General features: G+C 66.0%; 59 protein-coding genes (2 of these 59 running past the window's edge). 12 read left to right on the forward strand and 47 right to left on the reverse strand.

Translation table 11 applies throughout. From position 1 onward, the window contains the following. The 4 genes in view from VHK65_14995 to VHK65_15010 are tightly spaced (at most 23 nt apart) and all read right to left on the reverse strand, a layout consistent with a single transcriptional unit that may run on beyond the window. Positions 1–782 carry the 5' portion of a cytochrome c oxidase assembly protein gene (locus VHK65_14995; protein HVS07452.1) on the reverse strand. Its footprint begins 19 nt before the window's first position, so 782 of the gene's 801 nt are visible here — the first part of the coding sequence; its start codon is at positions 780–782; its stop codon lies off the left edge, out of view. Positions 783–805: 23 nt separating this feature from the next. Next, complete coding sequence (locus VHK65_15000; protein ID HVS07453.1) at positions 806–1,567, reverse strand: hypothetical protein; 762 nt, start codon at positions 1,565–1,567, stop codon at positions 806–808. Continuing rightward, positions 1,564–2,166, reverse strand: a complete 603-nt coding sequence (locus VHK65_15005; protein HVS07454.1) for a CPBP family intramembrane glutamic endopeptidase — start codon at positions 2,164–2,166, stop codon at positions 1,564–1,566. Before VHK65_15005 ends, VHK65_15000 begins: the two co-directional genes overlap by 4 nt. Continuing rightward, entirely contained in the window at positions 2,163–3,413 is a 1,251-nt protein-coding gene (locus VHK65_15010; GenBank protein ID HVS07455.1) for an ABC transporter substrate-binding protein, read from the reverse strand. The genes VHK65_15005 and VHK65_15010 overlap by 4 nt, the downstream gene beginning before the upstream one ends. Positions 3,414–3,498: 85 nt before the next feature. Here VHK65_15010 and VHK65_15015 point away from each other — a divergent pair, with 85 nt between their 5' ends. Both VHK65_15015 and VHK65_15020 read left to right on the forward strand, forming a co-directional pair. Then, positions 3,499–3,804 carry a hypothetical protein gene (locus VHK65_15015; protein HVS07456.1) on the forward strand — a complete coding sequence of 102 codons (306 nt, stop codon included), beginning with the start codon at positions 3,499–3,501 and terminating at the stop codon, positions 3,802–3,804. Positions 3,805–3,806: 2 nt separating this feature from the next. Beyond that, positions 3,807–5,354 carry an APC family permease gene (locus tag VHK65_15020; protein ID HVS07457.1) on the forward strand — a complete coding sequence of 516 codons (1,548 nt, stop codon included), beginning with the start codon at positions 3,807–3,809 and terminating at the stop codon, positions 5,352–5,354. Positions 5,355–5,370: 16 nt separating this feature from the next. Here the strand turns inward: VHK65_15020 and VHK65_15025 are convergent, their stop codons facing one another. From VHK65_15025 to VHK65_15060, 8 genes are all read right to left on the reverse strand, one after another. Next, positions 5,371–5,922, reverse strand: coding sequence for a hypothetical protein (locus VHK65_15025; GenBank protein HVS07458.1), 552 nt, complete (start codon positions 5,920–5,922; stop codon positions 5,371–5,373). A 220-nt stretch (positions 5,923–6,142) separates the two neighbouring features. Next, positions 6,143–7,063 carry a CDP-alcohol phosphatidyltransferase family protein gene (locus VHK65_15030; GenBank protein HVS07459.1) on the reverse strand — a complete coding sequence of 307 codons (921 nt, stop codon included), beginning with the start codon at positions 7,061–7,063 and terminating at the stop codon, positions 6,143–6,145. A 54-nt stretch (positions 7,064–7,117) separates the two neighbouring features. After that, positions 7,118–9,301, reverse strand: coding sequence for a transglycosylase domain-containing protein (locus VHK65_15035; protein HVS07460.1), 2,184 nt, complete (start codon positions 9,299–9,301; stop codon positions 7,118–7,120). A 104-nt stretch (positions 9,302–9,405) separates the two neighbouring features. Beyond that, the gene (locus VHK65_15040; GenBank protein HVS07461.1) at positions 9,406–10,839 is read right to left on the reverse strand and encodes a proton-conducting transporter membrane subunit; all 1,434 of its coding nucleotides are present in this window, start codon (positions 10,837–10,839) and stop codon (positions 9,406–9,408) included. Continuing rightward, on the reverse strand, positions 10,836–12,356 hold the full coding sequence (locus tag VHK65_15045) for an NADH-quinone oxidoreductase subunit M (GenBank protein ID HVS07462.1): 1,521 nt from the start codon (positions 12,354–12,356) through the stop codon (positions 10,836–10,838). Before VHK65_15045 ends, VHK65_15040 begins: the two co-directional genes overlap by 4 nt. Beyond that, entirely contained in the window at positions 12,353–14,296 is a 1,944-nt protein-coding gene (locus VHK65_15050) for a proton-conducting transporter membrane subunit (GenBank protein ID HVS07463.1), read from the reverse strand. The genes VHK65_15045 and VHK65_15050 overlap by 4 nt, the downstream gene beginning before the upstream one ends. A gap of 14 nt (positions 14,297–14,310) precedes the next feature. Beyond that, positions 14,311–14,619, reverse strand: a complete 309-nt coding sequence (locus VHK65_15055; GenBank protein ID HVS07464.1) for an NADH-quinone oxidoreductase subunit K — start codon at positions 14,617–14,619, stop codon at positions 14,311–14,313. After that, positions 14,616–15,179, reverse strand: coding sequence for a hypothetical protein (locus VHK65_15060; GenBank protein HVS07465.1), 564 nt, complete (start codon positions 15,177–15,179; stop codon positions 14,616–14,618). Before VHK65_15060 ends, VHK65_15055 begins: the two co-directional genes overlap by 4 nt. Positions 15,180–15,374: 195 nt before the next feature. Here VHK65_15060 and VHK65_15065 point away from each other — a divergent pair, with 195 nt between their 5' ends. Together VHK65_15065 and VHK65_15070 are read left to right on the forward strand one after the other, a co-directional pair. Further along, positions 15,375–16,037 (forward strand): hypothetical protein, encoded by a 663-nt coding sequence (locus tag VHK65_15065; GenBank protein HVS07466.1) that lies wholly within the window; start codon positions 15,375–15,377, stop codon positions 16,035–16,037. A gap of 28 nt (positions 16,038–16,065) precedes the next feature. Then, positions 16,066–18,141 carry a hypothetical protein gene (locus VHK65_15070; protein HVS07467.1) on the forward strand — a complete coding sequence of 692 codons (2,076 nt, stop codon included), beginning with the start codon at positions 16,066–16,068 and terminating at the stop codon, positions 18,139–18,141. An 11-nt stretch (positions 18,142–18,152) separates the two neighbouring features. Here VHK65_15070 and VHK65_15075 read toward each other — a convergent pair whose 3' ends face one another. The 8 genes from VHK65_15075 to VHK65_15110 form a co-directional block, all read right to left on the reverse strand. Next, positions 18,153–18,932: an FAD-binding oxidoreductase gene (locus VHK65_15075; GenBank protein ID HVS07468.1), complete on the reverse strand. Its 780-nt coding sequence runs from the start codon at positions 18,930–18,932 to the stop codon at positions 18,153–18,155. A 10-nt stretch (positions 18,933–18,942) separates the two neighbouring features. Next, positions 18,943–19,239, reverse strand: coding sequence for a hypothetical protein (locus tag VHK65_15080; protein ID HVS07469.1), 297 nt, complete (start codon positions 19,237–19,239; stop codon positions 18,943–18,945). After that, positions 19,236–20,324: a tRNA 2-thiouridine(34) synthase MnmA gene (gene mnmA / locus VHK65_15085; protein HVS07470.1), complete on the reverse strand. Its 1,089-nt coding sequence runs from the start codon at positions 20,322–20,324 to the stop codon at positions 19,236–19,238. Before mnmA ends, VHK65_15080 begins: the two co-directional genes overlap by 4 nt. After that, complete coding sequence (locus VHK65_15090; protein HVS07471.1) at positions 20,321–20,551, reverse strand: NIL domain-containing protein; 231 nt, start codon at positions 20,549–20,551, stop codon at positions 20,321–20,323. Before VHK65_15090 ends, mnmA begins: the two co-directional genes overlap by 4 nt. An 8-nt stretch (positions 20,552–20,559) precedes the next feature. Further along, positions 20,560–20,835 carry a ubiquitin-like small modifier protein 1 gene (locus VHK65_15095; protein ID HVS07472.1) on the reverse strand — a complete coding sequence of 92 codons (276 nt, stop codon included), beginning with the start codon at positions 20,833–20,835 and terminating at the stop codon, positions 20,560–20,562. Positions 20,836–20,920: 85 nt separating this feature from the next. Beyond that, positions 20,921–22,483, reverse strand: a complete 1,563-nt coding sequence (locus VHK65_15100) for an amino acid permease (GenBank protein HVS07473.1) — start codon at positions 22,481–22,483, stop codon at positions 20,921–20,923. Between the two features lie 170 nt (positions 22,484–22,653). After that, positions 22,654–23,754: an SRPBCC family protein gene (locus VHK65_15105; protein HVS07474.1), complete on the reverse strand. Its 1,101-nt coding sequence runs from the start codon at positions 23,752–23,754 to the stop codon at positions 22,654–22,656. A gap of 68 nt (positions 23,755–23,822) precedes the next feature. After that, positions 23,823–25,370, reverse strand: a complete 1,548-nt coding sequence (locus VHK65_15110) for an APC family permease (protein HVS07475.1) — start codon at positions 25,368–25,370, stop codon at positions 23,823–23,825. A 120-nt stretch (positions 25,371–25,490) separates the two neighbouring features. Here VHK65_15110 and VHK65_15115 point away from each other — a divergent pair, with 120 nt between their 5' ends. Next, positions 25,491–27,095 carry an NAD(P)/FAD-dependent oxidoreductase gene (locus VHK65_15115; protein ID HVS07476.1) on the forward strand — a complete coding sequence of 535 codons (1,605 nt, stop codon included), beginning with the start codon at positions 25,491–25,493 and terminating at the stop codon, positions 27,093–27,095. Here VHK65_15115 and VHK65_15120 read toward each other — a convergent pair whose 3' ends face one another. Continuing rightward, positions 27,096–27,662 carry a hypothetical protein gene (locus VHK65_15120; GenBank protein ID HVS07477.1) on the reverse strand — a complete coding sequence of 189 codons (567 nt, stop codon included), beginning with the start codon at positions 27,660–27,662 and terminating at the stop codon, positions 27,096–27,098. Positions 27,663–27,752: 90 nt separating this feature from the next. Here VHK65_15120 and speB point away from each other — a divergent pair, with 90 nt between their 5' ends. Further along, a complete protein-coding gene (gene speB / locus VHK65_15125) occupies positions 27,753–28,742 on the forward strand; it encodes an agmatinase (GenBank protein ID HVS07478.1) in 990 nt (329 codons plus the stop codon). Further along, positions 28,739–30,109, forward strand: a complete 1,371-nt coding sequence (locus VHK65_15130) for an aspartate aminotransferase family protein (protein HVS07479.1) — start codon at positions 28,739–28,741, stop codon at positions 30,107–30,109. The genes speB and VHK65_15130 overlap by 4 nt, the downstream gene beginning before the upstream one ends. On the opposite strand, the gene VHK65_15135 is transcribed toward VHK65_15130, so the two are convergent. From VHK65_15135 to VHK65_15180, 10 genes are read right to left on the reverse strand one after another with little or no spacing between them, the layout of a single operon-like run. Beyond that, positions 30,106–30,708, reverse strand: coding sequence for a hypothetical protein (locus tag VHK65_15135; GenBank protein ID HVS07480.1), 603 nt, complete (start codon positions 30,706–30,708; stop codon positions 30,106–30,108). The genes VHK65_15130 and VHK65_15135 overlap by 4 nt on opposite strands. Before the next feature lie 34 nt (positions 30,709–30,742). Beyond that, positions 30,743–31,600 carry a DUF5667 domain-containing protein gene (locus VHK65_15140; protein ID HVS07481.1) on the reverse strand — a complete coding sequence of 286 codons (858 nt, stop codon included), beginning with the start codon at positions 31,598–31,600 and terminating at the stop codon, positions 30,743–30,745. A gap of 37 nt (positions 31,601–31,637) precedes the next feature. Continuing rightward, entirely contained in the window at positions 31,638–32,234 is a 597-nt protein-coding gene (locus tag VHK65_15145) for a sigma-70 family RNA polymerase sigma factor (protein ID HVS07482.1), read from the reverse strand. A 46-nt stretch (positions 32,235–32,280) separates the two neighbouring features. Further along, positions 32,281–33,072: a tryptophan synthase subunit alpha gene (gene trpA / locus VHK65_15150; protein HVS07483.1), complete on the reverse strand. Its 792-nt coding sequence runs from the start codon at positions 33,070–33,072 to the stop codon at positions 32,281–32,283. Continuing rightward, positions 33,069–34,256, reverse strand: coding sequence for a tryptophan synthase subunit beta (trpB, locus tag VHK65_15155; protein ID HVS07484.1), 1,188 nt, complete (start codon positions 34,254–34,256; stop codon positions 33,069–33,071). The genes trpA and trpB overlap by 4 nt, the downstream gene beginning before the upstream one ends. Continuing rightward, positions 34,253–34,867, reverse strand: coding sequence for a phosphoribosylanthranilate isomerase (locus VHK65_15160; GenBank protein ID HVS07485.1), 615 nt, complete (start codon positions 34,865–34,867; stop codon positions 34,253–34,255). Before VHK65_15160 ends, trpB begins: the two co-directional genes overlap by 4 nt. Then, a complete protein-coding gene (gene trpC / locus VHK65_15165) occupies positions 34,864–35,655 on the reverse strand; it encodes an indole-3-glycerol phosphate synthase TrpC (protein ID HVS07486.1) in 792 nt (263 codons plus the stop codon). Before trpC ends, VHK65_15160 begins: the two co-directional genes overlap by 4 nt. Positions 35,656–35,677: 22 nt before the next feature. Further along, positions 35,678–36,856, reverse strand: a complete 1,179-nt coding sequence (locus VHK65_15170) for a pyridoxal phosphate-dependent aminotransferase (GenBank protein ID HVS07487.1) — start codon at positions 36,854–36,856, stop codon at positions 35,678–35,680. A 5-nt stretch (positions 36,857–36,861) separates the two neighbouring features. After that, the gene (locus VHK65_15175; protein ID HVS07488.1) at positions 36,862–37,152 is read right to left on the reverse strand and encodes an acylphosphatase; all 291 of its coding nucleotides are present in this window, start codon (positions 37,150–37,152) and stop codon (positions 36,862–36,864) included. Beyond that, positions 37,153–37,416, reverse strand: a complete 264-nt coding sequence (locus tag VHK65_15180) for a hypothetical protein (GenBank protein HVS07489.1) — start codon at positions 37,414–37,416, stop codon at positions 37,153–37,155. It lies immediately after the preceding gene. Positions 37,417–37,460: 44 nt separating this feature from the next. Here VHK65_15180 and queG point away from each other — a divergent pair, with 44 nt between their 5' ends. Next, positions 37,461–38,675 (forward strand): tRNA epoxyqueuosine(34) reductase QueG, encoded by a 1,215-nt coding sequence (gene queG / locus VHK65_15185; GenBank protein HVS07490.1) that lies wholly within the window; start codon positions 37,461–37,463, stop codon positions 38,673–38,675. Here queG and VHK65_15190 read toward each other — a convergent pair. The 6 genes from VHK65_15190 to thyX form a co-directional block, all read right to left on the reverse strand. Continuing rightward, the gene (locus tag VHK65_15190; protein ID HVS07491.1) at positions 38,587–39,318 is read right to left on the reverse strand and encodes a cob(I)yrinic acid a,c-diamide adenosyltransferase; all 732 of its coding nucleotides are present in this window, start codon (positions 39,316–39,318) and stop codon (positions 38,587–38,589) included. The two genes, queG and VHK65_15190, sit on opposite strands and share 89 nt — an antisense overlap. Further along, positions 39,219–39,722 (reverse strand): NUDIX domain-containing protein, encoded by a 504-nt coding sequence (locus tag VHK65_15195; GenBank protein HVS07492.1) that lies wholly within the window; start codon positions 39,720–39,722, stop codon positions 39,219–39,221. The genes VHK65_15190 and VHK65_15195 overlap by 100 nt, the downstream gene beginning before the upstream one ends. A 73-nt stretch (positions 39,723–39,795) precedes the next feature. Next, positions 39,796–40,020, reverse strand: a complete 225-nt coding sequence (locus tag VHK65_15200) for a hypothetical protein (protein HVS07493.1) — start codon at positions 40,018–40,020, stop codon at positions 39,796–39,798. A gap of 12 nt (positions 40,021–40,032) precedes the next feature. After that, positions 40,033–40,359 carry a DUF2089 domain-containing protein gene (locus VHK65_15205; GenBank protein ID HVS07494.1) on the reverse strand — a complete coding sequence of 109 codons (327 nt, stop codon included), beginning with the start codon at positions 40,357–40,359 and terminating at the stop codon, positions 40,033–40,035. Positions 40,360–40,394: 35 nt separating this feature from the next. Next, complete coding sequence (locus VHK65_15210; protein HVS07495.1) at positions 40,395–41,126, reverse strand: hypothetical protein; 732 nt, start codon at positions 41,124–41,126, stop codon at positions 40,395–40,397. Between the two features lie 45 nt (positions 41,127–41,171). Further along, a complete protein-coding gene (gene thyX, locus VHK65_15215) occupies positions 41,172–42,023 on the reverse strand; it encodes an FAD-dependent thymidylate synthase (GenBank protein ID HVS07496.1) in 852 nt (283 codons plus the stop codon). Positions 42,024–42,122: 99 nt separating this feature from the next. Here thyX and VHK65_15220 point away from each other — a divergent pair, with 99 nt between their 5' ends. After that, entirely contained in the window at positions 42,123–42,497 is a 375-nt protein-coding gene (locus tag VHK65_15220) for a hypothetical protein (GenBank protein HVS07497.1), read from the forward strand. A gap of 29 nt (positions 42,498–42,526) precedes the next feature. Here VHK65_15220 and VHK65_15225 read toward each other — a convergent pair whose 3' ends face one another. Beyond that, positions 42,527–44,542 (reverse strand): spermidine synthase, encoded by a 2,016-nt coding sequence (locus VHK65_15225; GenBank protein ID HVS07498.1) that lies wholly within the window; start codon positions 44,540–44,542, stop codon positions 42,527–42,529. A 197-nt stretch (positions 44,543–44,739) separates the two neighbouring features. Between VHK65_15225 and VHK65_15230 the strand changes: the two genes are divergently transcribed. Next, a complete protein-coding gene (locus VHK65_15230; protein HVS07499.1) occupies positions 44,740–45,486 on the forward strand; it encodes a hypothetical protein in 747 nt (248 codons plus the stop codon). A gap of 94 nt (positions 45,487–45,580) precedes the next feature. On the opposite strand, the gene VHK65_15235 is transcribed toward VHK65_15230, so the two are convergent. From VHK65_15235 to VHK65_15260, 6 genes are read right to left on the reverse strand one after another with little or no spacing between them, the layout of a single operon-like run. Further along, positions 45,581–46,228 carry a cyclase family protein gene (locus VHK65_15235; GenBank protein ID HVS07500.1) on the reverse strand — a complete coding sequence of 216 codons (648 nt, stop codon included), beginning with the start codon at positions 46,226–46,228 and terminating at the stop codon, positions 45,581–45,583. Positions 46,229–46,234: 6 nt separating this feature from the next. Then, a complete protein-coding gene (locus tag VHK65_15240; protein HVS07501.1) occupies positions 46,235–48,217 on the reverse strand; it encodes an amylo-alpha-1,6-glucosidase in 1,983 nt (660 codons plus the stop codon). Between the two features lie 7 nt (positions 48,218–48,224). Further along, a complete protein-coding gene (locus VHK65_15245) occupies positions 48,225–49,325 on the reverse strand; it encodes a glucose 1-dehydrogenase (protein ID HVS07502.1) in 1,101 nt (366 codons plus the stop codon). 23 nt (positions 49,326–49,348) lie between these two features. Beyond that, positions 49,349–50,044 (reverse strand): class I SAM-dependent methyltransferase, encoded by a 696-nt coding sequence (locus VHK65_15250; GenBank protein ID HVS07503.1) that lies wholly within the window; start codon positions 50,042–50,044, stop codon positions 49,349–49,351. Then, complete coding sequence (locus tag VHK65_15255; GenBank protein HVS07504.1) at positions 50,034–50,882, reverse strand: UbiA family prenyltransferase; 849 nt, start codon at positions 50,880–50,882, stop codon at positions 50,034–50,036. The genes VHK65_15250 and VHK65_15255 overlap by 11 nt, the downstream gene beginning before the upstream one ends. 2 nt (positions 50,883–50,884) lie before the next feature. Then, positions 50,885–51,256, reverse strand: a complete 372-nt coding sequence (locus VHK65_15260) for an Hsp20/alpha crystallin family protein (protein ID HVS07505.1) — start codon at positions 51,254–51,256, stop codon at positions 50,885–50,887. Positions 51,257–51,295: 39 nt separating this feature from the next. Between VHK65_15260 and VHK65_15265 the strand changes: the two genes are divergently transcribed. Both VHK65_15265 and VHK65_15270 read left to right on the forward strand, forming a co-directional pair. Next, positions 51,296–52,414, forward strand: coding sequence for a hypothetical protein (locus tag VHK65_15265; GenBank protein ID HVS07506.1), 1,119 nt, complete (start codon positions 51,296–51,298; stop codon positions 52,412–52,414). Between the two features lie 14 nt (positions 52,415–52,428). After that, positions 52,429–52,983, forward strand: a complete 555-nt coding sequence (locus VHK65_15270) for an isochorismatase family protein (GenBank protein HVS07507.1) — start codon at positions 52,429–52,431, stop codon at positions 52,981–52,983. Here VHK65_15270 and VHK65_15275 read toward each other — a convergent pair. The 3 genes in view from VHK65_15275 to VHK65_15285 are tightly spaced (at most 16 nt apart) and all read right to left on the reverse strand, a layout consistent with a single transcriptional unit that may run on beyond the window. Beyond that, a complete protein-coding gene (locus VHK65_15275; GenBank protein ID HVS07508.1) occupies positions 52,980–54,431 on the reverse strand; it encodes a glutamine synthetase family protein in 1,452 nt (483 codons plus the stop codon). The two genes, VHK65_15270 and VHK65_15275, sit on opposite strands and share 4 nt — an antisense overlap. Before the next feature lie 16 nt (positions 54,432–54,447). Further along, positions 54,448–55,893: an aldehyde dehydrogenase family protein gene (locus VHK65_15280; GenBank protein HVS07509.1), complete on the reverse strand. Its 1,446-nt coding sequence runs from the start codon at positions 55,891–55,893 to the stop codon at positions 54,448–54,450. 8 nt (positions 55,894–55,901) lie between these two features. Beyond that, positions 55,902–56,632, reverse strand: the 3' portion of a protein-coding gene (locus VHK65_15285; GenBank protein HVS07510.1) for a glucose 1-dehydrogenase. Its footprint extends 28 nt past the window's final position; 731 of the gene's 759 nt are visible here — the last part of the coding sequence; the start codon falls outside the window, past its right edge — the gene reads right to left on this strand; the stop codon is at positions 55,902–55,904.

The raw sequence follows: 56,632 nt of genomic DNA on the forward strand, positions 1-56,632 counted from the left end.
GGGCTCTCGACCTCGACCATCGCTCGATCGCCAGCTGTGGCAGCTTTGTCATCGAGTCGGAAAAAGATCACCCAGATGGCCGCGAAGTAGATCAGGTTTCCCAGGCCGAACATGACCAGCCCGGCGATCAGCTGGTCGTCAAGCGGCGAGAGTGGCGTCACTCGCGGCGCGGCGGCATAGAAGGGATAGATCACGACCGGCGAGAGGATGAACGCGAGGCCCAGGATCGTCGGGGGCACGCCGGCAAAGCCGAGGTACGCGATTTTTCCCATCATGCTCATGGCGTCCCGGCGGTCCGCCGGTACCAGGAGGGGCCACCAGAAAAGGACCCCCGCCGCGAGGAAGGTCATGTGCTCGAGGACATGCAGCGGTTCATTCCGCAGCGTCGCCTCGTAGAGGAACGGCAGGTGCCAGGCGGCCAGCACCAGGTTGAAGATCACGTTCGCCGCAAGCGGCGACACCCGGAACCGATTGAAGGCCCGCCATTGCGCAGGCATGCCGAGCAGCAACAGTGGCGGAACGATCATCGCCAGCAGCAGGTGCTGGAGCATGTGCAGGCTGAAGAGGTAGCGATCGCCACCGGTATCGATCGGGGAGGCCAGGGCGAGAAAGAGTGTCAGCAACCCGCCCGAGAAATACACCCGCGCGAGCGGCGACCACGATGCCGACGACCCCCTGCGCAACAACCAGATGTAGGCACCGGCCAGAGCCAGCAACCCGGCGAGTACGGTTGGCTCCCATGTCCAGCTGGTCAAGGTCAGGCTGGCATGAAGTGGATTCACAGGATCACGATACCGAATGCGCGCTAGCGCTTTTGGCGGGGTTTAGTCATTCGTGGCTTCGCCGATTGTTGGTGCCGTCGGCGGCGGATCTCCTGGAAGATCGCGATCGCCCCAAAGAGGATCACGAACGCCAGGATGCCGAAGAACTCGAGATAGCGGCCGAGGTCTGAAAAGACGCTCGGGCCCGGCGCGCCTGTCGGCGCGGTCGCCGCGTACTCGCCGAAGCCGGGCGCGTTGACGCTGGCGTACGGGTCGCCGCCGGGGGCGATCAGGGTCGGCAGCGGGCGCCAGCTACTGCCGTCGTTGTACTCGATCTCCTTGAAGGCGCCCGGTGGGAACCGCATCGTCAGGTGATAAGCCGAGACGACCGTGACCGGCCCGCCGCCGGGTTCGCCGACACACGTAACCCGGTAGACATTGCCACGGATCTCGACGCCTGCCGGCGGGGCTGGCGGATTCGGGTCGGGCTCGATCGTGCACTTCACGCTTGTCGCCCCGGCAGGCGCTTTAAACGCGCCGGGACCGAAATACATCACGACCTGGTTGTCGCCGGTCTGGACGCCGCCACCGGCGACCTGGCCGTTCTGCACCGGCAGCGTTGTGTCGCCGGGTAGCGGCGGCTTGTTGCCGGCCGCCAGGTTGGGGGGCGGCGACTCCCACCGATAGGGCTCGGGCGGCACGATGATGCCGTCGTAGATCGGCGGGGCGGCGACCCGGCCGTGGAGCAGGGCCGCGGCGATCAGCCCCAAAGTGAGGGCAAGCAACCCGGCGCGCCGCGCGGTCATGCCCAGAACCAGGCACCCCAGTCGGCCACGGTATGGGCCACGACGCAGGGCCACACGCGCCCGGTCAGCGCCCGAAGGCCACCGAGCGCGAGCCCGACGGCGGCGTCCAGCGGCATGGCCCCAAGTCCATACCGGGGAAGGTGGATCAGGGCGAAAACGGCGGCACCCACGACGATGGCAGCCACGGTGCCAGCTTCACCCTCCCATCGCCGATAGAGCACGCCGCGAATCGACGTCTCCTCGAGTGTGGCGACCAGTGTGGCAATCGCAGCCCAGGGTAAGAACGCACCCCACGGTCGCGAGCTGAGCGACCCGGTCGCGACCGGCGCCAACAGGATCGCCCCGACCATGAGGCCCGCCACCAGCGCTCGCACAGTGCCCATGGCCCCCGCCCTGGCCAGAGCCCCGACCCGACCCTCGCCCGCGAACGGGGGAGAGAAATTGCCAAACCAGGTGATGGCAAGAAGACAGCCGGCGAAGATGATCGTACTGAACAGGTCCCCAAGCGGAAACAGCAGCGCCCGGACGAGCGCGGCACCCAGGATCAAGCCGGTGACCCGCGCGGCCCGCCGCGGCGCGGCGAGTCGGACCTGGATCACCGCGGCAGCGGGATGAAGTCCGGTGAGCCGGTCGCGAACACCGGCGGGTACACCGTCACACTGTGGCGGACACCCTGCCACTGCCAGATGACGCTCGCGGCCCGCGTGTTTTGCCCCATCGCCTCCGGGGTGGCCGCAAACTTGACCCCGGCACCGTTCGCCAGCGTCCCGTCGGGCAGGTCGAGACTGCGGGCGGCTGCCGCCATACCGCCGGCACCCAGGTCATGGGCGCGCGGCATTACGTAGTGGAACAGGGTCCAGGCGGCGCTGAAGCCTGCCAACGATTCCTCGCTGGGGTCACTGCCGAACTCGCGCCGGTAGGCGGCCGCGAAGCGCGCGTAGATCGCCCGCCCGGTCTCGTTCAGGGCGCTGGGGTTGAAGCCGTGCGGCGGCCGATCCGCGGCGAAGACGCCGATGGCATCGGCGCCCAGCATCGCGCCGAAGTCCGGAACGCATTGGGCCATCGTCGAGCCGATGAAGGCGTCGACATGAAGGCCATTCTTCAGCATGGCACGCCGAAAGTCGACGCCGTCGGCGATGTACGAGGAGAGCACCAGGATGTTGGGCCTCGCAGCCCGAACCTGAGTCAGGACAGAGGCCCAGTCGGGCCCGTGCGCGTCGTAGACAACGGTCGCGACGATCTGGATGCCATCGAGCGCAGCCTGTTGGGCGACAGCCGACGCCACCGAGGTCGGGTAGCCATCCTGGTTGTGGACAATCGCCATCCGAAGGCTCGAGGCCGACATGTTGAGCCGCGGCGCGAGCACGACCGCCGCGAAGTGGCTGGCCATCGTGCCGAGGTTCTGGCCGGTCGCCCCGACGCGGAAGACGAGTGGATAGCCCCGACCGGTCAGCTGGTCCGCCACGGCGCCAGCTTCCCAGTAGAGGAGCCCGCGCGATTGGGCCTCGACGCTGACAGGGATTGAAAGGCTGCTCGAGTACGAGCCCAGGATGGCCTGGACGCCCTGAGCCTGCAGCTCCTGCGCGCGGCCGGCCGCATCGGCCTCCGATGTCAGCTCCTTCGTGATCAAAGCGATGGGCGCGCCGGCGACCCCGCCGTCGGCGTTGGCGAGATCGCGGGCAATCTGGACGCCGGCGTATTCCTGCTTCGCGAGCGGGGCTTGCGGCCCGGTCAGAGGGAAGACCGCGCCAACCTTGATACTGGCGGCTCCCCCCGGGGATGGTGCCGTCGCGCAAGCGGCGCAGGCGAGGACCAGCCCCATGGTGGCGAGCTGCCGAAATCGCACCGAACGCATTCTAGTGCCCGATCGCCCTACGTTCGGTTTGGCAATTCTGTGGCCCGCGCTAGACAGCCTATTGTTTGACGAAGCCATGGCCGCTCAGCCGGAAACAGCGCTGAACGTCGCACGGCGGCATCACGGTCGCCCCCTCGGCCCATTGCTCTGCTGGGGCGTGGTCTTTGCCGACATCGGCACCTCCGTCTACTACACGCCCGGGATCCTCTTCAACCAGGTCGGCGCGCATGCGGCGCTCTTCGTGTCGATGACGCTGGCCGTCTTCATCCTGTTGACCGTCAAATACGCGGAGGTTGCGGCCCGCTATCCGGAGGGTGGCGGCGTGGTAACGGTTGCCACCCGCGCCATCCATCCGCTCGCGGGGGCGCTGGGTGGCCTCTGATACTGGTCGATTACTTTCTGACCGCGGCACTGAGCGCGCTGTCGGGGGTCATCTACCTCAGCATCATCGTCGGACCGCTCAAGTCGGTGCTGGTCGAGGCGACCGTCGTTTCGCTGGTGCTCCTGGCCATTCTCAACTGGGCCGGCATCAGTGCCAGCGCCAAAACCAGCCTCGTTTTCGCCGTCCTGGCGGGCGCGGCGCAGCTTGCCACGGTCGTCGCGGTGATCATCCACGTCGGGCCGGCGCATATCGGCGAAACCTTTCCACGCATGTTCTCCGGGCCTCACCTGACGCCGCTGACCCTATTGACCGGCTATGCCGGCGCGTTTCTGGCATTCTCCGGACTGGAGAGCATCGCGCAGCTCTCGCCGGCGATGGCCGAGCCGCGAAAGAAGGTGGCACGTCGGGCAATGCTCCTCGTGGTGATCACGATCGGGCTGACGAGCCCGCTCCTGACGCTGTGGTCGACCACGCTACTCTCGAATGCGAAGAACGCGGACCCCAATCAGTTCGTGTCCTTGCTCGGAGGCTATGCCGCGGGCCAGTGGCTTTCGTGGTCGGTCGCCATCAGTGCCTCGCTCCTTTTGGTCTTCGCCAGCAACACCGCGCTGATCGGCAGCTACCACGTCTTTCTGGCGCTTTCCAAGATGCGGTTTCTGCCGCGGATCGTCGAGCGGCGCAACCGGCTGCGGGACACACCGACCGTTGCCATCGGCCTGGCGGTCGGTATTCCGGTCGCGATCGTCATCCTGTCGCGGGCCAACGTCGGGCTTCTCGGCGACCTCTATGCCTTTGGACTGCTCGGCGCCTTTTCAATGACATGTATTGCGCTTGACATCGTGAGATGGCACGACCACTGGCGAGGGGTGGCATTTTATGTGGGAGTCCTGACCACCGCATTGGTGACCCTGGCCTGGACGACGAACCTGTTCGCCAAGCCGCTCGCCACCCTGTTTGGCGGCGGGATCACGTTGGTGGGGATGATCATTGCGGTGACCACGTACTACCTCGAGCAGCACCATGGCCTACCGGCTGTCTTCCCCCATGTCCATCGCGAACAGCATCCGATCGTGATGATCGCGCGGGGCCGGCGGATGCGCCCCTGCAACGTGCTTGCCATCCTGTCTCACGAGCCGGTGGAGGCGGAGGCGATCGTCGATGCCGCCGCGACCGCTGCCCATGGACAACCGATCGTCTTCCTTTATGAGGGGGCTCCATCACGTCGCAGCGGCCCGCCGAACCTGATGGAGGTGGTCGACCCGTACCTCAATGACCGCACCGCGCAGGAGGTGTTCGGCCGAGCCGAGCGCGACGCGCGCGGAAAGGTTCCCGACCGACGCTACGTGTACGTGCCGTGGAACGCCCCGCTCGCTACCGTGCGGCAGATCTGGGACAACGTCCGCCCGCAACAGACACTAACCATCGGCGAGGACGACGAGATCGGTGGCATCCCCGACCAGCGGGTTGAGCGCCGGCTGGAGGGCTCTGTACAGATCCTCCATTATTTTCATGAACGCGCCGCCGGCGGGGGTGTACGACCGACCGCCTGAGCAACTGGCCCGACGGTCAGTCGGCGGTGATGACTACGACGTCCTCAAATGAGGGGCCATCAACCTGGAGAGCGTAGCAACCGATTGTCGCCGGGTAGATGGACAAGGCGTCTTCGGTCCCCAGATCGATCACGCGCTCATAGAAGGTGGCGCTCACCCCGCCTCCAGATGACAGCGTGACCCCCGTGTCCGAGTGATCCGCGGGACTCCCGCTGAACTTGAGCGAGCCGCTTCCATCCACACGACCGCCGCGAAATAGCACTGGCCCGCGGGCGCCGTCCGCGAGGACCCAGACGGTCTTGTTCCATGGGAAATGGCCATGCGGCATCGGCCCACCCAGGTAGAAGGGTCCGTGACCGCGCGGATCTCCGATGCCGAGTTTCCGGCTGACGACGGGTGTCACCGGACACGCTGATCCCGACCGCACCGCCGGCAGCTTCAGCGGTCGCGCCAGCAACGTGGCGGCATTCGCCGTCGCCTGAGGACTCGACGAAGGAAGCAACGCCGAACTCTGCCCGCAGCCAGCGAGCAATGTGGCGAGCACACACGCGATAACGGCGAGCCTCATCGCCTCAAGTACATCGCGAGGCGACATTCAGTTCCCGCGAGGGGCGGCCGCCTTACCGCTGGCGCCGGCGCTTTTGCCATCGCTTGTGGACGTCCATCAGTGTCTCCCCGCGGTGACGGCTGCCCGGACGCGGACGGGTCGGCGGCAAGCGGGTGCCCCACCAGAGCAGTAGGCCAATACCGAGGCCGATCAGGACGACAGCGACGATGGGTCCAGCCAGCTAAATCTGCTCGATGCCCTTGATCAAGATGGTCACAAACGCACCCAGCGCCGTGAGCCCGACGGCCAGGTAGAAGAGCGGCGCAATGACGTGGAAGGGCAGCCCGAGCGCGGCGGCCGCCGCCGCCGCAAAGACAGTCAGCGCGATCCCCGCCGACGAGGCTCGTCCCCAGGGCGTGTGGCGGACCCGAAGCGTGCGGCGGCGGATCAGCAGGAACGTGATGCCGCCCACGATCGGGAAGGCGTAGCGTAGCGTGACGAGCGCGGCCAGCCACTGCGGCAGGATGCCGATCACGGCCAGCGAGATCGCGGCGACGCTGAAGAAGAGCCCGTCCATGAAGGGGTCGTAGAGCCGGCCCCAGCGGGTCGAGGCATGGCGACGGCGGGCCAGCCAGCCGTCCAGTAGATCCGTGAACGCCGCCAGCCCGAACACGAGGACCAGTGGGATGTAGACGCCGCCGCTGGCCCAATGCGCGCCCCAGGCGACCCAGACCGCCGCCAGCCCTCGCAGCTCGGTGAGGCGGTTCGGCCAGCCGAGCGATTGCTGCAGCTCGCCAGACTCGAGGTTGACCATCAGCCCGAGGTGCAGGGCCAGATCGAACATCAGCACGCCCCAGCCCACGAGGCTGGTTGCGATGAACCAGATGGCATCGGTGAGGCCGAAGGAGCGAAACACCGCCAGGCTTGCCAGCACGATGCCGAACACCCCGGCGACCGTGAAGCGCAGCCAGGATGCCCGCAGCTCCTCGTTCATCCCAAAGATCTGCATCGACCGGATCCAGGAGGCACGCCAGAACGCGCCCCAGGCTTGCCAGCTATAGCCGCCCCGCTTGAGGTCGTGGAGGAGGCCGATGACGAAAATGTTGGGCGGGAGGTCAGGCTCGTCCTTCCCCTTCGACGTCTCGCTCGGGCGGCGCACCATCACCTGAGTAAAGGCGCTTTCGCGCGACGCGTCAAGGACCGTTCAGTCTGGCACCTAGGGTACGATCGGCGGTGGCGAAGTGCTCGGAAGCGGGGGCAGCGACGGCAGCGCGCCTGGGAGCCCCGCGGCGCCGCCTGGAGGCGCCCCGCCGGCCGGGGTGGGTGTTCCGCAGCTGGCGAGGGGCAGGGCGGGATCCGGTTTGACCGCTAGGTCCTGGATCGCCAGCTCGGGCGCCACGTCCGCGGGCGCGGGCTGCCCGGTGAGCTTGCAGAGCGCCATCTGCACCACGTCGGCCGGGCGCGCCCAATCGGCGGGCTTCTTGGAGCCGTAGTAGGCCTTCATGAACTGCCTCCACGAGGACGCCGGCCCGACCTCGCCCCACAGCCCGTTCATCGACTCGTTGTGCGGGGTGGGCTGGCTGACCGTCCGGCCCATCCAGGAGGCGACGACCAGGTCGGATGTGTAGCCGATGTACCAGGCATCCTTGAAATCCGTGGTGGTGCCGGACTTGGCGGCGACCGGGAACCCCATCGAGGGATGGACGGCGCCCTTGAGGATGTCGGTCAGCAGGTAGGTCGCCGAGGCCGGCAGCACCCGCTCCCCGGCATCGGGTTGCGGCGGGTTGGACTCGAGGAGGGCGCCCGCGGCGTCCCGAACCTCGAGGACCGCCAGGGCTCGAACGCGATGGCCGCCGTTGGCGAACGCGCTGTAGGCGGAGACATGGTCGATCATGCGAAGTTCGCTGGCGCCGAGCGTGGTCGGCAGGCTCGGATCGAGCGGGGTATTGATCCCGAGGCTGCGGACCGTCGCGAAGACCTTCTGGATGCCGACGTCCTTGAAGAGGTGCACAGACGAGATGTTGCGCGACTTCTGTAACGAATCGCGCAGCGCGATCGTGCCGAGCTCGCGCGCGTCCCAGTCGTGCACCGGGTAGCCCGGGAAGGCGTGGGCACCGTTGCTGTCATCGAGAGGCGATGCCGGCGTCCAGCCATTCATCAAAGCCGTGATATACGTGTACGGTTTGAACGACGAGCCGGGTTGACGCAGCGCCGTGGTGTAGTTGACCTGGCCGCCGATATCGGCGTTGGAGTAGTCCGCGCTGCCCACCATCGCCAGCACCTCACCGGTGTGTGGGTTCATGACCAGCATCGAGCCGTTGTTGACCCGGTTGCTCTTGGCGTAACGGCTGATGCCGTCGTGGACGGCCTGCTGCGCCAGCGCCTGGGTCTTGGGATCGAGCGTCGTCACGATCTTCAGGCCGGCTCGCAAGAGGTAGCTCGGATCGTAGCGCTGCTCCAGCTCACTCCAGACGTAATCGACGAAGTGCGGGGCGATTGAGGCACGCTGGCCGACCGCCGCCTGATGCGCGGCCGCCAGCTTCGGCGCCAGATCCTCCGCATATGCCTTGTCTGCGACCGCGGCGGTGATGTAACCGTCGCGCACCATCGCGCTCAGGACGTCACGCTGGCGGCCGCGGGCATGCGCGTAGCCCTCGGTCAAGAAGGGATTCAAATAACTTGGGCGTTGCGGCAGGCCCGCGAGGAAGGCCGACTGCGCCAGATCGAGACGGCGCGCGGAGGTACCGAAGTAGGTCTGCGCGGCCGCCTCCACCCCGAACGATTGGTTGCCGTAGAAGATCGTGTTGAGGTACATCTCGAGAATCTGGTCCTTCGTGTACTGCCGCTCCAGCTGGATGGAGAGCACCAGCTCGCGCGCCTTCCGGTCGAGACTGCGGCTGCTCGAGTCCAGCAGGTAGTTCTTGACCAGTTGCTGGGTGATGGTGCTGCCACCCTGGGCCGCCCGCTGGTGCAGCAGGTCGTAGACGCCCGCCGCGAGCATCCGCACCGGGTTGACCGCCCCATGGTTGTAAAAGTCCTTGTCTTCGATCGAGATGGTGGCGTGTCGCAGGTCCCAGGACATCTCGTTGAGGGGGACGACCGTGCGTCGCTGCTGGTAGCGCTCTTCGAGCAGCGTGACCCCGTCCCGCGCGTAGATCCGAGTCGTCTGGGGCAGGTTGCGGGCGCTGAGGTGGTCCAGGCTGGGTAGCTCTCCCGCGTAGGTGTAAAGGAGCGTCCCCGTCCCGACTACGATGGCGAGCAGACCGGCCGTCGTGAGGAGCAGGATGCGGCGAAGCCAGTGCGGCGCAGCCCGCCGGCTGGACGGTAGGCGAGCCGGCGCTCCAACCGTGGGATGGCGTCGCGAGCCGCGTCGCCGGCGCCGGGCGGGGGGAGGACCCATGGGGCGCCCGGTAAACGAGGACATTGGGCCGAAGGTTACCCCACGCGCCGACAATTTTCCCTCCCCGCTTGCGGGGGAGGGTCAGAGTGGGGGTGCGATCACTCTTAGTGAAAAAGTGCCGCCGTGCCGTAGCTGGCGGCGGCGTAGAGGGGCCCGAGCAGCAGTCCCAGAAAGACCACACCCAGAGAGGACAGGGAGACCGCCACTTGAATGCCGCGGTCGAGCCGAGCCGGCACGACCTCGAACACCGGCGGGTCGACGAAGGCGATGCGAAGCACGCGCAGGTAGCCGAAGGCGGCGAACCCGATATTGGCGACGCCCACCACCGCGAGCCAGGCGTAGCCGCTATTGACCACGGCCTGCAGGATGAGCAGTTTGCCGAAGAACCCGGCGACGGGTGGCAGCCCGATCAGTGAGACGAGCGCGATCGCGAGCGCGATCGCCAGGCCGGGTGCGGCGCGCGACATCCCAGCCAGGTCACGGATCGCATCGCTGTGCACCGAGCGCGCGTAGGCGATGACGGCGGCGAACGCACAGATGTTGCTCAGCGCCAGCGCCACCAGAAAGACCAACAGCGCGCTCAGACCCAGACCCTTGAGGTCGGTGAAGGCAGCCAGGGCGAATCCGCCCTGTGCCATCGTGGAGTAGACGATCAGGCGCCGGACGCTGGTCTGCATCAGGGCCAGCAGGTTCCCACCGGTCATCACCACCGCCGCCACGCCGGCGAAGACCGCCGCGTACGGAATCCGGCTGCTGGCAAAGGTCGACGCGGCGATGCGGGCGAAGACCGCGAAGGCGATCACGACGCCGGTCGACTGCACGAACATGACGACGCGCAAGGGCACGCCCGACTCGAAGCCTCGGGGCCACCAACGCACCGGGAGCAGTCCCATGCGCAGCGCAAAGCCGCCCAGGATCAGGCTGAGTGCCAGCAACACGGCCGGCTGGTTCGGCCCGAGGATGGCCATCGCTCGGCCGGTGGCCCGCAGCTGGGTCTCACCCGTCAAGCCGAAGACGAGCGCGAGACCGTAGAGCAGCAGCGCCGAGCTCGCCGTGCCCGCCACGAGGTAACCCAGCCCGGCGGTGGCAGGTGCGAGGCCGCGCCGCGCCAGCACGCTCAAGACATAAAGGTTGACGGCGAGCAGCTCCAATGCCAGGAAGAGCGAGACTATCTCGCCGGCGGAGGCAGCCAGCGTCGCACCCATGGTGGCCAGCAGAAAGAAGCCCGGAAGCGCGCCGGCATCTCCATCGCCGGGAAGGATGTCGGCCCGGCTGGCGAGCAGGGTGAGGGCAGCCGCCGCCAGCACGACGACGTCGATGACGATCGCGAAGCCGTCGAGCAGGAAGGCACCGTCGAGGATGTTGATCGTCTGCTTGAATTGCGTCGCCAACGCCAGGAATGCTGCGACCAGGGTGACCAGTGCGACCGTCGTCGTCGAGACGCTGGGCACGAATCGCGCCACGAGGAAAACGACGATCGCCCCCGCCAACAGCCACAGCTCCGGCGAAAAGGCGAGCAGGTTGCCGACGGTCTTCATCCGCCGCCTCGCGAGAGGAGGGTGATCACCGAGAAGTTGATGCTGTCCATCACGACAGCGGGCAGCAGGCCCAGCACCAGGATCAGCGACAGCAGCCCGATGGTATTGGCTAGCTCGAGCGTCCCGAGGTCGCGGAACCGTCCATGCCGCTCGGGCACGGTACCGAAGAAGATCCGCTGGACCGTCACGATCATGGCGCCGGCGACCGCCAGCACGCCCAGCAGGACCACAAGGGTGGCGATGCGATGGGTCGGGTAGGCCCCGATCACGATCATGAACTGGCCGAGGAAGCCCGCGAGACCGGGGAACCCGATGGCGGCCAGCGCGGCGAAGATCCAGAGGACGGCCCCCTTCCCCATCTGCCCGGCCATTCCGCCCATGGCCCGTATTGAGGTCGTGCCCGTGCGCTCGACGATGGCCGCCGCCAGCAGCACGAGCAGGGCGGCGGTGAGACCGTCGGCAACCATCAGCACGATGGCACCGTTGAGGGCAACAGGCGCGCTGGAGGCGGCCGCCAGCAGGACGAGGCCCATGTGGCTCATCACGACGTAGCCGACGAGGCGCCGCACGTCGTTCTGCGCCAGCACAGCGATCGCGCTCCACAGAACCGTGACCACGGCGATCACGACGACGGCGCCGGCGAACTTGTGGAACGCATCCTGGAACTCACCGACGTCGACGCGGATGATGCCGTACCCGCCGAGCTTGACGAGGACCCCGCCAAGGATCAGCGCGACCGGCGCCGATGCCTCTGCCTGCGCGTCGATGAACCAGGTGTGGAATGGGAAGACAGGAAGTTTGACGGCGAAGGCGATGAAAAAGAGCCAGGCGATCAGCGTCGCGATCGCGGTCGGCAGCACGACGTCGTGGAGCGTCACGATATCGAAGGTCCGAACCGGTGCCTTGAAATAGAGGATGAGGATCGCCAGTAAGAGGAGCGCGCTTCCCGCGATGTCGACGGCCAGGAATTTCCACGCGGCCTGCAGCCGGCGCGGGCCGCCGAAGCGGGCGATGAGCAAGAACATCGGCACCGCCTGCATCTGCCAGAAGAGGAAGAACAGCACGTAGTCGAGCGAGGCGAAGACACCGACGACGCCGGTCTCCAGAACCAGCAGCAGGATGAGGTACTCCTTCGACTGCTCGCGCACGCGGCTCGACGACAAAACGGCAAACAGGAACAGGAAGGTGCTGAGGAGCAGCAGTGGCATGCTGATGCCGTCGACGCCGAGGTGATAGCTCGAGCCGATGGCCGGCAGCCACTGCCGCGTCTCCTCATAGGCGTAGGCCCCGCTCTGGTCTCGGAAGCCGTACCACATGAAGACGGCAAAGGCGAGTTCCAGCGCCGTGGCGGCGATCGCGAACGACCGGATCCGCTGCCGATGCAGCTCGGTCCGGGCTGGGAAAAAGAGCAGCGCGAGCGCGGCAAGCGCCGGGACCCAGACCATCGCGCTGAGCAGCAACGTGGGCAGTGGGACGGGCGTGGCCGTCGTCGTCGGGATGGCCTGGAGAAGGGTCATCCTGCCTTCCCAATGATCCGGCCGGCAAGCACGATCGTGATGGCCCCCAACGCGACGACACCCGCGAAGAGACCGATCAGCAGCTGGCGAGCTCGCACCTGCGCCAGCCAGCCGCGCGGCTGCCCGGCGAAGGCGACACTGTCCGCGATCAGGTCCAGGGCCCCATCCACGACGTGCGTCTCGACCCATCCCGTGGCGCGGCTGACGGGGAGCAGGACGAAGGCGGCGCCAAGCCGGTAGGCCCGATCAACGAAGAGCCCCTCCCCCATCACCCGGCGAACAGGCTGAAGCGCGGCCGGCACGGCCAGCCGGCGCGCGTACACCAGCCAGCCCACCGCCGCGCCGGCGACGGCGGTGACGGCGATCACGACGGCTGCCACGTAGTGCGAGTTGGGCAACGGTACGCCCGGGAATGTGATCAACGCGATGGGATCGGTCCGCACCCCGAACCCGCGGAACCCGGCGATGATGCTGGCGATGGCCAGCAACGACATGGCGAAGGCGATGCGGCCGCCGGCGTCACGAATCCGCTCAGGGTCGAAACGGCGCCGGCGGGCCGTCTCGCCGGTGAAGACGAGCGCGAAAATCCGAACCAGCGCCATCGCGCCAAGAAAGGTCACCGCCACGATCACCACGATCGCCAGCGGGCTGCTCAGCGCGAGCCCCTTCGACATGATGGCGTCCTTGCTCCAGAAGGTGCTGAACGGAGGAATGCCCGCGCCGGCGGCAACCGCAATCAGCATCAGCCAACCCGTGAAGCGCATCCGTCCCCACAACCCGCCCATCTCCGCGAGCCGCTCGGTGCGGAGTTCGCGGATGATCACACCCGCGGCGAGGTAGAGCAGTGCCTTCGGCCAGGCGTGGGTAAAGAGCTCGAAGACGCCGGCGCCATAGGCGCCGATGCCAAGCGCCAGCAGCATCAAGCCGAGTTCGGCCATGGTGGTGTAGGCGATCGCGCGTTTCAGGTTGTCCTGGAAGAGCGCCCAAAGTAGGCCGAGTACCGCCGAAAGCGCGCCCGCGATGGCGAGCAGCGCGAGGGCTCGAGGGCTGACGTGGAACAGCGCGTAGGTGCGGGCGATGAGATACACGCCACAGACCGCGCTCCCGGCGGAGTGGATCAGCGCCGCGGCCGGCGCCGGTGCCTGGGCGCTGCCCGGCAGCCACACGTGCAGCGGGAAGATCGCCGATTTTGCCGCCGCGGCGATGAAGACGAGGATCGCCATGATGAAGAGGCCGTTCGAGCCGACGCGCCCGCCGGTGTACTGGCCCGCCAGCGTCTGGAAGTTGAGCTCGCTGAAACGAAAGTAGATGTAAGCGACGGCGGCGAGCAGCGCGAGGTCACCGATCGCCGAGATGATGAAGGCGCGGGTGGCGGCGGACGTCGCTTCCTCGCGCTGCCACCAGTGAGCGATCAACAGGTAGGTCGACACCGTCACCATCCCGAAGAACAGCAGCATTTCGAAGTAGCTGAGCGACAGCGTCACACCCAACATCGCGAAGGTGGCGAAGAGAAGGACGCAGAAGAAGCGCACGACGCCATCCTCCCGGCGCATGAAGGAGAGGGCATAGACCTGGACGAGCAGACTCACCAGGACGACCGCGAGCCCCGCGCTCGCGGCCAGCGGATCCGCCAGGACCCCCCATGGCAACGTGAACTCGGAGGCAGCACCGGACTGCCCCGTGAAGAACTGAAGAAAGGTGGCCGGCCGCTCGAGGTGCAGGGGGTGGGCGACCTCGATCGCGACAACGAGCAGCGCGCAGATCAGCGAGGCCAGCGTGAAAATGATCGAGATCGCCGCACTCACTCGCCGCGAGTCGACGGTGAAGGCCAGAATGACGAGGAGCGCGACCAGCGGGAGCAGTAGCGCGAACTGCGCCAGCAGGGTAGGGCTCCAGGTGTCGAGTGGCCCTTTGGGCGCCGCGGCAAGCAGGCTGAGCATCACGTCCGCGACCCTTACCCGCGGTCCGCGTCGATAGCCAAGCTCCGGTGTTCACGGTAGATCAGCGCCGCCATCGCAAGCCCGACGGCGAGCTCGGCGACGGCCGTCGCGCCGGCGAAGATCGCGACCGCTGCGCCCGACGTCGCATTCCCCGCACCGAGTCCGAAGCGGGCAAACGCGATGAACGCGATGCATCCGGCGATGAACATGAACTGGGTGCCAATCAGCATCAGCACGGCGCTGCGCCTGGCGATGACCGCGAAGGCGCCGACCGCGAAGAGCGCCGCCGAGGCTGCCAGGATCAGGTTGAGCCCCGCGTTCATCGGCGTGACCCGCGCGCTCGATCGCGCTCTCTGGTGGAGGGCAGGGTGGGGGCCGCGAGCAGCAGTCCGCTGCCCAGCGCGGCGGAGGCGAGGATGACAACCAGGACCGCCAGGCCAACGACGTAGGTATTGGTCAGCGTCGCGCCGAATCCGGTCGCCGCGCTCGTGGTCGCGCGAATCGGCCACGACGTGGTCGCGATGACCACGATCAGCAACGCCAGCAGGGCCGCGGCCACGGCTCCCCCGACGATCCAATCACGGCTGAAGGGCTCCTGGGTCGACTCCAATCCGGCCGTTTGGCGTAGCAGACCGACCAGGAGCGCCGCGCTGACCGTCGTGAAGACCAGCAGCTGGGCCGCGAACAACAGGAAGGGGGCAATCGTGAGATAGAGCAGCGCGACGAGCACCATGGTCGCGGCGAAGGCGCCGATGGCGTAGAGCGTGTTTCGAAGCACCACGCTCGCCAGTGCGCTCGCCAACATCAGCAGCAGGACCGCGTAGATCAGGATCACCAGCGGCGCCGAGGTGATGGGTTGCGGCAGGGCGCCGTTCAGCAGCACGGGCTGAGATTCTATCAACGCCGTCGGCAGGCGCTCAGCGACTGTCCCAGCGGGGTTGCCCTTTTGGGTATCCGTTCGTGCAATTTTCGGCTGGTAGGCCCTGGTGGCTAGAAATCACTCGTTGTTGCGGCTACGCTACCTGCACCGCGGTCCGTCTTCAGCGACAGACGCGGTCGGGCCTTTAAGGAGGGAACCATGGCTGTTGGAGGGAAGCGACCGGGTCGCGTGCTTATGATTGCCGCCGCTGCATTGCTCTGCGTCGGCTCCGGCGTAGCTGTCGGCCGGTTACCGGCGTGGGGCCAATTGGTCAAGGCGCCGGTTTCGGCGTCGTCGTCCCAGGCCTCCAACCACCACGCGGCTGCGCCGGTCCAGGGGATCACGGTCCACGGATGGTGGACGATCAACGTACTGGACCGGAGTGGGCGGTTGGTCGCGTCGCGCCAGCTCGAGAACGCGCTCACAACTGGTTCGTACAGCGGTGATCAGGTGCTTGCCCTGTTGCTGACGCGCCAGAGGTCGATGGGTGCGTGGGAGCTCCTCGCTTATTACGCGAACAGCGCGAGTGCGGTAGTGCTTAGCAATGCGACGGACGATCTTGGCCTTAACGGTCCCCTGGACGTCAGCGGCGCTACCCCCGGGCACGTCATCTTGAGCGGGAGCTACACGGCGCAGGCGGACATCAGCTTCAATAAGGTCTTGACAGGCATGTACCCGTGCCAGGCATCAACCGCGCCGGCCACTTGCCTATTTGCCTCCACGGGCATCTATTCCAGCTTCACGTCCACAATTCTTTCGCCACAAGTTCTGGTATCGAACGGCCAGATCGTTCAGTTCAAGGTGGATATCAGCTTCTCCTAATCCACTACTTAAGAGATCGAGGACGTCGATGAGGAGGAAGTTCGCTTGGGCGTTCCCGGCGATCTTTGCCGTGTCCGCGGCGGCCAGCGCGCTGACGGCGCACGCAAGTGTTCCGCAGCTGCTGAACCAGCTGGAAGCCATCGTAGTGCACGACGTGGTGGGGCTGGTGGGCTCTGTGCTCTCCAACCAGAGCGAGCCCGTTGCTGTGACCGATACGGTCAGTCTGGTCCCGGCCGCCCTCACGAGAGATGCCGAGCTAATCCACGTAGGCGATGCGGTACTCCTGATGCCGGCGGTTCGGCTTACGGTTTCCGAGGCGATCAGGGTCACGGACGTGATCCCGGACGTGACGCCGCCGACGGTCACATTGACGACGAAACCCGCGAATCCGACCAAGTCCAACCAGGCGACCTTTACATGGACGATCACCGATCCCGACAACAGCAGCGGCTTCACCTCCTTCTGCAAGCTCGACACAGGCAGCTTCGGATCGTGCGTGTCAGGCGTCGCCTACACACAGCTCAGCGACGGCCAGCACACCTTCACGGTCCGCGCGGCGGATGCCGCGGGGAACCGCAGTCAGGACGTCAGCTACGCCTGGCAGGTGGACACGACGGCGCCGACCATCCAGTGCGCGGCGCCAGATGCGCTCTGGCACGCGACCGATGTCTCACTGACGTGTACGGCCGCCGACTCTGGGTCCGGCCTGGCAAATCCCTCCGATGCCACCTTCACGCTCTCGACGAGCGTTGCGTCCGGGAACGAAACCGCGAACGCCTCGACTGGCTCGCACCAGGTCTGCGACGTGCTCAACAACTGCGCGACCGCCGGCCCGATAAGCGGCATCAAGGTGGACAAGAAGCCGCCAACGATCACGGCCGGTGCGATCACCACGACCGATAGCCAACCGTATGTGTCGGGCGCCTGGACCAATCAGAGCGTGCGGGTTAGCTTCGCATGCACCGACGGCGGTTCAGGAGTGAACGCATCCACGGTCACCCCTCCCGTGACGCTGAGCGCTGATGGGAAGGACCAGTCAGTAAACGGGAGCTGCGCCGATCTGGTGGGCAATAGCTCCTCGACGTCGGTAACGAACATCGACATCGATAAGACGCCTCCGTCGATTTCGTTCATGGGTCAGACACCCCCGGCCAACGCTTACGGCTGGAACAAGACCAGCGTCACCCTCACGTGGGGCTGCACGGACGCGCTGTCCGGGCCGGTTGCGGCCAGCGTGACCTCCGCGATCGCAACCGAGGGCAGCAATCAATCGGCGACCGGGACCTGCACCGACCTGGCCGGAAACAGGGCGAGAGCCGTGCAGGGCGGCATCAACATCGACGAAACGGCTCCGGTCCTGAAGGCGACCGCGACGTCTGCGGATGGCAAGCCCTACACGAGCGGGACGTGGACGGACCAGACGGTCACCGTCAGCTTCAGTTGCACCGACGATCGCTCGGGCGTGGCGACGCTATCCAGCCCGGTCACGATCTCGACCGAAGGCGCCAACCAATCGGCGACCGGGACCTGCATGGATAAGGCCGGTAACGCCGCTGCCCCGGTGACCTTCGGCGGCATCGACATCGACAAGACGCCGCCGACGACGACCTTGACCAGCCAGCCCGGACCGCTGAACGGGCGTCAGCTGGTGACCGTGACGGCACATGTGGTCGTCAATCCCGGCGCCATTGCCTTCGACGCCACGTGCTACGACTCCTTCGGCATCAATGCCGTCTTCTCGGCAACCGACAACCTGGCGGGCGTCACCGCCATCAAGTACGGCTTTGCGAAGGTGACCTCCGGGCAACCGCTCCCGAATCCGGCGCTTAACACCACGATCACCGGGACCTCCGGCACTGTGCCGTTCCTGACCAGCGGCGCCTACATCCTCAATTACGCCGCGGTTGATCAGGCCGGCAACCAGGGGGCAACCGAGACGCGCTGGATCTTCGTCAACGCGCTCTTTGGAATCGGCTGCGCGACGACCCCGGTACCTGTTGCCAGTCTGCCGTCATCGGGCACGGTGACGGTGAGCGGCTCAATTCAGATAGGCAAATACCACATCCCGTTCAGCTTCAGCTTCGCGTATCCAGGCCGTGACTGAACGGCCCTCGCTCAGTATTCGACCTCGCCTTCACCCGGTGCCCAGTAGGTCTCTTCCTTGATCGCGGCGTGCTCGAAACCACAGCGACGCATGATGTCGCGGACGTTGACGATCATCCCGGGATTGCCGCAGAGGTACACGGTCGTGTCCTTGGGTGCCAGGTTGAGGCTGTCGGCGTACTTGCGCACCAGATCGTCCACCCTCCCCCGCTCGCCCTTCCATTCCGGATCCTCCCAATGCCGGCTGATGGTCGGAATGTAGTCGACCCACGGATAGTCGCCGGCCGCCTTGTAAAGCTCTGTGTCGTAGCCGAACTCGTTCGACTTGGACACCCCCTGCAGGATGACCAGACGAAAGGGTTGCGCCAGCCGGCCCTCCTTCAGATCGAGCGCCAGGGTGCGGACCATACTGATGTAGGGCGCGATCCCGGTCACGGTTGAGACAAGGAAATGCTGGCTGTGCCCCGACTTGACGTCGACGTTGAAGATCCCCTTCGCCTTCTTGCGCATGAAGACGCTGTCGCCGGCCTGTAACTCGTATAGCTTGGGCGACAGCGCGCCCTCCGGCACCTTCTCGATGAAGAATTCGAGTTCGGGCTCGTACGGGCTGGAGACGATCGAGAAGGCCCGCTCCAGCACCTTGTCATGGTTGTCGACTCCGAAGGCGACGTACTGGCCCGCCTTGAAGGCGAGCGGCTCGGGCGGCTTCATCCAGACTGACCAGAGGGTCGGCGAATAGTCCTGTCGCCGCGTGATCGGCGCCATCATGTACTTCTCGGGGTCTGCGGCCAAGGCCCCTATCCTATTCGGCGCCGGCCTCGCCGGGCGCCTGACCGAAGATCAAGTCGAGCGCAACCCCGAAGACGGCCAGCACGATTCCGGCGGCCGCGAAGCTGAAGGTCGCGCCACCGGAAAGGTAGCCTCGGCCCCAGAGCGTGCCGATGAGGAAGAAGAACATGCCCAGCACCGCCAGCCAGTAGGAGGGCCGGCCGGCCCACGCCAGCTTCGCCGCCAGGACGCTGCCGAGACAGGTCAGATACACGAGGCCGATCAACGCGAAGGCCAACGGGTGCCAGGTGCCGGCGAGGAGTCGCGTCACCCGTCGCCCGCAGCGATCGGCCCTCCACCGATCACGCGGTCGCTGTCATAGAAGACGGCGGCCTGACCGGGGGCCAGCGCCCGCTGCGGGTCATCGAAGTCGACGCGAGCTTGCTCACCCAGCGGCGTCACCAGGGCCTCCGCGAAGCGGGCGTGCGAGCGGACCCTGACGCTCGCTCGAAAGGCCGCTCGAGGTACCTGGCCGGCGACGTAGCGGACATCCTCGAGCCGGCAGCTGGCGCGCAGCAGCTGCTCGGGACCGCCGATCGTGACCGTGTTGCTGGCGGCATCGATGGTGCGCACGTATTGCGGTGGCGAGTCCGGCCCCCCGCCCTGGAGGCGAAGGCCCGAGCGCTGGCCAACGGTGTACATGGCGATCCCATCGTGTTCGCCGACGACGGCACCACGCTGATCGAGGATGGGGCCCGGCTGAACGCGCTCGCGGAAGCGGTCCTTCAGCAAGCTCCGATAGCTGCCATCGGCCACGAAGCAGATCTCCTGGCTCTCCGGCTTCAACGCCGTCGCCAGGCCGAGAGCCCCAGCCTTCTCGCGCACCTCGACCTTGGACCAGTCACCGACCGGAAAGCGCAAGACCCCGAGCTCCTCCTGGCCGAGCTGGTAGAGCACGTAGGACTGGTCCTTCCGCTCATCGACGGCGCGCCGAAGCTGGTAGCCGTCGGATCCCCGGTCGATGCGTGCGTAGTGGCCGGTCGCCAGCAGGTCGGCGCCCAGCGCGAGCGCCTTGCGCAGCAGGAGCCCGAACTTGATCGTCTCGTTGCAGCGGATGCAGGGATTGGGCGTGCGTCCCTTAAGGTACGCCTCCGTGAACGGGTCGATCACCGAGGTTCGAAAGTCCGCCTCGAAGTTCAGCACGTAATAAGGAATGCCGAGCCGGTTGGCGACGCGGCGCGCGTCCTCGACGGCGTCGAGCGAGCAGCAGCCGTGATGCTTGTCGAAGTCGCGGATCGCCATCTCCTTGGGCCAGAGCTGCAGCGTGACGCCGAAGACCTCATGGCCTTCGTCTCGCATGATGGCGGCGGCGACCGACGAGTCGACGCCGCCGCTCATCGCGACGGCGACCTTCACGGTAGCTCCAGCTTGTCGACCCCGAGCCCGCGGCTGCGGCAGTACTCGAGCGCCCGTTCGACCTCGGCGTCCTCGCCGTCAAGGTCGAGCTCGACCCAGCCGGTGTCGGTGCCGACGTCGGCACGCCGAATGTTCGTCACGACTTTGAATTCCTGGCCAAGGCGGTAGATGACCGGGTCATTTCGAGTGTCGCCGCGAAACGTCAGGCGCACCGTCGTTCGCGCCATGGCGGCGGTCAGCCCCCGGCGACAGCCGGGACGATCGAAAGGTCGTCGCTGTCCTTCAGCGGCGTCTTGAGCCCGGACCCGAAGCGGATGTCTTCGTCGTTCCGGTAGATATTGATGAACTGGCGGAGCTCTCCCTTGTCGTCGTAGAGCCGTTCCTTGAAGCCCGGGAACTTCTGGTTCAGCTCGTCGAGCGCCTGCGACACGTTGCCGGCATCGACCTCGACGATGGCCGCGCCCCGAGTCAACTGGCGCAGCGCGCCGGGCACGCGAATCTTGACCGCCATGTGGTGGTCATTATAAGTAGGTAAGCCCTTGGCCCTTACCCTCCCCCGCTCGCGGGGGAGGGCAGGGTGGGGGCTATCGATTCGACTATGCGGCGCGGACGACCTGGTCTTGCTTGCCGCGCTGCGCGATCACGTAGTAGATCGCGCCCACGACGAGGACGGTGCCGAGTGTCATCTCGAAGATCGGAACACCGCCGACCAGGGGAATGCCGGATAGGCCGGGAAGTTCCTTGACAGAGGGGTTGATCGCTGTCCCAGGCCGGCCCCAGAGAAAGTTGATCAGCATCGCCCCGCCGTATAACAGCGCCACTACATTGACGATCGTGCCCCAACCGCCAAGCTTGAAGGGGGCCCCTTCCGACGGCCAGCCCTTGGAGCGAGCGATCAGAACCGCGATGTTGGCGAGGAAGTACGCGGTGTAGATCATCCCAGTCGCCGCGATCGCGATCGTTCCGGCACCGGCGTAATACGTGAGCGGAATCGCCGCCAGAGCGCCGACCACGATGCAGGTTCCCAGTGGCGTATGCCAGGTCGCGCTGACCTTGTTATATAGACGTCCGAATGGCAGCTTGCCGTCACGAGCCATGCCGAACGCGAGGCGGATCGTCGACGTCTGGATCGCGAGGCAGCAAACGTAGATCGCCGCGAACGCGACCAGTAGATAGGCAATCGCCGCCCATTTCGGCAGGATGGCCGTCAGAATGTCCGCGAGCGAGACATATTTGCCGGCCGCAGCGTCCGACACCCACTTCCCGATGTCGCCGGGCAAGGCGATCACCACGGCGACCAGGAAGATCGTCCCAATGACAAACGCCCCAACGACCGCCCCGAGGATCGCCTTGGGCGCCTCGGCGCGGGGATTTCGGGTCTCTTCGGCAAGCGTGCCGGCCGTGTCAAATCCATAGATGACGAAGAGCGACATGAACATCGCGGCGAGAAACGTTCCTGCCTGATTCGTGAACCCGGAACCGAGCGCAGTGGTGTTGGTCACGACGCTGACGGGTTGGTGATGGAAGAAGATCAGCAACCCGAAGCCAAAGAGGGCCATACCGATGATCTCGAAAACGACGCCGGTGTTGTTGATTAGGGAAACCAGTCGAACTCCGAAGATACTGAGCAAGGTCGTGCTGACCAGGATGATGGCCGCGACGACGACCTGCGCTTGGGTGGTGTTCGGGACGTTGAAGCCGAGCAGGTTCAGGAGAGGGATCACAACAAGGGGGACGGTGACGTCGACCGCAGTGATGGTTAAGACGCCAGCGAACAGGTAGGTCCAGCCCGTCATCCACGAGTAGGCTCGGTTCGAGAGGTATTTCGTCCACTGGTAGACGGACCCCGCCACGGGGAAGTGCGAGCTCACTTCGGCAAAGTTCAAGGCGACGATGAACTGACCAAGCGCGACGATCGGCCAACTCCACAAGAAGAACGGGCCGCCGATGGCAAGGCCGAGGACGAAAAGCGTGAAGATGCCAGTGCTCGGCGAGATATACGAGAAGGCGATCGCGAAACTCGAGTACACATTCAGGACTCGCCTCAGTTCTTGCTTGTAGCCAAAGCGTCCCAGGTCGTGGGCGTCGGCGGCCTCCTGACTACCGGGAGCAGCCTCTGCAGTGGATCGCGGCGGGCGTGTCACGACGTTGTCGGACATCGGGTTCCCTCCTCTCCCTTAGGTTTGGACAAAACGTAGCAGGCGGTAACCGGTTCGTCAATCGCCTTTCAGACGCCCTCCGTCCCCCCTTTGCCCCGACCCCACCACCACCCGCCTGCATAGACACTCGTCCAACCTGGGTGAGGTCCGCTACGGCGGCTAAGACAGGTCTAAGAGAGGAACTCCGAGACGAGCCGCTGGAAGTGGTAGACGCCGTTCTCGCGCTTGGGGTTGAAGCGGCCACGGTCGTAGGAGCGCGATTTCAACCCGCGCTGGACGTGCTCGCAGAGCGCGATATCCTCCTGCTGGATCTCGTCTGAGAAGGCGATCGTCTGTTGCATCGACTCCCACCCTGGACCAGTACCGGGCTGCGCGAAGAACCACTCGAAGACGGTCAGCGTCTTGTCCACGCCGAGGGGGATGATCAGGTTCGAGCTCATGTTGTCCTGGTAGATGTTGAACATCGTGTTGGGGAAGACCCAGTAGTAGAGCGCGCTCTCCTCGCTCCCGGGCTGCCGGATGTAGCGCCGGTCGCGACCGGGCTCCTCACCCGGCTTCAGCTCCCGGATGGGAGCGTGCTGCTTCGAGTAGTAGCGGAAGGTCTCCACCCGGTAGGCGTCGTAGTCCAGCTCTTTGAAAAGCCCGGGGTGGGCGATCGGCAGGTGATAGCCCTCCAGATAGTTGTCGACGTAGACCTTCCAGTTGCAGTCGATCACATAGTCGCGCCGCTCGACCAATTGCATCCCCTCGACGTCGTAGCCGGCCGCGGCGACCTCCTGCGGGATCCGGCCCAACACCTCCGTCAGCGGCGGCGCGTGCTGATCGAGGTTGGCAAAGATAAACGGTCCCCAGCGCTCGACCCGGATGGGGACCAGACCGAAATCGGCCTTGTCGAAGTTCTCGGTCCCGTCCATCTCGCGGGCGACCTGCAGCCGTCCGTCCAGCCCGTAGGTCCAGCCATGGTACGGACATTGCAAGCTCCGGCGGTTGCCCTTCGAGAGGACGACCTGGGCGGCGCGATGACGGCAGACGTTGTAGAAGCCACGCAGCTGGCCATCGAGGCTGTGTGTGATCAAGATGGGCTCGTCGAGGATGGTGGTCGGCTTGAGGTCACCGATCCGCGATAACTCGTCGGCCCTGGCGACCAGCTGCCATGTGCGCGCGAAGATCCGGTCGGTTTCCCGTTCGAGGACCGCCGGGTCGAGGTAGGCGCTCGCCGGAAGGGTAAAGGCTCGCCCGAGCTCCTGGTCAACCGATGGGATCGTGGCCATGGCCTGACATTCTGCACGAAAACGAAACGAGCGCCCCGAGCCTCAGCCCGGAGCGCCCGTTACCCGTGCTAGTTCTTGAAGACCGACGTTCCGTCGGCGGTTACCAGCTCGAAGTCCGGGCTGGTCTGGCGGCCCCTGCCGATGAGCCAGAAGACGACTCCCATCAGAACGATGACCACCATCGTGCCAATGGTCCACAGTTCCCATGACGTCCTGGCGACGTTCCCGACCGCGGCCGTGGCGTCACTGCTGAAGCACCCCTTCGCGCTACAGATATTGGGCCACAAGGAGAACACGGTCGCCGCCACCACGAAGAACTCGGCGAGAATGGCGCACAACCAGACAGCCACGATTCCGCCTGGGATGCGGTAGCCCTTCCCCGTCGTTCCGTACTTTCTCCGCAGCGTAATGATCGCCGGAAAGACCGCGATGTAAGAGAAGGTGGTCGTCGAGATGGTTAGCGCGAGCACCGTCTTGAAGAAACTCTGCAGGTCGCCGGAGGTGATCAGGAAGCTCAGCACGAGGATGATGCTCGCGATGATCCCCGAGAGGACGTTCACCGGCACCGGCGTTCCGAACCGCCGCGAGAAACGGCCGAGCGCGCGCGGGCCGGAGCCGGCGAGCGAGCTGATCGCCATCGCCCGGTCCGAACCCATCAACCACACGACCCCGCTGCCCAGCAGCGAGAACACGACAGCGGCGCCGACGATCCCATTGAGGACATTGGCGGCGCTACCACCGAAGACATTGGTGACGACCGTCTGGTATCCACTGACGAAGCCGCCGACGTTAGTGATGTTTTTCGCAGAAACAACCAGCAAGATGCCGGCCACCGGGATCAGATAGAAGATGAGCCCAAAGAGCCAGGTGACTCCAATCGAACGCGGCACATCGCGGCGCGGGTCACCCATCTCCTCGCTGGCGTTCGATTGCACTTCGAAGCCGACGAAGTTGAAGATCAGGACGCCGAGTACGCCGACGAAGACGGCCATCGTCGGGAAGAGATCCCCGGCGTTGATGCTGCCGGCGTTCTTACCCGCGGCGATCGACCCCACCACGAGCAAGCCGAAGAGGAGGAGCAAAACGACGCGGACCACCGTGCCGAGGGCGGGAACCCACTTCATGTATCGAAGCGAGAGGATGTTCATCGAGATCCCGACCCAGACGAAGGCCAGACCGACCACGATCGCCAGGCCGGTATTGCCGCCGATCTTCGTGCCCCAGAGCGTGTCCATCGCCGCGATCGCGGTGACCGCCAGCGTGCCGCCAAGCCATACGGGGTTCGCAATCCAGTAGACAACGGCCGTAATCGCGCCCGCCAGGTGCCCGTAGGCGAGACGGACCCATTCGTACACGGCACCCTCGACCGGGATGGTGGTGCCCAGCTCGGCGATGATCAGGCCGTAGGGGATCATGAAAAAGACCGAGAGGAAGACGAGCCAGAAGAGCGTTTGCGTCCCGAAGCTCGCGGCCTGACCGAGCGTATCGATACCGACAACCGCGCAGATGCTGAAGAGCGCCAGGTCCCAGCGGAATAAGGACTTCTTCAGCTTTCGCTTCTCCTCCAGGACGTCGGCGCCGGCGACGGTCCCGGGAGGTGCAGTCAAGGTAGCCAAATGCTTACCCTCCTTAGCGTGTTTAGCCCTTCGGCAGAGCCTTGAGCGCAAATGTGAACCTCCGCTAAAGCGTTGTCAAGGGACGGTTGGCCATATCAGCGCGTCGATATACTCGGCCCCGTGCCGGCTGAATACGACGCGATCATCGTTGGCGGCGGCCACAACGGCCTGGCGACCGCCGCCTACCTGGGTCGGGCCGGCCTGAAAACGCTCGTCCTCGAGCGCCGGGGTATTCTGGGCGGCGCCGCGGTCAGCGAGCATCCCTGGCCGGGCTATACCGTCTCCACGCTGTCCTACGTCCTCTCACTGATGCCCCCCGAAGTAATCCACGAACTCGAACTTCGCCGCCACGGGCTGACGCTCTACCCGCTGGCGGCGGACTACTACGTCCCCTTCCCGGACGGCTCCCACCTGCTCCTGACGAAAGATGCGGCGCAAGCCAAGGCCGAAATCAGCAAGTTCTCGACGAAGGACGCGGAGACCTGGCCCATCTTCAGCGCCTTCCTGGCGAAGATCGCGCGCATGGTCCGCCCGTTGCTCTTGATGACGCCGCCCACCGTCGGAGCCAAGACGCCTTCCGATTTACTCGAACTGGCGCGCTTCGCTTGGAAACTCAAAGGGCTGGACGTGCAGAGCACTAGCGACTTCGTCAAGGTGATGACGCTCTCCGTCGCCGAGCTCCTCGACGAGTGGTTCGAGTCGCCCCAGGTGAAGGCGGCTCGTTGCGTCTCCGGCGCGATCGGCACCTACGGGGGACCGTACACGCCGGGAACGGCCTACGTGCTGCTGCACCACTACATCGGCGAGGTCGACGGCCAGATGGCGGAGTGGGCCTTCGTGCGGGGTGGCACGGGAGCGGTATCCGAGGCCATCGCCGCGGACGCGCGCGAGCACGGCGCCGACATCCGCACCGGGGCTCGCGTCGGGCGCATCCTCGTCGAGGGCGGCCGCGCGGTCGGCGTGGCGCTGACCGATGGAACCGAGCTGCGCGCGAAGGCGGTCATCTCCAACGCGCATCCCAAAATCACGTTTTGCGACCTGGTTGACACGAAGGAATTGCCTTCGGACTTTGTGCGAGCCATCGATCGGTACAAGACGCGATCCGGGACGGTGAAGGTCAACCTGGCGCTGGGGGAACTGCCGCAGTTCGTGGGACTCGCCCCGGAGGACTCGATGACGGCGGCGCGCTCGTTTATTCAGCTCTGCGATTCGATGGAGTACCTGGAGCGGGCCTTCGACGACGCGAAGTATGGCAAGGCGTCGGCCGCGCCCTACTCCGACGGCGTGCTGCCCACCCTGGTCGACGATTCGCTGGCGCCGGCCGGCAAACACATCATGAGCTGCTTCACGCAGTATGTGCCGGCGAGCTGGTCGCAGGCACCGCATCGCCAGGAGTTGGAAGCCTACGCCGACCGCGTCGTCGCGGGATACGAACGGTTCGCGGACAACCTGCCGGGCGCGATCGAGCATCGCCAGGTCATCGGGCCGTACGACATGGAGCAGGAGTACGGACTGGTGGGGGGCAACATCATGCACGGCGACCTGACACTCGACCAGCTCTTTTCCTGGCGGCCCGTGGCCGGCTATGCGGACTACCGGACGCCCATCAAGAATCTCTATCTGTGTGGCTCCGGCACGCATCCCGGTGGCGGGATCAGCGGCATCAACGGCCGCAACGCTTCGCGCGAGATTCTCAAAGATCTGAAGCGACGTCCGCGGCGGTGATCAGGCGGCCCGCTGATCGAAGGCGCCTGGAAAGCGTTCGGCTAGTTTCGCCTGCGGAACAGAGTCTAGCCAGCTTCCCTCCGGCTTGATGCCAACCGTCGCACACAGCTGGGTCAGGTCTTCGTCCCGAAACCGCCAGTAGAGGGAAATGACGCAGTGACCGTCACGAGTGAAGAAGAAGATGACCTGTCTGTCGATCGTGCTGTAGCGCCCTGGAAACTGAACCGTGCAGAGCGCAATCCGAGAAAGGTCGCTGACCGAAACCTTCGTTGGTTGGCGAAACCACTTTTTCAGGATGAGCCGTTCTCGATTGACGAAGATCTCTGTACCGTCATATCTGAATGCCATGTGGACTGCACCAGCCATGGCCATAACCGTCAACAGGAGCAACGTCCACTCAGGTTTGGTTACAGGCATTCCGATGCTGAGCCATCGTGCGACCACGACGACGACGGCAACGCCCGCCGCCCCTACCAATGGAACCCCATAGCTCGTGCGTTGACCTGCCCACTGAGGCAGTGGCCAGTAAGCTCGGATGACCAGGTCATCGGAAACGATCTCAGCCATACCGAGAGAACGCTGCTGGCCTCCATTAGCTTTCGTGCCCACGGCCGGGTTGTCGGTAACCCGAAATGAAGACGCTGCGAGAATTGTAGGATGCCCGAGACGCCCAACCTCGACGCGCAGCTCAGCGGCCCGCAATACATGGGACCGGCCACCTTCATGAAGGTCACGGCGCTGACGGAGCCGCGGGAGCTCGACCAATCGCGGCCGGACATCGCGATCGTCGGGGCCCCCTGGGATGGCGGCACGACCTCCCGCCCCGGGGCCCGCTTCGGTCCTCGGGCCGTGCGCGTGGCCAACTACCAGCCACCCACGTGGCACCTTGATCTGCAGGTCGCACCCTTCGATGTCTTAAAGGTGATCGACTACGGCGACGCCGCATGCTACCCGGGTCTGAGCGACCCGGCGCACCAGGCCATCCGGGCCCGTGTGGCCGAGGTCGCCTCACGGAAGATCGTGCCGATCGTCATCGGCGGCGACCACTCCATCACCAATCCGTCCGCCACCGCGGTCGCCGACGCGTACGGCCGCGGCAAAGTCGGCCTGGTCCATTTCGACGCTCATGCCGACACCGGAAACAGCACCTGGGGCGACCTAGCCTCGCACGCGACCCCGATGCGTCGCCTGATCGAGTCCGGGGCGATCCCGGGCCGGAACTTCATCCAGATCGGGCTGCGCGGCTACTGGCCAGAGCGTGAGACGTTTGAGTGGATGAGGGCCCAGGGCATGCGCTGGCATCTGATGGGCGAGTTGCTCGACCGCGGCGTCGAAACCGTGATCGGACAGGGCATCCAGGAGGCGCTGGACGGCCCGGAGTACATCTACCTCTCGGTCGATATCGACGTCCTCGATCCGGGCTTCGCTCCTGGGACGGGAACGCCCGAGCCGGGCGGGATGCAGCCGTCCGACCTGCTCCGAGCGATCCGAAATATCAGCCTGCGGACGAAATTGGTCGGAATGGACGTGGTCGAGGTCTCGCCGCCGTACGATCATGCGGAGATCACGGCTCAGAATGCCAACCGCTGCATACTAGAGGCGATTTCCGCCCTGGCCGTGAAGAAATCTAAAGGAGCTACGCCGTGAGTACTGTTACCGAGCCGATCGCCACCCACCGCGTGGTGGAACTGATCGCCAGGGAGGAGGAGCGGTTTCGTTCCAAGCGCCATCGGTCGGACGAGCTTTGGAAGCAGGCGAAGCAGTTCATCCCACGGGGCGTGCCGTCGTCCTTCCAGGACGCCGCGCCCCAGCCGGTCTTCGTCGATCACGGCAAAGGCAGCCGGGTCTGGGACGTCGACGGCAACGAATACGTCGACTTTCACAATGGCTTCGGCGTCATGGTCGTCGGGCATGCCCATCCCTTGATCGTCAAGGCGATCAGCGAGCGTGCCGCCCTGGGTACGCATTTCGCGCAGCCGGTCGCCGACGACGCGATCGTCGCCGAGGAGCTATCCCGTCGCTTCAAGCAGCCGCAGTGGCGCTTCACGAACAGCGGCACGGAATCGACGCTCGACGCCGTCCGGCTGGCGCGGGGGTTTACCGGCCGCGACCGGCTCGTCAAGATCGAGGCCAGCTACCACGGACACCACGATGCGCTGCTGGTTTCGGTCGAGCCGTCGCCCGACCTGATGGGTCCGGCCGACGCTCCCGTATCGGTCCCCTACAGCGCCGGCACGCCGCAGGCGGTGGTTGACCTCACGACCGTCGTCCCCTTCAACGACCTGGCGATCCTGGAGCGCACGCTGGATCGGCATCGCGGCGAGGTGGCCGCGATCATCGTCGAGCCGGTGATGATGAACATCGGCATTGTGCTTCCCGACGAGGGCTACCTGGCCGGTGTGCTCGAGCTCGCGCATCGCCATGGGGCGCTGCTGATCTTCGATGAGGTCAAGACCGGCGCGACCATCGCCGCCGGAGGGGCGACCGAGCGCTTCGGCGTGACGCCCGACCTGGTGGCGCTGGCGAAGGCGATCGGCGGCGGCGTACCCTGCGGCGCGGTCGGCGGCCGCGCCGACGTGATGGGGACGATCGACGCGCACAAAGTGGCCCAGATCGGCACCTTCAACGGCAACCCACTCACCATCGCGGCGTCGAAGACGACCTTGCTCTCCGTTCTGACACCTGCGGCATACGCGCATTTCGATGCGCTGGCCGAAGCGCTCGAGGGCGGCTTGCGTAAGGTGATGACTGACTACCAGCTGCCGTTCCACCCGATCACGCTAGCCGCGCGCGGGTGCGTGACCTATCGCAAAGAACGGGTGCGCAACTACCGGGACTACCTCACGATCGACAAGAAGTACGCATATCTGTCATGGCTCTACCAGTGCAATCGCGGTGTGCTGATGGCACCGGGCGCCGAAGAGAACTGGACGCTCTCCGTCCAGCACTCGGAGGAGGATGTCCTGCGCTATGTCCGCAACTTCGAGGAGCTGGCGAAAGACCTGACCGGCTAGCCGACCAGCACGCGCGTCAGGTAATCGAAGATCAGTTGTGACCAGGACTCCATGTCCAGGTAGTAGCTGCGCATCGCGTCGAGCGGGAGCAGCGCGCCCGCCAGCTTGTCGACCTCGCGGATCGAGATCTCGGGCCGGTCGCCCTCAACGAGGAAGATGAGTCCCACGTGCACGCGTCCGACCGGGGTCGTCTGGTCGTTGATCGCCCCCAGCAGCCGCGTCGAGAAGTGCCCGGTGTAGACGACCTCTTCTTCCCACTCGCGGCGCAATCCCGCGTCGATCGGGTCGGCGGCGCCGGCGACATCCTCAGGATTGATGTGGCCGCCGACGCCCAGGGAGTAAAGGTGGCGCAGCCGGCGCTCGCTCGAGCGGCGCAGCCGGTGGGTCAGAAAGTAGCGGTCCTCATGGCGAAAGACGACGTAGGGGATGATCTGCGGGTCGGCTGGATCCTCCTCGACCTCGCTGCGTGGACGGAACCGGTAGTTCGCGCGTACCCGCGCGAGCAAGTCGTCAAGGCCGGTCGCACGAAAGCCCGTCCATTCGCTCCCGCCAAACAGGGTGTCCCTCGAAACCACAAGGACATCCTCGCGCGCACCCACGGACTGAGTCTAACGATGGATGCTGCCGTTGGTGCTAGCCGTGATGCTGCTGGTCGCGATGGTCGCCGTCATCGGTCGGCGTCGGGCGGGGCGTAGGCTTGGGCGTGGCCTTTGGCGTCGGGTCGGGCGTTGCCTGCTCGCCGATGACCAGCGCCGGCGCTGTGGTGGCGGTCGCAACTTGCTCGATCCGATCGAGCTCGTCGCCGCCAGCGGCAACCAGGTCTTTGATGCCAGCGACGTCATCGTCGCGAATCGCGTTGGTCCGCTCGACCTCATTGAGCTTGAGGTGCAGAGTGTGAAGGGCATCTTTAGTGGCCTGCGGGTTGGCGGGATTCTTGAGCGACACGGCCGCGTCGTCGACGATGAGCGTGAAGGCGCGCAGGCTGTTCTCGGCGAGGCGCGGCTTGTGGTTGGCGGCCATCGCCTGTGCCTCCCGCAGACGCTCGTTGGCGAGCTGCAGTTGCACGGTGAGCCGCTCGTTCGCCGGCGTCAGGGCCAGGCGCACATGCTCTTCGATTTGCTTGACCGGGTAGAGCGGGTTATCGGGAAGCGCCGAGGGCGCGGCGAAGGCGGACCCCGCGGCCGCGATGAGGGCGACGGCCGCCGCGGCGAAGGCCACGCCCAACCGCCGGTACGCGGCAAAGGTCGGGATGCGCAGCGTGCGACGCTGTGGCAGCTGGGCCTGGAGCTTGAGCCAGAAGGGGGCGACCGCGACGGGGGGCGCGGGTGGGAGCGTCACCAGTAGAAGGTTGAGCTCGCGCACCTCCCGCAGCTCGGCGGCGCAGGCCGCACACCCGGCGATGTGCCCGTCGATGCGACGGCGTTCGTCGGCGGCCAGCATGCCGTCGGCATACGGGATCAGCCAATCGCGCGTCGTTGCATGACTCAACATCTGGATAGCAACCTCTGTCTGGTAAAACGGACCGAATTCACGCCGTATTCGCCTCCTCGCTGCGCACGAGGTCGCCGAGGCGTTCACGGAGCAGCCGCTTGGCACCGTTCAATCTCGACATGACCGTGCCCAGGGGGATGTCGAGTGTTTTCGCGATCTCGTCGTAGCTGAGTTCGCCGAAGGCCTGCAGGGCGATCGTGTCACGGTAGTGTGACGGCAGGCTCGCGATTGCCTGACGGACGGCTCGTTGCAGGTCATGCCGGGTTGCCACGTCCATGGGATCCGACTCTCGACTGGCCGGCGGCTGCTCCATGTCATCGAGCGAGACCACCGGACGGCGACGGCGGAGGACGTCGGTGACGGCGTTGGCCGCGACCCGGTGCAGCCAGTGTTTGAAGGGCTTTTCGTGGCGGTAACCGGGCAGCGCCTTGTAGACCTTGAGGAAGACCTCCTGGGCGACGTCTTCGGCCAGGCTGAGTTCGCCCAGGGCCCGGAAGGCGACGTTGATCACCAGCCGGTGGTGACGGATCACGAGCTGGCGGAAGGCCTCCTGGTCTCCGGCCGCGCTCCGATCGATCAGCCGGCGTTCTTCGGCATCCCCCTCGATCGAGGGAGCATCTTCGGGCCTGGCCATCTCCCGACGGTGTGACGCCGGCCGGGGGACGGGCTTGCGACGCGAGCTAGCCGGTGGGCTGCCGGCGCAGACCGCCCAGGAACTGGCGGACCTGGGTGGCGGGGTCGTCCGGGGCGCGCGCGATGGCGTCCAGCAGGGCGCTCGCCACGATGACGCCATCGGCCTTGCCCTCGAGCGCCTTAAGATGTTCGACGCGCGAGATGCCGAAGCCGACCACGATCGGCAATTTTGTCTGCTTCCGAACTGTGTCGATCAAGGGCAGCAGGCTAGGATCCAGCTCGGCGCGCGCCCCCGTGACGCCGGTGACGGCAATACAGTAGATGAACCCGGTCGCGGCCCGGCAGGCGGCGGCGATGCCGCCATCGCTGCTGGTCGGCGCCACGAAGAACACGACATCGACGTGACTGGCATCGGCGGCGCGACGGAGGTCCACGGACTCGGTGGGCGGAAGGTCGGGCACGATCAGTCCGTCGACACCCGCCGCAGCGGCCGCTCGGCAGAACCGTTCGAGACCGAAGGCGAGGATCGGATTCACGTAGGTCATGAAAAGCAGCGGGACGTCCGTCCTCTTCCGCGCCGCCGTGGCCGCCTCGAGCGCCCGGGCGACCGTCACCCCGCCCTTCAGCGCGACCTGGGAGGCGGCCTGGATGGTGCGGCCGTCCGCAAGCGGGTCAGAAAACGGAATGCCGAGCTCGATGGCGTCGGCGCCCGACTGGGCCGCGGCCTCGACCAACGATGGCGTGTCGTCGAGGCGTGGATAACCGACGGTGAGATAGGCGATCAGCGCAAGGCGTCGCTGGGCGCCGAGCCGGGCGAACATCGCGCCGATGCGGCTCATCCGCCGCTCGCGCCCCGGACGATATCGAGGTCCTTGTCGCCCCGTCCCGAGAGGTTGACGAGCACGACATCCTCCACGGCCAGCTCGGCCGCCAGCGGCAGCGCGTAGGCGATTGCGTGCGAGCTCTCCAGCGCCGGGATGATGCCCTCCAGCCGTGACGTTTGGTGGAACGCCTTGAGTGCCTGCTCGTCTGTGACACTCACGTACTCGGCGCGGCGATGGTCGTGCAGGTAGGCATGCTCCGGCCCAACGCCGGGATAGTCCAACCCGGCGGAGATGGAATGGGTCGCCATCACCTGGCCGTCCTCGTCCTGCAACAGGTAACTGAAGGAGCCATGCAGCACGCCAGGGCGGCCGCCGACGATCGAGGCCGCGTGCGCCCCGCTGTTGAGCCCACGTCCGGCCGCCTCCACGCCCACCAGCCGGACGGGGTCATCGACGAAAGGCGAGAAGATCCCGATGGCATTGCTCCCGCCGCCCACGCAGGCCACCACCGCTGTGGGCAAGCGCCCGGTTTCGGTGAGCATCTGCGCGCGGGCCTCGCGTCCGATCACCGATTGAAACTCGCGGACCATCAACGGGTAGGGGTGCGGCCCCACCGCCGATCCGATCACATAGTGCGTGGACCGAACGTTGGTCACCCAGTCGCGGATCGCCTCGTTCGTCGCGTCCTTGAGTGTCTTGCTGCCGCTTTCCACCGGCGTCACCGTCGCGCCCAGCAGCTGCATCTTGTAGACGTTGACCGCCTGGCGCGCCATGTCGTCGACGCCCATGTACACCTCGCACTGAAGGCCGAACTTCGCGCAGACGGTGGCGACCGCGACGCCGTGCTGCCCGGCCCCGGTTTCGGCGATGATCCGGCGCTTGCCCATCCGGCGGGCGAGGAGCACCTGCCCCACCGCGTTGTTGATCTTGTGCGCCCCGGTGTGGCAGAGATCCTCGCGCTTGAACCAGATCTCCGCCCCACCGGCCTGCTTGGTGAGCCGGTCGGCGCGATACACGGGCGTGGGTCGGCCGCTGAACGTCCGCGAGAGGTACGCAAACTCGTTCCGAAAGCCCTCGTCTTTGAGCGCCGCATCGAACGCCGCCGCCAGCTCCTCGACCGCCGCCATCAGCGTCTCCGGGATGTACTGGCCGCCGTAGCTCCCGTAGCGGCCGCGCGCATCCGGCGTGATCTGGCTCACGACCGGTCGACCCGGCGCACCGCCTCGACGAAGGCGCGCAACTTCGCGTGGTCCTTACGGCCAGGTTCGGCCTCGACGCCGCTGCAGACATCGACCGCCCAGGGATGCAGCTCGCGCACGGCACCATCGACGTTGTCTGGCGTCAACCCCCCGGAGACGACGACCGGGTACTGGCGTGCCACCGCCTTTGCCTGCGGCCATGCCCAGGCTCGCCCCGTGCCGCCGATGGTGTCCGGTGTCCAGGTGTCGAACAGGGGATGGTCACCACGCTCGAGCGAGATGCCGGCCAGGTCTTCCCCTTCCTGCACCCGGAAGGCCGGCAGCAGGAGCAGGCCAAGCGAGCGGTCCTTGTCCGTCAGTGGTCGGTAAACCTGGATCGCGGTCAGGCCACAGGCCTGCGCAACCTTGCCGATCTCCTCGGGCGTTTCATCGATGAAGACGCCCACCCGCTCGACCCCGGCGGGCACCTGGCCGATGATCGCTTTGATCTCGTCGACCCGAACCTGGCGTTTGCTGCGCGTGAAGATAAATCCGAGCAGGTCGGCACCGAGCTCGACAGCAAGTTCGACGTCCTCGCTCCGGGTGTTGCCGCAAATCTTGATCTTCGTCATTCTCCGCTCAGCTCTCGGACTTTCGCCTCGAGGTCCGGCGCGCGCAGCAACGCTTCGCCGACCAACGCGGCATCGACCCCGATCCGTTGTAACGCTTCGATGTCCGCGCGAGTCTCAATGCCACTCTCGCTGATCACCGTGCGCCCTTTTGGAATCAGCGGCCGCAAGCGCGCCGTCGTCGCGCTGTCCGTCTTCATCCGAGTCAAATCACGGTTGTTGATCCCGATCAGGGATGCCCCCGTGCGCAGCGCGCGCTCAACCTCCTCTTCCGTATGGACTTCAACGACCGCGCGCATGCCCAAGTCGCGAGCCTGGTACTGGAAGTGGTCGAGCTGACCGTCATCGAGGATCCCAACGATCAGGAGGACGGCATCAGCGCCCATCGCACGGGCCGCGAAGATTTGCACTGAGTCCACGATGAAGTCTTTGCAAAGGATCGGTAGGGCGACCCCCTCTCGGACCGCCTGTAGATGGTCGATGCTCCCACCAAAGAACTCGGGTTCGGTCAGTACTGACAGCGCGGCTGCTCCGTTCTCGGCATACCGTTTGGCCAGGCCGACCGGGTCGTAGGGACGCTGCAGCACGCCGCCTGACGGTGACCGCTCCTTGCATTCCGCGATCAAGGCGACGCCCGGGCCGGTGATGGCATCGCGGAAGTCACGGGGTCGTGGCGCGCTCTGGAGCAGGGCGGCGAGTGCCGCCGCATGCCCGTCGACCTTGAAGCGGGCATTCGCCCGCCGGCGCGCCTCAACGATGCGTTCGAGGATGGGGGCGGCTTTCGTGGCCATCAGCTGGAGTCCACTGTCCCGACTAGGCGCGAGCTGCGGTCTTTTCCAGGACTCCCTTCATCCGCTTGACGCCCTCCTCGATCTGATCGATCGCGTTCGCGTAGGAGAGGCGCAGATAGCCCTTCCCCATCTCGCCGAACGTGCTCCCGGCGAGCAGAGCGACCCCGCCCTCGTTCAACATCCGGTCGGCCAGCACGCGTTCGTCCTGACCGGTTTTCGTGATGTTCGGAAACACATAAAAGGCTCCCAGCGGCTTGTGGCAGCTGACTCCTGGCAAGGCATTGAGGCGATCGACCACCCGGTCACGCCGCCTCTTGAACTCGCCGACCATGGCCTGCACCGCGGCATCCGATCGAGGGGAGAGCGCCTCGATCGCCGCCATCTGGGTAAACGCAGCGGCGCACGAGCTGCTATTGATCATCAGCGTCTCGAACTTCTGCGCCAGCGGCAGCGGTGCCACCGCGAACCCGAGCCGCCAACCGCACATCGCGTAGGCCTTGCTCAATCCGTCCGAGTAGATCGTGCGCTCGAGCATGCCTGGCACCGTCATGATCGAGGCGTGATGACCGTCGTAGGTGATCTGGCCGTAGACCTCGTCGGTCAGAACGTAGAAGTCATGCCGCATCGCGAGTTCCGCGATCTGCTCGAGATCGTGGGTGGACAGCACGCCGCCGGTGGGGTTCTGCGGCGAGTTGATGACTAGCAACTTCGTTCGTGGGGTGATCTTCGATTTGAGCTCCTCAATGTCGAGCCGGAAGTCGTTGCGCTCTCGCAGAGGAATACCGACCGGGGCAGCGCCGGCAAGCGTGGCGGCCGAGGAATAGATGGCGTAGCCGGGATCGGGAACGATGACCTCATCACCTTGGTCGACCAGCGCCAGCATGGTGAAGAGAAGGACGTTCTTCGAGCCGGGCACCATCACCACCTGCTCCGGCTTGACCTCGACCTCGTAGGTGCGGCGAATCCAATCGGCAACTGCCTGGCGGGCCGGCATCAGGCCGCCCGCGGGCGTGTAGTGCGTGAAGCCGTCGCGCAGGGCGCGCTCGGCGGCCTCGACGATGTTGGGCGGTGTTGGGAAATCAGGCTCCCCGATCTCGAGGTGAACGATGCTGCGGCCCTGCGCTTCCAGCTTGCGCGCCTTGGCCAGCACCTCGAACGCGGTCTCGGTGCCGATCTCCGACATGCGATGCGCGAATTTCATTTCGCTCATCCTCTCACGCCGAAGGGACCGAGGTCCCCGCGAAAGGGCAACCAGCTGACGCGCACGTCCTGCACTCTCGCTTGTCGCGGTCCCCTGCGGAGCGCATCGAGCAACCGTTCAAGCGAGGACGCGTCGCCCTCGGCCTCCACCTCCACCGCGCCATCGTAGCGGTTGCGAACGTACCCCTCGAGGCCGAGCCGGCGGGCGTGTGACTGAGCAAAGTAGCGAAAGCCCACCCCCTGGACGTCGCCGAGGATCTCCGCCTTGAGGCGGCGCCGCTCTGGTTTACTGGGCAATCAGGCGTGCGCCAGCGGGCCGGTCGTCACGACGACCGAGACGCGCTTGGGCGCATCCGGGATGGCCTGCAGCGTGCGGCGCACCACCGGCAAGTAGGCCTGAACGAGCTGGCGGGCTGACTGTTCGGTGGGGGCGCCGATCACCAGGCGCTGGTCATCGCAGTGGCAGCAGGTGGCGGTGCCTTGCCAGAGGTAGTAGGCAGATTCCGGCAGGTTCAGGCTCATGAGGAGCTGAAGCTCCCGCCAGACTGCACTCCCCTGCATTGCACCTAATCCTACTCCCGCAACCGCACCTAAGCTAGGGTCAAATGTCCCTGACGAGCGAGCTAAAGCACAAGGCCCGGGCGCTCGGCTTCTGCGCCGTTGGCGTGACCCGGGCGGAGCGGTTTTTCGAGGCCGAAGCCGCCGCCACCAACCGGACCCAACAGGGCCTGATGGACGGCCTGTCCTGGTGGAGCGAGGCCCGGGCTCATGCCAGCGCCGACCCGCGCCGGGCCACCCCCGCGGCTCGCAGTGTGATCGCCCTGGCTTTTCCCTACCCCTCCACCTCCGCGGGAGGGCCGGGCCCGCCGGCCCACGCGAGCCGCGCTTCAGTGCGAAGCGAGCGTTTGAGGCGTCCGGGTGGGGGCGGTGGCCCACGCGGACGGATCGCCGCGTATGCGCTGGGTCGCGACTACCACGAGGTCCTGCTCGAGCGAATGCAGCCGCTGTTGGCGATGCTGCGTGAGCGCGGCCACGTCGCCAAGACCTACGTCGACCATGGCTGGATGCTGGACCGTGCGGCGGCGGCTCGAGCCGGCGTGGGCTGGCTCGGAAAGAACACCAACCTGCTGATTCCCGGTGTGGGTTCCAACGTGTTGCTGGCGGAGATCGTCACCTCGGCAGAGCTCGAGCCCGACCAGCCGTTGAAGAAGACCTGCGGCAGCTGCGATGCCTGCATGCGGATCTGCCCCACGGGTGCACTGATCGAACCTGGTGTGCTCGACAACCGGCGCTGCATCTCCTTCTGGACTATCGAGCACCGCGGCGTCATCCCCATCGACATTCGGCCGCTGATCGGCGACTGGATCTTCGGCTGCGACCTCTGCCAGGAGATCTGCCCGGTCAACGTGAGTCCGCGGGCAGCCGCGCCAGATGCCCGGGCGTTCGAGGCCTTCGGCCCGCTGATCGATGCTCGGCCGCGGCTTGAAGAACTGTTAACGCTCGACGAGGAAAGCTTCCGCGTCCGCTTTCGCAACAGCGCGGTGTGGCGAACCCGACGGTCTGGACTGCTTCGCAACGTGTCTATCGCGCTGGGCAACATCGCGGATCGCAGCTCGGTCCCCGCGCTGGCGACCGCGCTCGGCGACGCGGAGCCGCTCGTCCGCGGCCATGCGGCGTGGGCGCTCGGCCGGCTCGGTGGCGCCGCGGCCCGGGCTCACCTGGAACGGGCGATCAGGCGCGAGACCGACGCCTGGGTGCTGGATGAGTGCGCGCTGGCGCTGCGGGCGTGCGGACCACTCGTCGTCCCGTCAGCGGTTTAACGGCTGTCCCCTCCTCGGCCCGGGCCAGCATGAAGAGCAGGTCCGAGAGCCGGTTCGTGTAGCGAAGCACTTCCGGATTGCGCAGCTGACCGCCCTGCTGCAGGCCGACGATGCGGCGCTCGGCGCGGCGCAGCACGGCGCGCGCCACGTCCAGGGCAGCGGCTGCGGCTGTCCCACCGGGGATGACGAACGCATCCGGCAATGGAACACGGCGCTCCAGGTCGACGATCTCGCGCTCGACGCGGCTGGTGAAATCCGTCGTGACCACCATGAAATGCTGCTCCAACTTGTCGTACTCGGCAGGGTCGGTTGCGAGTTCGGCGCCCACCGTGAAGAGTTCGCTCTGGATCCGCAGGATGATGGCATGCCTTCCGCGGTCCTTGACGAGGGCACGCGCCGCGCCCAGCGTTGAGATCGCCTCATCGACGGCGCCATAAGCCTCGGTGCGCGGATCCGTCTTGGCGACCCGGCCACCGTAGAGAAGGCCGGTCTCTCCCCCATCCCCGGTCTTGGTGACGATGCTCTTGCGCGCGATGGTGATGCCTAGGCGGCGCCTCGGGCCAGCACTTCCTTCGTCCAGCGCTGCAAGACCTTGCGGTGGCTGGCGAACGCCAGCGGCGGCAGCGCGTCCGGGCGGAACCATCCGACCTGCTGCACCTCATCGCCGGCGGCAGGATTTCCGGCGATCAGCCGGGCGCGATACGGAAGGAGCACGATGCCTTGGTCATCCATCAGGATGTGCTGCACCTCGAGCAGCTCCAGCGGCTCGATGCGCACCTTGACCTCTTCCATGCATTCCCGGATCAGCGCGGCCTCCGGATGCTCGTCCCAGTCGACATACCCGCCCGGCATTCCCCAGAGGCCGCGGCCCGGCTCGATGTCACGGAGGATGAGGAGGACACGGCCGCCGTCCTCGATCAACGCGGACACCACCACTTTGGGGTTGCGGAAGAAAATCCGATCGCACTGCGGGCAGACACTCAGGTACAGCTTCGCCACAAGTCGGGTCTCCGTCTTCGACCCGCAGCTGGAGCAATATTCGTTCATCGGCTGCGGCTCAGCCGCCACCCCGCGGGCGTCGTCGTCGCCGATGGGGGCCGCACGCAGAAATCGTAACGCTTCAGCGGATCGCTGAGCGAGCCTGGGACCGGTCAGCCGCCGGCTCCAGCCGATCAGCCATGTGGCGCATCCAGTCGGCAAGAGCGACTCGTACGGGCCGCGTGGGCGTGTGAACGGTTCCCCGCTCTCCGGTGTCAGTCGACAGCAAGCGATGCCGCGCGGCCTCGGTCAGGAGCTCTTGCTGACGGTCGAGGGTCTGCTGGCGCATGGCGTCGAAGTTGTACATCTTGCCTTCTCCTCAGGGGAGCCGCCGATCGGCTTCCTCGACATCGATCTCACCGCGCGCGAGTTGCTCCAGCATCTGAAGGCGTGAATCGGGTGCCGCCTTCTCGCCCAGGCCAAGCTTGTTCAGCAACGCGTCGAAGCGGGCACGGGCCGTCGGATAGCTGACGCCGAGGTGCCGCTCGAGATCCTTCATGTTTCCGCGCGAGGCGAGGAAGACGCGCAACACATCGCGATCGTCTCGGCCGAGTGAGCAAAACTCGCAGGTTTCAAAGCTGCCCGACAGCTCGGTGGCGCACGAGCGACAGCTGAGGCGCGTCAGTGCCAGCTTGCTGCCGCACACGGGGCAGTCGCGTGGCGCTGTTCGAAGCTCGTCGGTCACTCGTCGGCGGTCACCTTGACCGAACCCATGCTGGTCTTGATGAAGAGCGAAGCCGCGCCGCCGCCGACTGTGACATCCTGAGCCCCGCTGGCCCCCGCGACGCCGGGGAGCACGACTTTGCCGATGTGCGCCTGGGCTTTGATCCGCACACTGCTGCCACGCTCCAAATGGAGGCTGATTGAACCCGCATCGCAGGCGATTCGCGATTCGCCGTCGTCGAGCCGTCCGTTCGCCCGGATAGAGCCCGCCTGGACCGTCAGGTCGAGAGGCTTTCTGAAGCCGTCAATCGTCGCCGAGCTAGCCTGGACATCCGCGCGAATCGGCCCTTCCACCCCGTTGACCCGGAGGCTGCCGGCCTGCACCTGGAGGTCGAGTGCGAGCGCGGGGTTGACCCTGACGACCAGCCGATCGCCGCTTGAATGTTCGGGGAACCCTAGCCAGGACCGGGTGATAAAGGTGCCCGGTTCGTGGGCGACCTCGCCCTCGATGATCATGACGTCGCCTTCGATGTGCACCCGGTGCTGCCCTTCCGCGACGGCATCGCGGACGTTCGGATCGCCGATGACCTCGGCCGCGCCCAGCCGCTTGATCACCCGCACGCGGCGGATGGCTGGCTCAGTATCCTCCTGGTCCTTGCTGGCGGCGTCGAGTTGCGAGGCGGCTTCTTCCGGGCTAATCGTCCCGGCGGCGACCCGGCTCAAGATTTCTCGCCGGTCAGCCTTACTCATGGCAAGACTATAAACCGGAGATTATCAGAATGTCAAGCGCAGTTACTAATTTGTTCCGGCGAGAACCTTCTCGAACTCAGGCTTGGGCGTCAGCAAGGCGAGATCCTCTTCCGTCAGCGGCGTCGACTCCAGCGTGTGGCCGGTTTTCGCGGCGGCGACGATTTCGTCCTTGTGTAACCGGATGCGGCGGGCACCCAGCGGGCACTTCAGGTACTCGGCCAGCGGCTCGTCGCAGTAGCCCATCCGCTGGTCGCCGCATTTGGGTTGCACCGGCTTCGCCAGTTCCGGAAAGCTTGCCTTCAGCGCATTGCGGGCCTTGGCCCACATATGCCGGATCTCCCATTGCGCCCGCCAGCAGAGACGTAGGTCGGCGACGTGCAGGAACTCCTCGTAGTTCACGGTGAAGGTGAGGTTCGTGGAGGCGGCGTTGGGAAGGAGAAAACGGGCGTCCTCTGCTGGAACGCCCGCCTTGAGCGCTTGGTCATAGAGCTCGCCGACGCGACGCATGAAGGCAACGTACTCGTCACGTAAGCCGGCCTGCTCCCAGGTTTCTGGCACGACGTACGGAAAGTCCGCTTCTTTGAAGGCGTAGTAGCGCTGCGATTGCTGGTCGAAGGTGATGCCGTTGTTGTGCCGCACCAGCTGGTGGCTGGCGGCGCGCGACAGGCCGCTGACGGCGAACGTGAAATAGACCTGAGTGCGCGGCGAGGAGTGTCCACTCTTCAGCTTGTCGAAGATGAACGCCTTCATCTTCTCCTCCGAGATCTTCCCGGACTCGATGTCGGCCCAGATCTGCTGCGGCGTGAACTTCGAGTAGCAGGTGCGGAAGGCGACGTACATGACCCGGATCGGATCAGGCGTGTGGGTGAGCAGCTGGACGTCGACGGCGGTATCCATCCGGGGCCGTCCTATTCTGCGACCCCACAATATCTTGTGTCAAGGCCGACTTTTATCCACAATCTGTGGAAATCCTGGGGAGAACGTATCATGAACCGGATGCCGGTTACCGAAGCGGATTTCCAGCTCCAGGGCCGGGTTGACAACTACCGCGAGCAGCTGTTCGAGCTCCTCGTAGCCCTCGATGCGACGGTCCAGGCCCAACTCGCGGCGATCAACCACGAGAAGCTCGGCGGCCGCGGCCGGGTGAGTTACGAAACGCGGCCGCCACGCTGGACGCTCGGGTGGCGAGGCAAGGGCCGCAACTATGAAGTCAATCTGATGGCCTTCGCCCAGGGAGGCGCCTGGGTGATCCACGGCCGCATGGGTCTCGACCGTCCCTTCCGCAACCTCAAGAGCGTCCGCGAGCGCGACGAAGCTAACCTTCGGCAGGAGATCCTGGACCAGGTCGCCACCGACGAGGCGGTTCTCTAACCCCGGACCCTGCGAACCGAGCCGTCGAATCACGCCGGGCCCGTCATCGCGGGCCGTTGCGATCGCTGAAGCATGAACGCTCCTGCGTAAAGCAACGCGATCACGACCAGCAGCGCCCGATAGCCGGTCACCAGCGACGCGTACTCCAGTACACCTCCCAGCATCGCACCAAGCAGGTTGGTCGCGAACGCGAGGTTCGAAGCCGCGACGTCGCGGAAACGTCTCGCGAATACCAGGTTGGCGAGGAAGACGGGGGCGAAGGCGACCGCGATGGCGACGACGAAGCGCGGAACAACCGGGAGCGACAGGAGCAGGTTCGGTTGCACGAGCCACGCAACGCCGAGTGCGACGAGGAGGGCCACGTAGAGACGCCATTCGGGTCCAAGGTCGATTCGCCTCGCGACCTCGATGGCGAGGTAGACGGCGAGCAGGATGCCGATGAAGACGAGGGCGTTGACGAACCAGGTCGTCCCGAAGAGCAGCGCGAATTGGACGACGTTCTTCGTCTCGAGCAGGAGGAAGGCAGCGCCCATGCAGAACAGGTCGAGGTAACGGCTCATCGGTCCAAACGGTCCCGCGCCCAGCCGGACCAGTAGCAGCGCGCCCACCAGGATGAGGGCCAGCGTCAGCAGGTAGAAGCCGGGAATCGTCCGGTTTTGGAGGTAGAGAAAGGGATAGTCGTCGGTGGCCGGCGGCGGCGTTATTCCACTTGGGCGCCAAATCGTGGGGCATTGGAGCGCGGTCGCGTTGGAGCTCACCATCAGTAAGGCGAGCCGCCCGAGCTGCCCCGTCGAATCGACACACGGAGCATGGCCGTAAACCTGCTCCAGGGTGCCGGCCAGCCGATCGACGAGCCATTGCTCGCGGTAATAGTTGTACTCGCCGAACGCGCCGCCTGGCGTGAGGTGCGCGCGTGCGGCTTGCATGGCCTCCGCCGTAAAGAGGTAGCTCTCCAGGCGGAGCGACGACTGACCGGCGACCAGGGTCAGCGAATCCGGTAAGGCGAAGAGGATCAGGTCGTAGCGGCGCGGCGTTTGCTCGAGGAACGCCCGACCATCGTTCACGTACGACGTGACCCGCGGGTCTTGGAAGGCGTGGTCCGGATTTCGCTCGGCACCAATGGTGTGGATCCTTGGATCGATTTCCACCGCGTCAACATGCCGGGCACCGAGCCGAAGCGCGATGGCGACGTCGTCGCCCGTGCCGGCACCGACGATCAGCACGCTGGCCGGCTTGGCCCGGGCGTGCTGGTATGGGAGGCCATAGATGGGAACCGCCTCGAGCCGTCGTTGCGCCGAGTCGATCGTCTGGTGTGGGATTCCGTTCACCAGCAGCGTGACGGCGCCCGAGGGATGGGGGATCAGCCGGATTTTGTAGTAGGGCGACCAGCTGTCGGTGGCGACCAGCGATTCCAGGCCGAGCAGGATCACCATCACCGCCAGCGCCGCCACCTGGCCGATGGCGCGCCGCCGGCCAATCAGCGTGAGGAACGCGGCGGTGACGACCGCGCCCCAGACCACCGGAGGTGCCCCGAGGAAGGCGAGGATCGAGAAGGCGACGATGCCGGCCAGGCTGCCAAGGATGTCCAAGCGATAAGCCTCGAGTGGCGGGAATCGCCGAAAGCTCCGAGCCACGCCCTCGCCGACGAACGCCATGACCGCGGCGACCCCGAGGAACAGCAGCGGCAGGGTGACGAACGGTGGCAACCCACTCCGTGTGCCCAGTGCGCCGAAGAAGATGAGATCGGTACCGGATCGATCGATTTCGACCGGGAAGAGACGGACAAAAGCAACCAGCGTCGCGAGGGCGATCGGGGCAACCCCAAAAAGATCACGAGCGCCATTGGCTCTGAGGAATCCGAGTCCGATGCCGAGGAAGCTGGCGAGCAAAATAAAGTTCGAGAAATAGGAAAGGTACAGGACGTTCGATCCGATCCATCGAATCAGCGCCAGCTCGAGGAAGAGCATCAGAAAGCTAAGCGCGATCAGGCGGAGGCGTTGAGACTCCGTCCACTTCGCCGGTAACGACAACCACTCGAAGCTCACGGCGGAAATTCTGTCATGCGCCTGATGTTGTTTTGCGTTGATCCGTTACCACGGCGCACTTTCCAGCGTTGTTGCAGCGGGAATCGACCAGCAGAAAGGGGTGAGGTGATCCCGCGAGGCAGCGGACGGTAACAGGCGATTACATCATCAGTGGCGGCGTGCCGACATCGGCCGCGCCGCGACAAAGGACACGACCAATGAACATGCGACTGCTCCCCATACTGGGAATCACCGGACTCTTTTCCATCGCACTGGCCGGCTCGGCGGTGGCGGGCGGTGGCGGCTGGCCCCCGGCGCCCGGGACCTACAAAACGACGGACACATCGGCGACGGCGGACCTGGTCGGGGCAACCACGACGGTCTGTTATCCGCAAAAGGGATGCTACCCGCAACCCACTGAGTTCGCGTACGTCAGTGTCGACCGTGGTCTGCACACGTTCAAACCCCGTGGTGGCGAAACACTGGTACAGCAGACGGGGACGATGCTCAATTTCTACTTCTACACCGCCTCCGGGACGAACGCCTCCGGGTGCTGGATCATCGCCGACGACGACTTCACCGTCGCCAAGGATCTCTCCAGCGCATCACTCGTGACCACAGTCCAGGGCGAGTCCAACTGCCCCGGGACGCCGCTGGCCGTCTCGTCGACGAACGTCGTGACGGGCAAGGGCGGCGGCGGGGGCGGGGGCGGAAGCATGGGATCGGTCACGCTTAACCTCAGCTGGACCTACAACGGCGTCGTTAGCCACACGCGTGACGACGGCACGTTGACCTGCGGCGACTTCAAAACGGTGGCGAAGCAGGATCTCAGTCACGCTAGCGCCACATCGCAGGGCCAGATCACCGGGGCGACCGCGACCCTAACGTCGCAGTTCGCCTCGATCGATGACAGCTCGAGTAACCAGGTCGTCAGGGGCGTGCCCGTCAAGGCCTGCTTCTCCTAGACGCGGACACCGTAAGAATTCGTTGCGCTGAGGGCGGTCTGCCGGCCGTCCTCAGCGGGCTCTAAACCCTACGGGTGACAGCTTTGGTGCCTGGTTAGGCTGTGCCCGGCGCATGGTTCCAGAGGACGGCCCGCGTCAAGCCGGCGTCCCCATCCATGATCCGCAGTGGGAAGGCCGCCATCTGCCAGCGGCCCGGACGCACGTTGTAGAGGTCCAGTCCTTCGAGGATCGGGATTCCCGCGGCCAGCAGCCGCTTGTGGGTCGGCGCGCCCTGTATCTCGTAGCCTTCGATCGAGAGGTAATCGATACCGACCAGTCGCACGCCTCGGTCGACCAACCAGTCCGCGCCGTCTGGAGCGAGGTAGACGAACTCCGTCCGAAACGCCCGAGCCGGGTGCCACCAGCGCGAGTTGCTGGTGCGCAACAGGACCCGCCGGCTGGCACGGGGAATCCGCGCCGTCGCCAGGTCGGCCGCGCCGATGCCGACCTTGACTCGACGAAGGTCCGCCACCCAGGCAGGACCGATGAAGCGGTCGAGGTCGAGCCGGTCGATCCCCTTCCCATCTTTGATGAAATGGCGGGGGGCATCGACGTGGGTCCCGGTGTGCGATCCAAGGCAGAGCTCGCTGAGGTTCACCCCATCCTTTCGCAAGGTCATGGCCGGCCGGATCCGCACGGGAGGATTGCCGCGATAGACGGCCATCGCATCGCGGATGGGCACGCTGATGTCGACGAGCTTCATCCGATCTCAGGATAGGGCGAGAGCGTGGCGAAGGATCTCGGCCACGCTCCAGGCTTGCCCGATACAACCGACCGGCCGGTAAGGCGGCTCTGGCTCGAAGATTTCGCTGATCGTACCCAGTCCGGCGTCGGACAGATGCGCGAGAAATGGCTCGAGCAGCCGCCGGACTGACTCCCGATCACCGTTGAGGCGCAGATGCGCATCGAGGTACGGCCCCAGCAGCCAGGGCCACGCCATGCCCATGTGATAGGTGGCGTCGCGCGCGCGCTGATCGCCCTGGTAGGACGCCTGATATCTGGGGTCGTCCGGGCTCAGCGTCCGCAGGCCGTAGGGCGTCAAGAGCTTTGCGGTCACGACATCGAGTGCCGAGCGCGCGCGATCGCCTTCGATCAGTGGATAGACGAGGCCAAGGGCGAGCACCTGGTTGGGACGCAAGCTCGGATCGTCGCCCTCCGGCGCGTCGACGATGTCATAGCAATAGCCACCCTCGCCATACCAGAAGCGTGCCTGTGCCGATTCGTGCGCCTGCGCCGCCATCTGACGATAGCGCCCCGCCGGTCGCATCGCACCCTCGCACCAGTCGGCAATCAGCCGCAGCGCGTTGAACCAGAGCGCGTTGATCTCGATTGGTTTCCCGCGCCGCGGCGTGACGACCCAGTCCCCCACGCGTGCGTCCATCCAGGTCAGCGCGTACCCCGCCTCGCCGCCGGCGAGCAATCCATCACGGTGGTCCATGCCGATGTTGTGACGGGTTCCGGCGACGTGCCAGTCGATGATCCCTTGCAGCGCGTCGAGCCGATCCGCGATGAATCGCCAATCGCCGCTCGCCCGCAGGTACGCGGCCACCGCCTGGAAGAGCCAGAGGGTGGCGTCGATGGTGTCGTACCGCGGCGCCTCGCCACCGTCGGGAAACCGGTTGGGGATCAGGCCATGGTCGAGATAGCTGATGAACGTATCGAGCACGGCGCGCGCTTCCCACAGGGTGCCGGGTCGCATCGCGAGAGCCGGTAGGCTGATCATGGTGTCGCGGCCCCAATCGGCGAACCAGTGGTAGCCGGCGATCACCGTCCGCTGGCCCCCGCCCTGACCCTCCCCCGCGGCCGGCGGAGGGGAATCGGCCACGCCGCGCGCGACCCGGAACTGTTCACCGGCAATCACCAGCTGCCCGGCGAGCGGATGACGGGTCGACGGATCTATCAGGGCTGCCTGTCGCTGCCGCGCCGCATGCCATGAGGTCGCGACGTCCCAATCGCGGGGCGCGGGATCCGTGCCGGCGAGAACGACCACCGTTTGTTGCTCGTCGAGCGCCACCTCGACCGTCCCCGGCGTGAACAGGTCCTCCTCGTCGTCCAGACCGCGCTCGCGCTCGACTCGATGCAAAACACGCCAGTACCAATCGGGACGGCTGCGCACCAGCGGCGAGGGCCGGACCTCGAAGTGACTGCGAACGCCGGCGGAGTCGACGACCCAACCGCCGCTGCTCTCCGCCATCTCGAAGCCGCCCTGCCCATGGCGTTGCTCGTGATAGTCGCGGTGAGCAAAGAGCGGCCGGAGCTGCAACGACACCGGCGGCCCGTTGACCAACCGGTAGGTCACCACCGTCCTGGAGAGCCGATGCTCCATCCAGATGCGCTTTTCGATGATGCGCCCGTCAACCACCCAGCGGAACGTGGGCAGCATCCCGTCGACATCGACGCCCTCCAAGAACCGGAACCCATCGGGGTAGACGGTTCCGTCCCAATACTCTTGAGCCGAGAGCGGCTGCCGCTCGCCATCGGGCGCGATGAGCCACTCTTCGAGCGCGGCGATCAGCACCATTCGCTGCACAGGCGGACTCAACGATGCGACGAGCAGCCCATGGTAGCGCCGCGTGTTGACCCCCGCCACCGTCCCCGACGCGTAACCACCGAGCCCGTCCGACACCAACCACTCGCGGCGCGCGGCCAGCTCGAGGTTGCGACAGGTCTGCGGATCGAGGTGAAGCGCCACAGTGCGGCTACGCGGCGGCGATCGTCAGCAGGGTCTTGATGTCCTCTGGTCGCCGGTCGAGCGCGGACATGAAATCGTCGAACGGGACCCGGCGGGTGATCAATCGCTCGAAGATGCCGGGCCACTGGCGCTCGGCCTGCTGGAAATGTTGGACCCCCATCTCGAAGTAGCGGCGGTTGGCATTGACGGAGCCAAAGGTGAGCCGGTTGCCGAGCACCATCTGCAGGTTGATAACGTCGGCCGGGATCGCGATACTGCTCGTGCCCCCCGACACGCCCGTCAGGCAGAGAACGCCGTTGATCCCCAGCTGGGCCATCGCCTCGAACGCTACCGTGCTGTTGCCGGTGCCTTCGAGCATGAAGTCGATCTGGCCCAGCTCATCTTTGATGCCCGTCACGGGGTGGTCGGTGACGCTTGCGTAACTGGCACCGAGGTCTCTGAGGATACGACCCTGCGAGGTGTCGGGGGGCGACTTGGCGTAGACGTGCACCTCGAGGCCGCGCAAGCGTAGGAGGATCGTGCACAGGATGCCGATCGGTCCCGCGCCTAGCACGACGGCGCGCTTCGGCTCCCACACCATCCGCTCCTGGATCTTCCAGGCCTGGTAGGTGGCTTTCTCCACGATGCTGAGCGGCTCGAGCAACACGGCAAACGGTCGCAGGACCGGCGGGATCTTGACCATGAACGCGGGCGCCTCCGCGTAGTACTCCCCCATGTAGCCCTGCGCACCCTTGATCCCGCGCTCGGTGTATCTGCCGAACAGGCACATGTCGCTCTCGCCCGCACGGCAATTCGGGCAGTCGTCCGGGCGGCGCACCGTGGAAACGACCAAGTCGCCGGGCGTGAATCCCGACACCCCCTCCCCTACCGCCTCGACGACGCTCAGCGCTTCGTGACCGATCACCAGGAAATCGGAGCCCGGCGGCGCCTCACCGTAGAGACCGCCGTTGATCTCCGTGTCCGTGCCATCGATGCCGACCTCGAGCACGCGCATCACCGCCGTCTCCCGTGCGACCGTGGGGATCGGAAGCTCGACTTGCCGCGCACTGCCCGCCCGCAGGGGTGTCACCGCCACGGCACGCATGGTTGCGGTCATCGTCTTTGCCATCGACTCAATAGTAGAAAGCTCGCTTATCGAGTGGCCAGCAGCGCAATACGGGGCACCGGCGGAAGCAGAAAGAATCCGGTGTCGACACGCACCACGCGGTGGAACCCTGTCTTCGTCAGCGCCCCTGAAAACTCCGCCATGGTGCGCAGCTGGAATGGCGGCGGCAGGCCGGTGAGTCGCGCACTCCAGAACAACAGGGCCGACCGTGGGCTCTTAGCGAACTCCCAGAGGAGCAGTCGCCCTCCGGGCCGAAGGACGCGGACCACCTCGCGGAAACTGGTGAGCAGCGCCTCATCATCCAGGTGCTTCAGCACGTGCGAGGTGAGAACGACATCGAACGCGCCGTCCTCAAAGGGCAGGCGAGTGGCTGGCGCAACCTGCAGGCTGATGCGGTCGCCCAGCCCGGCCTGTGCGATTTCTCGCTCGCCGATGCGGATCAGGTCGGGTGACACGTCGACGCCGGCGGGGGGATGGATGAAGTCGATCCGCTCCGCAAGCGCGATCAGGATGTTGCCCAGGCCGCAGCCGAGGTCGAGCACCCGATCCTGCGCGGTGATGTTCGCTGCGCCGAGGATGTGCCGGTACGGGGTGTTGATCACCCACAGTCCCCGCCGGGAAAAGACGTAGCGCATGCCGATCCCGCGCAGGCCACGGCTGAACCACTCGCCATAGCGGCTGCCGACGGCGGTCTCGTCGATGTGCCCGCTGCTACCGCTCACTGACCGACACTACCAGCGGGGCCGCCGCCACGGAGGCCGCCGCGATCACCGCCCATTTGCCGAGCAATGACGACGACGGGGTGCCCCGAGCACCAAGACCGACGACCACGCCGCTGCCGACAAGGGCGACGAGGGAAAGCGCGCCAATCGATGGATGGCCCTGGCGGATCAGCAGGACGATCGAGACCAGGGTACCGAGCAGCAGCAGGCCGGCGGCCGCCATTTCCGCGGCGGGCTTCCCGAGCGCCACGGCCAACGTCTTGAGCCCCGCACCGCGGTCGCGATCACGATCGGGAATGGCGTCGGCGAGGTGGATGGCGGTGGCGAGCGGACTGCCGGCGACGAACAGGAATACCAGCGACGTCAGCGGACGACCGGCGAGGACGCCGATCCAGAATGGCATGAGGGGGAACGCGATGGCGAACGGAACAAAGCTCAGCGGGGTGGCCTTGAGCCAGAGATCGTAGGCCCACCCGCAGGCGGTTCCAACCCCGACCAGGAGCAGGGCGAACGGTCCGAGATCCGAGAGTACGCAGAGCAGGAACGCCCCTACCGCGCAGACGACCGCGACGCCCAGCGCTACGCCGGGCGAGATCAGACCCAGTGGGATCGGTCGCTGCCGAGCCGCCCGCCGGTCGACGTCGACATCGGCCCACTCATTCAAGGCGCTGATGGAGAACTGGACCAACAGCATGATGGCACCGATCCACCAGAACCGGCGATCACGCGGGCCGATGCCGAAGATGGCGGCGAAGGCCACTGCGGCGAGGGTGGTCAGTAGCGACGGAATCGGGTGGAACAGCTGGAGGACCGTCCACCGCGCCGCGGCGGCGCGCACGGTTAGTGTTGCGGGCCCAGGTGGCTGGGTGGCTCGGTGACCGGGATGCGGGTTCGGGTCGACAGTTCCGCTGTCCCGATCGGTAGCGAGATCGTCAGGATGCCGTGCGTGAGCATCGCCTTGGCGCCGGCCGCCCTGACCGGCCTGGGCAACTCGATCTCTCGATGTGACGTCCCGACCGACCACTCGTGCTGGAGGTAGTGCTGCTGTGCTTGCGGATAGCGCGCCTCCGCCCGGACGATCAGCCTCCGGCCGGCGAGCATGACCTCGGTCGTGTCATGGTGGGCACCTGGGATGGGAATCGCCACCGTGAGCTGGTCGTTCGCCTCGTACACGTTCGCGGGCGGCGACTCGATCGCGGCTTGTTTTGCCACCACGGCAAAGCCTAGCGGATGCCAAGATAACGGCGACGCATGAACCGGCCGAAGCCACAGCCCAGCGACGACGAATGGTTGCGCGCCGACCAACCGGGCCCACCACTTACCGAGTTCTTTCAGCGGCGTCGCCCTCTCCTTCTGGGTGCATTGGCCGTTGCGCTGGTGCTCGCGGTCATCGTGGTCGGCGAACGACCCGCCGCCCCGTCGGCCAAGCCGGCGCCGGTTGGTTCATCGTCGCTGACCACCACCCCCTTCTTTGGATTGTTTCCGGTTTTTGCCTACGACGCCGACCACCGACAGGTCGTCCTGCTCAACTTCCGCACTCAAACCTGGCTCTGGTCAAACCATCAGTGGGTGCAAGCCCATCCTGCGACCGCGCCGCCAAGACGGACGGGCGCGGCGGTCGCGTGGGACCCGGAGATGCACGCGGTCCTGCTGTTTGGCGGACAGGCATCCGCGAATGAGGCCCTTCTCAACGACACCTGGGCCTGGAACGGATCGAGCTGGCGAGATGTCGGAACAGGACGGCCCGCGCCGCCCACGAGTCTCATGAGCGCCATGACCTATGACGACCAGCTTCACCAGATGGTCCTCGTCGAATCCGACATTCTCTTCGGGGCTCCGACTCAGCTCTGGACCTGGGATGGCGCAGCCTGGCACCAGCGAAGCGTCTCCGGCGGGCCGACAAGCCCGGTGGCCGCCGTCGGTTCTGAACCGGGCACGCGAACGGTGGTCGCCATTGCCGGCGACTGCTCGGGCTTCCTGTGCCGCTCAGAGACCTGGAGCTGGGACGGCACCAGCTGGCGCCAGTTGAGACCGGCCCACGAGCCCAGCTTTGCCTTCTACAGCATGGCGCTCGTCCCGGATCCGATCTCCCGGCAGCTCCTGCTGGTCACGGTGGCGCGCGACCCCCTGGGGTCGGCTCACACCGAAACCTGGAGCTGGGACGGTCGAGACTGGGTGGGGCCGCAACTGAGCGGCCAGCCCAGTGCCGAGGTAAAAATCGTGCCGGCCCATGGCGACACGGTTGAGGGCGCAGTCTTCGGCTTCGAAGACGTCAGCCGCGATCTGAACACCCTTCGTATCAACGCCTGGGAATGGACCGGCACCGCCTGGAGCCCAATCAAGGCCACAACGGTTCCGTCGACGCCTTAGAGTAGGGAGAGACCATGACCACACTCATGAACCGGCCGAACACCGCACTGCTCGTCATTGACGTGCAGAACGGCGTCGTCGGGGGGGCGCACGAGCGCGACGCGGTCGTCGCGAACGTCGGCAGCCTTGTCGAGAAGGCGCGGCGGGAAAGGGTCCCGGTTGTCTGGGTCCAGCATTCCGACGAGCAGCTTGCCAGGGGGAGCGACGACTGGCGGATCGTCCCCGAGCTGACCCCGGGCGACGCGGAGCCGCTCGTTGAGAAGAACTTCGGCGACTCCTTCGAGGACACTACGCTCGAGACCGTGCTGTCCGGCCTCGGCGTCGGGCGACTCGTCGTCGTCGGCGCCCAGACCGATGCCTGCATCCGCTCGACGCTTCATGGAGCGATCGTCCGGGGGTACGACGCGACCCTTGTCAAGGACGCCCACACGACTGAGGACCAGTCGGCATGGGGGGCGCCGCCCCCGGCCCAGGTCATCGCGCACACGAACCTGTACTGGACCTACCAGACGGCGCCCGGGCGCAAGGCCGGGACGGTCGCGACCAAGGACGTCGACTTCGGCGGCTAGATTCGCTCGAAGTTTCTTCTCAGCTCCCAGTCGGTGACGGCGCTGTCGAAGGTCTGCCGCTCGAGTCTGGCCGAGTGCAGGTAGTGCTCGACCACGTCGTCACCGAAGGCCTGGCGTGCAACCTGGCTCGTGTCCAACGCGTCGATTGCCTCCGTCAGGTTGCCCGGCACGCGGGGGAGATCCTTCGCCGTGTACGCGTCGCCGCGGAACTCGGGCGGCAACGCGAGCTTGTTCTCGATGCCGTGCAGCCCGGCCGCGATCGTCGCCGCGAAGGCCAGGTAGGGATTGGCGTCGGCGCCAGGAATCCGGCACTCCACGCGCAGGCTGGGCCCGTGACCGATGATGCGGAAGCCGCAAGTCCGGTTGTCGTAGCTCCAGACGATCGAGGTTGGCGCGAAGGAGCTCGCCTGGTACCGCTTGTAGGAGTTGACGAACGGCGCGTAGAAGAGCGAGAAATCCCGGGCCAGCGCGATCAACCCCGCAAGGTAATGCTGGAACAGCGTCGACATCCCGTGCGGCCCGCCGTTCGCCGAATGAAAGAGCGCCTTATCGCTCTTGACGTCCCACAGCGACGAATGCAGATGGAACGAGCTGCCAGCCTGCGCCATCGTCCACTTCGCCATGAAGGTCACCGCCACCTCGTTGAGCGCGGCGATTTCCTTGACGCCGTTCTTGTAGACGACGTGCCGGTCGGCCATTTCGAGTGATTCGGCGAAGCGCAGGTTGATTTCCTGCTGCCCGAATCCCCACTCCCCCTTGCTGTTCTCGACGGGGACCGCCGCCCCTTCCATCCCGTTGCGGACGAGCCGGTTGAACCACTCGGCCTTGGTGCCCTGCAGGATGTGGTAGTCCTCGATGTAGCGGCCGTACGGCTGCAGGTTGCGGTAGTCCTTCTCGGCGGCCTGCTCGAAGCTGTCTTTGAACAGGTAGAACTCGAGCTCGGAGCCGGTCTTCGGGTTGAAGCCCAGCTTGCGCGCGCGCTCGACCTGGCGGCGAAGGATCTGGCGGGGCGCAACGTCCACGGATTTGCCGCCCATCGTCTCGACGTCGCAGAGGATCAGGGCGGTCTTCTCCAGCCAGGGGAGGCGCCGGATGGTCGACAGGTCGGGATGACCGTGCATATCGCCGTAGCCGGTGCCCCAGTTGCTGAACTTGAAGCCCGGCAGCGGCTCGTTGTCGACGTCCATCGCCAGCAGGTAGTCGCAGGCGTGTAGTCCCTCGTCGACATGGTCGAGGAAGTAGGGGCCGGTGAGCCGCTTCCCCATCAGCCGTCCCTGGAGATCGGCAATCGCGATGATGACGGTGTCGACCTCGCCGGCCTTGGTCTGGCGGACCAGCTCCTCCAGCGTGAGCTTGGCGGTCTTCTCCTGACGTCGCGACTGTCCGTTGGTGCGGTCGGCTCGGGTGGTGGTCGATCGTTCGCGCGTCGGGCTGCCTGTGCGCGCCATGTCGAATCCCTCCTGCTTACTCGAGACTGACGAAGACGTTCTTGACTTCCGTATAGAGCTGGAGCGCGTGCATGCCCAGCTCGCGGCCAATGCCGCTTCGCTTGTACCCGCCGAACGGCGCCTCCTGGTGAACGCTGCGGCTGCTGTTGATGCTCAGCACGCCGGTCTTTACGCCCCGGGCGAGCCGGAGTGCGCGGCCGATGTCGCGGGTCCAGATCGATCCAGAAAGGCCGTAGGGCGTGTCGTTGACCAAGCGCAGGACCTCGTCCTCATCGGTGAAGGGAATGATGGTCAGCACCGGGCCGAAGATCTCCTCCTGCGCGATCCGCATCCGATTATCGGCGCGGTCGAAGACCGTCGGTTGGAGGAAGCTGCCACTCGCCAGGTGCCCACCCGGCGTCGATCCGCCGGCGAGCAAGCGTGCGCCTTCCTGCCGGCCGAGCTGGATGTAGCCCTGCACCCGTTCGCGTTGCTTCATCGAGATCAGCGGCCCGACCTCGGTTCGAGCGTCGAGCGGGTCGCCGACGGTCAAATTCCGGGAACCGGCCGCGACCCGCTGGTCGAACTCCTCCGCGATCGAGCGATGCACGAAAGCTCGGCTGCGCGCGCAGCAGTCCTGGCCGGCATTCCCAAAGACGCTGTTGACCGCGGCGGGCGCGGCTTTCTCCAGATCCGCGTCCGCAAAGATGATGTTCGGCGATTTCCCGCCGAGCTCGAGCGAGACACGCGTGATGTTGGGCGCTGCCTGCTGGAGAATGCTGACGCCCGTCAGCGTCTCGCCGGTGAAGGCGATCTTGTCGACCCCCGGGTGGCCGGCCAGCGCGCTTCCGGTGGTGCCACCCGGCCCGGTGATAACGTTGAGCACGCCTTCCGGCAGGCCCGCCTCAAGGGCGATGCGCCCCAGTTGCAGCGCGGTGAGCGGTGTGTAGCTCGCCGGCTTCAGGATGGCGGCGTTGCCCGCGGCGAGCGCCGGCGCGACCTTCCAGGAGGCAATCGTCAGTGGAAAATTCCACGGCACGATGAGCGCGACCACGCCGACCGGCTCGCGCAGCGTGAAGTCGAGACCGGGCGCGGTCACCGGGATGGTCTCGCCGAAGATTCGGGTGGCGGCGCCGGCGTAGTACTCGAAACACTGGGCGGCGCCCAGCACCTCATCGCGCGCATCGCGAATCGGCTTGCCGGCATTACGCGCCTCCAGCGTCGCCAGCTGATCGACCTCCGACCGGATCAGCTCCGCGATCTTGTACAGCACCTTCGCTCGGGCGCTGGCTGGCGCCTCGCTCCAAGCGCCACGCTCGAATGCCGCGCGTGCCGCCTTGACGGCGGCGTCGACGTCAGCGGGCGAGGCCACCGCGGCCGCGGCCATCACCTCTGAGGTGGCGGGCTCGATGACCTCGAAGGTCTTCTCATCCTGCCCGGCGCGCCAGGCACCGCCGATCAGCAAACGGCCAGGACTTGCCACCGTAACCATCAGAAGTAGTTCGATGTGATGCCGCCGTCGACGACAAGGGCAGCGCCGTTGGTCCAGGTGGATTCGTCGGAGGCAAGGTAGATGGCCAGGGAGACGACATCCTCGGCATGGCCGAAGCGGCCCATCGGGATCCGGTTGAGCCGGACGCGTTTCTTGTTCTCGTCTTTCAGCAGGTCGCGCATCAGCGGCGTTTCGATCGGTCCCGGACAGATCGCATTGGTACGAATGCCCTGAGGCCCGAACTGCACCGCCAGCGATTTCGTCAGCGCGATGACCGCGCCTTTGCTGGCCGTATAGGCGTCCTGTGGCACGGTGCACCCGACCAGGGCGACGAAGGAGGCGATGTTGATCACCGAGCCGCCGCCGGCCTTGATCAACTCGGGGATGCCGTGCTTGCAGCAGAAGGCGAGGCCCTTGACGTTGATCGCCATCGTCCGGTCCCAGATCGCGTCGGTCGTCGTCAGCACCGACTCATCGGCTTCGTCGAAGATGCCGGCGTTGTTGTAGAGCACGTCGAGCTTGCCGAAGTGGCCGACCGCCGTCTCGACGAAGACGGCAGCGTCAGCATCGCGGGTAACGTCCCCGATCACCGCCACCGCGTTGCCCTGCAGGGTGGCGACGGTTTCGTGGACCGCCTTGTCGTTGACGTCCGCGGCAACCACCTTGGCGCCTTCCCGGACGAAGGCATGGGTCGCCACGCGACCCATGCCACTCCCGGCGCCGGTGATCA

It is taken from the genome of Candidatus Dormiibacterota bacterium (assembly GCA_035544955.1).
Classification (GTDB): domain Bacteria; phylum Chloroflexota; class Dormibacteria; order CF-121; family CF-121; genus CF-13.

Excerpts from the sequence above, each read along its gene's own strand:
- VHK65_15000 (HVS07453.1), bottom strand. The coding sequence starts at position 1,567 with ATGACCGCGCGGCGCGCCGGGTTGCTTGCCCTCACTTTGGGGCTGATC.
- VHK65_15015 (HVS07456.1), top strand. The coding sequence starts at position 3,499 with ATGGCCGCTCAGCCGGAAACAGCGCTGAACGTCGCACGGCGGCATCAC.
- VHK65_15025 (HVS07458.1), bottom strand. The coding sequence starts at position 5,922 with ATGAGGCTCGCCGTTATCGCGTGTGTGCTCGCCACATTGCTCGCTGGC.
- VHK65_15030 (HVS07459.1), bottom strand. The coding sequence starts at position 7,063 with ATGGTGCGCCGCCCGAGCGAGACGTCGAAGGGGAAGGACGAGCCTGAC.
- VHK65_15035 (HVS07460.1), bottom strand. The coding sequence starts at position 9,301 with ATGGGTCCTCCCCCCGCCCGGCGCCGGCGACGCGGCTCGCGACGCCAT.
- VHK65_15040 (HVS07461.1), bottom strand. The coding sequence starts at position 10,839 with ATGAAGACCGTCGGCAACCTGCTCGCCTTTTCGCCGGAGCTGTGGCTG.
- VHK65_15045 (HVS07462.1), bottom strand. The coding sequence starts at position 12,356 with ATGACCCTTCTCCAGGCCATCCCGACGACGACGGCCACGCCCGTCCCA.
- VHK65_15050 (HVS07463.1), bottom strand. The coding sequence starts at position 14,296 with ATGCTCAGCCTGCTTGCCGCGGCGCCCAAAGGGCCACTCGACACCTGG.
- VHK65_15055 (HVS07464.1), bottom strand. The coding sequence starts at position 14,619 with ATGAACGCGGGGCTCAACCTGATCCTGGCAGCCTCGGCGGCGCTCTTC.
- VHK65_15065 (HVS07466.1), top strand. The coding sequence starts at position 15,375 with ATGGCTGTTGGAGGGAAGCGACCGGGTCGCGTGCTTATGATTGCCGCC.
- VHK65_15070 (HVS07467.1), top strand. The coding sequence starts at position 16,066 with ATGAGGAGGAAGTTCGCTTGGGCGTTCCCGGCGATCTTTGCCGTGTCC.
- VHK65_15090 (HVS07471.1), bottom strand. The coding sequence starts at position 20,551 with ATGGCGCGAACGACGGTGCGCCTGACGTTTCGCGGCGACACTCGAAAT.
- VHK65_15095 (HVS07472.1), bottom strand. The coding sequence starts at position 20,835 with ATGGCGGTCAAGATTCGCGTGCCCGGCGCGCTGCGCCAGTTGACTCGG.
- VHK65_15100 (HVS07473.1), bottom strand. The coding sequence starts at position 22,483 with ATGTCCGACAACGTCGTGACACGCCCGCCGCGATCCACTGCAGAGGCT.
- VHK65_15105 (HVS07474.1), bottom strand. The coding sequence starts at position 23,754 with ATGGCCACGATCCCATCGGTTGACCAGGAGCTCGGGCGAGCCTTTACC.
- VHK65_15120 (HVS07477.1), bottom strand. The coding sequence starts at position 27,662 with ATGGCTGAGATCGTTTCCGATGACCTGGTCATCCGAGCTTACTGGCCA.
- speB (HVS07478.1), top strand. The coding sequence starts at position 27,753 with ATGCCCGAGACGCCCAACCTCGACGCGCAGCTCAGCGGCCCGCAATAC.
- VHK65_15140 (HVS07481.1), bottom strand. The coding sequence starts at position 31,600 with ATGTTGAGTCATGCAACGACGCGCGATTGGCTGATCCCGTATGCCGAC.
- VHK65_15145 (HVS07482.1), bottom strand. The coding sequence starts at position 32,234 with ATGGCCAGGCCCGAAGATGCTCCCTCGATCGAGGGGGATGCCGAAGAA.
- trpA (HVS07483.1), bottom strand. The coding sequence starts at position 33,072 with ATGAGCCGCATCGGCGCGATGTTCGCCCGGCTCGGCGCCCAGCGACGC.
- VHK65_15160 (HVS07485.1), bottom strand. The coding sequence starts at position 34,867 with ATGACGAAGATCAAGATTTGCGGCAACACCCGGAGCGAGGACGTCGAA.
- trpC (HVS07486.1), bottom strand. The coding sequence starts at position 35,655 with ATGGCCACGAAAGCCGCCCCCATCCTCGAACGCATCGTTGAGGCGCGC.
- VHK65_15170 (HVS07487.1), bottom strand. The coding sequence starts at position 36,856 with ATGAAATTCGCGCATCGCATGTCGGAGATCGGCACCGAGACCGCGTTC.
- VHK65_15180 (HVS07489.1), bottom strand. The coding sequence starts at position 37,416 with ATGCAGGGGAGTGCAGTCTGGCGGGAGCTTCAGCTCCTCATGAGCCTG.
- queG (HVS07490.1), top strand. The coding sequence starts at position 37,461 with ATGTCCCTGACGAGCGAGCTAAAGCACAAGGCCCGGGCGCTCGGCTTC.
- VHK65_15190 (HVS07491.1), bottom strand. The coding sequence starts at position 39,318 with ATGGTTCCGCCCGGACGCGCTGCCGCCGCTGGCGTTCGCCAGCCACCG.
- VHK65_15195 (HVS07492.1), bottom strand. The coding sequence starts at position 39,722 with ATGAACGAATATTGCTCCAGCTGCGGGTCGAAGACGGAGACCCGACTT.
- VHK65_15200 (HVS07493.1), bottom strand. The coding sequence starts at position 40,020 with ATGTACAACTTCGACGCCATGCGCCAGCAGACCCTCGACCGTCAGCAA.
- VHK65_15210 (HVS07495.1), bottom strand. The coding sequence starts at position 41,126 with ATGAGTAAGGCTGACCGGCGAGAAATCTTGAGCCGGGTCGCCGCCGGG.
- thyX (HVS07496.1), bottom strand. The coding sequence starts at position 42,023 with ATGGATACCGCCGTCGACGTCCAGCTGCTCACCCACACGCCTGATCCG.
- VHK65_15220 (HVS07497.1), top strand. The coding sequence starts at position 42,123 with ATGCCGGTTACCGAAGCGGATTTCCAGCTCCAGGGCCGGGTTGACAAC.
- VHK65_15230 (HVS07499.1), top strand. The coding sequence starts at position 44,740 with ATGAACATGCGACTGCTCCCCATACTGGGAATCACCGGACTCTTTTCC.
- VHK65_15235 (HVS07500.1), bottom strand. The coding sequence starts at position 46,228 with ATGAAGCTCGTCGACATCAGCGTGCCCATCCGCGATGCGATGGCCGTC.
- VHK65_15245 (HVS07502.1), bottom strand. The coding sequence starts at position 49,325 with ATGGCAAAGACGATGACCGCAACCATGCGTGCCGTGGCGGTGACACCC.
- VHK65_15265 (HVS07506.1), top strand. The coding sequence starts at position 51,296 with ATGAACCGGCCGAAGCCACAGCCCAGCGACGACGAATGGTTGCGCGCC.
- VHK65_15270 (HVS07507.1), top strand. The coding sequence starts at position 52,429 with ATGACCACACTCATGAACCGGCCGAACACCGCACTGCTCGTCATTGAC.
- VHK65_15275 (HVS07508.1), bottom strand. The coding sequence starts at position 54,431 with ATGGCGCGCACAGGCAGCCCGACGCGCGAACGATCGACCACCACCCGA.